This window comes from Deltaproteobacteria bacterium, from assembly GCA_029860075.1.
Lineage (GTDB): Bacteria > Desulfobacterota > JADFVX01 > JADFVX01 > JADFVX01 > JAOUBX01.
Map to the genome: position 1 here is coordinate 1 of JAOUBX010000012.1, position 57671 is coordinate 57671.

General features: G+C 45.1%; 51 protein-coding genes, 1 tRNA gene and 1 pseudogene (1 of these 53 running past the window's edge). 41 read left to right on the plus strand and 12 right to left on the minus strand.

All coding sequences use genetic code 11. The annotated features are described in order from the left end of the window. Positions 1 to 295 precede the first annotated feature (295 nt). The 3 genes from OEV42_05545 to OEV42_05555 all read left to right on the plus strand — a co-directional run bounded on the left by OEV42_05545 (position 296) and on the right by OEV42_05555 (position 1999). A complete protein-coding gene (locus OEV42_05545; protein MDH3973725.1) occupies positions 296 to 718 on the plus strand; it encodes a carboxypeptidase-like regulatory domain-containing protein in 423 nt (140 codons plus the stop codon). A 21-nt stretch (positions 719 to 739) separates the two neighbouring features. Continuing rightward, entirely contained in the window at positions 740 to 1237 is a 498-nt protein-coding gene (locus OEV42_05550) for an alpha/beta hydrolase (protein MDH3973726.1), read from the plus strand. A 102-nt stretch (positions 1238 to 1339) separates the two neighbouring features. Further along, positions 1340 to 1999, plus strand: a complete 660-nt coding sequence (locus OEV42_05555; protein ID MDH3973727.1) for a Crp/Fnr family transcriptional regulator — start codon at positions 1340 to 1342, stop codon at positions 1997 to 1999. A 177-nt stretch (positions 2000 to 2176) separates the two neighbouring features. On the opposite strand, the gene OEV42_05560 is transcribed toward OEV42_05555, so the two are convergent. Beyond that, complete coding sequence (locus OEV42_05560) at positions 2177 to 2770, minus strand: hypothetical protein (protein ID MDH3973728.1); 594 nt, start codon at positions 2768 to 2770, stop codon at positions 2177 to 2179. Positions 2771 to 2813: 43 nt separating this feature from the next. Between OEV42_05560 and OEV42_05565 the strand changes: the two genes are divergently transcribed. The 3 genes from OEV42_05565 to OEV42_05575 all read left to right on the plus strand — a co-directional run bounded on the left by OEV42_05565 (position 2814) and on the right by OEV42_05575 (position 4664). Beyond that, positions 2814 to 3044 carry a hypothetical protein gene (locus OEV42_05565; GenBank protein ID MDH3973729.1) on the plus strand — a complete coding sequence of 77 codons (231 nt, stop codon included), beginning with the start codon at positions 2814 to 2816 and terminating at the stop codon, positions 3042 to 3044. Between the two features lies 1 nt (position 3045). After that, positions 3046 to 4197: a multiheme c-type cytochrome gene (locus tag OEV42_05570; GenBank protein MDH3973730.1), complete on the plus strand. Its 1152-nt coding sequence runs from the start codon at positions 3046 to 3048 to the stop codon at positions 4195 to 4197. Positions 4198 to 4382: 185 nt separating this feature from the next. Next, positions 4383 to 4664, plus strand: coding sequence for a peptidyl-prolyl cis-trans isomerase (locus OEV42_05575; protein MDH3973731.1), 282 nt, complete (start codon positions 4383 to 4385; stop codon positions 4662 to 4664). Positions 4665 to 4756: 92 nt separating this feature from the next. Here the strand turns inward: OEV42_05575 and pckA are convergent, their stop codons facing one another. Continuing rightward, on the minus strand, positions 4757 to 6364 hold the full coding sequence (gene pckA / locus OEV42_05580) for a phosphoenolpyruvate carboxykinase (ATP) (GenBank protein MDH3973732.1): 1608 nt from the start codon (positions 6362 to 6364) through the stop codon (positions 4757 to 4759). A 476-nt stretch (positions 6365 to 6840) separates the two neighbouring features. On the opposite strand from pckA, the gene OEV42_05585 reads away from it, so the two are divergent. The 3 genes from OEV42_05585 to OEV42_05595 all read left to right on the plus strand — a co-directional run bounded on the left by OEV42_05585 (position 6841) and on the right by OEV42_05595 (position 12798). Further along, complete coding sequence (locus OEV42_05585; GenBank protein ID MDH3973733.1) at positions 6841 to 8262, plus strand: efflux transporter outer membrane subunit; 1422 nt, start codon at positions 6841 to 6843, stop codon at positions 8260 to 8262. Further along, positions 8263 to 9486, plus strand: a complete 1224-nt coding sequence (locus OEV42_05590; protein ID MDH3973734.1) for an efflux RND transporter periplasmic adaptor subunit — start codon at positions 8263 to 8265, stop codon at positions 9484 to 9486. Between the two features lie 159 nt (positions 9487 to 9645). Continuing rightward, positions 9646 to 12798, plus strand: a complete 3153-nt coding sequence (locus OEV42_05595; protein ID MDH3973735.1) for an efflux RND transporter permease subunit — start codon at positions 9646 to 9648, stop codon at positions 12796 to 12798. A gap of 103 nt (positions 12799 to 12901) precedes the next feature. On the opposite strand, the gene OEV42_05600 is transcribed toward OEV42_05595, so the two are convergent. The 4 genes from OEV42_05600 to OEV42_05615 form a co-directional block, all read right to left on the minus strand. Beyond that, positions 12902 to 13561, minus strand: coding sequence for a hypothetical protein (locus OEV42_05600; protein MDH3973736.1), 660 nt, complete (start codon positions 13559 to 13561; stop codon positions 12902 to 12904). A 69-nt stretch (positions 13562 to 13630) separates the two neighbouring features. Further along, a complete protein-coding gene (locus OEV42_05605; GenBank protein ID MDH3973737.1) occupies positions 13631 to 14320 on the minus strand; it encodes a penicillin-insensitive murein endopeptidase in 690 nt (229 codons plus the stop codon). A 32-nt stretch (positions 14321 to 14352) separates the two neighbouring features. Further along, positions 14353 to 16692 carry an ATP-binding protein gene (locus OEV42_05610; protein MDH3973738.1) on the minus strand — a complete coding sequence of 780 codons (2340 nt, stop codon included), beginning with the start codon at positions 16690 to 16692 and terminating at the stop codon, positions 14353 to 14355. A gap of 175 nt (positions 16693 to 16867) precedes the next feature. Further along, a complete protein-coding gene (locus OEV42_05615; GenBank protein MDH3973739.1) occupies positions 16868 to 17077 on the minus strand; it encodes a hypothetical protein in 210 nt (69 codons plus the stop codon). Positions 17078 to 17354: 277 nt separating this feature from the next. Here OEV42_05615 and OEV42_05620 point away from each other — a divergent pair, with 277 nt between their 5' ends. The 16 genes from OEV42_05620 to OEV42_05695 all read left to right on the plus strand — a co-directional run bounded on the left by OEV42_05620 (position 17355) and on the right by OEV42_05695 (position 35432). Further along, the gene (locus OEV42_05620; protein ID MDH3973740.1) at positions 17355 to 18005 is read left to right on the plus strand and encodes a hypothetical protein; all 651 of its coding nucleotides are present in this window, start codon (positions 17355 to 17357) and stop codon (positions 18003 to 18005) included. Then, positions 18002 to 18580 (plus strand): DUF2764 domain-containing protein, encoded by a 579-nt coding sequence (locus OEV42_05625; GenBank protein ID MDH3973741.1) that lies wholly within the window; start codon positions 18002 to 18004, stop codon positions 18578 to 18580. Before OEV42_05620 ends, OEV42_05625 begins: the two co-directional genes overlap by 4 nt. Then, positions 18540 to 20444: a V-type ATP synthase subunit A gene (locus tag OEV42_05630; GenBank protein ID MDH3973742.1), complete on the plus strand. Its 1905-nt coding sequence runs from the start codon at positions 18540 to 18542 to the stop codon at positions 20442 to 20444. The genes OEV42_05625 and OEV42_05630 overlap by 41 nt, the downstream gene beginning before the upstream one ends. Then, positions 20419 to 21720 (plus strand): V-type ATP synthase subunit B, encoded by a 1302-nt coding sequence (locus OEV42_05635; protein MDH3973743.1) that lies wholly within the window; start codon positions 20419 to 20421, stop codon positions 21718 to 21720. The genes OEV42_05630 and OEV42_05635 overlap by 26 nt, the downstream gene beginning before the upstream one ends. 122 nt (positions 21721 to 21842) lie before the next feature. Next, positions 21843 to 23447, plus strand: a complete 1605-nt coding sequence (locus OEV42_05640) for a glycosyltransferase family 39 protein (protein MDH3973744.1) — start codon at positions 21843 to 21845, stop codon at positions 23445 to 23447. A 124-nt stretch (positions 23448 to 23571) separates the two neighbouring features. After that, positions 23572 to 24330: a glycosyltransferase gene (locus OEV42_05645; GenBank protein MDH3973745.1), complete on the plus strand. Its 759-nt coding sequence runs from the start codon at positions 23572 to 23574 to the stop codon at positions 24328 to 24330. Further along, positions 24327 to 25343, plus strand: coding sequence for an STELLO glycosyltransferase family protein (locus OEV42_05650; protein MDH3973746.1), 1017 nt, complete (start codon positions 24327 to 24329; stop codon positions 25341 to 25343). The genes OEV42_05645 and OEV42_05650 overlap by 4 nt, the downstream gene beginning before the upstream one ends. A gap of 119 nt (positions 25344 to 25462) precedes the next feature. After that, positions 25463 to 26062, plus strand: a complete 600-nt coding sequence (locus OEV42_05655; protein MDH3973747.1) for a V-type ATP synthase subunit D — start codon at positions 25463 to 25465, stop codon at positions 26060 to 26062. 8 nt (positions 26063 to 26070) lie between these two features. Beyond that, entirely contained in the window at positions 26071 to 27915 is a 1845-nt protein-coding gene (locus tag OEV42_05660; protein ID MDH3973748.1) for a hypothetical protein, read from the plus strand. Between the two features lies 1 nt (position 27916). After that, positions 27917 to 28357, plus strand: a complete 441-nt coding sequence (locus OEV42_05665) for a V-type ATP synthase subunit K (protein ID MDH3973749.1) — start codon at positions 27917 to 27919, stop codon at positions 28355 to 28357. 551 nt (positions 28358 to 28908) lie between these two features. Further along, positions 28909 to 29505 (plus strand): hypothetical protein, encoded by a 597-nt coding sequence (locus OEV42_05670; protein MDH3973750.1) that lies wholly within the window; start codon positions 28909 to 28911, stop codon positions 29503 to 29505. An 11-nt stretch (positions 29506 to 29516) separates the two neighbouring features. Continuing rightward, complete coding sequence (locus OEV42_05675; protein ID MDH3973751.1) at positions 29517 to 30206, plus strand: MotA/TolQ/ExbB proton channel family protein; 690 nt, start codon at positions 29517 to 29519, stop codon at positions 30204 to 30206. A gap of 63 nt (positions 30207 to 30269) precedes the next feature. After that, positions 30270 to 31589, plus strand: coding sequence for a MotA/TolQ/ExbB proton channel family protein (locus OEV42_05680; GenBank protein MDH3973752.1), 1320 nt, complete (start codon positions 30270 to 30272; stop codon positions 31587 to 31589). After that, positions 31586 to 32086: a biopolymer transporter ExbD gene (locus tag OEV42_05685; GenBank protein ID MDH3973753.1), complete on the plus strand. Its 501-nt coding sequence runs from the start codon at positions 31586 to 31588 to the stop codon at positions 32084 to 32086. The genes OEV42_05680 and OEV42_05685 overlap by 4 nt, the downstream gene beginning before the upstream one ends. Positions 32087 to 32138: 52 nt before the next feature. Further along, positions 32139 to 33326 carry a hypothetical protein gene (locus tag OEV42_05690; protein MDH3973754.1) on the plus strand — a complete coding sequence of 396 codons (1188 nt, stop codon included), beginning with the start codon at positions 32139 to 32141 and terminating at the stop codon, positions 33324 to 33326. A 3-nt stretch (positions 33327 to 33329) separates the two neighbouring features. Next, a complete protein-coding gene (locus OEV42_05695; protein ID MDH3973755.1) occupies positions 33330 to 35432 on the plus strand; it encodes a hypothetical protein in 2103 nt (700 codons plus the stop codon). Between the two features lie 359 nt (positions 35433 to 35791). On the opposite strand, the gene OEV42_05700 is transcribed toward OEV42_05695, so the two are convergent. After that, a complete protein-coding gene (locus OEV42_05700; protein MDH3973756.1) occupies positions 35792 to 36733 on the minus strand; it encodes a tetratricopeptide repeat protein in 942 nt (313 codons plus the stop codon). A gap of 294 nt (positions 36734 to 37027) precedes the next feature. Between OEV42_05700 and OEV42_05705 the strand changes: the two genes are divergently transcribed. Further along, positions 37028 to 37234, plus strand: coding sequence for an RNA-binding S4 domain-containing protein (locus tag OEV42_05705; protein MDH3973757.1), 207 nt, complete (start codon positions 37028 to 37030; stop codon positions 37232 to 37234). Between the two features lie 307 nt (positions 37235 to 37541). Here OEV42_05705 and OEV42_05710 read toward each other — a convergent pair whose 3' ends face one another. Beyond that, on the minus strand, positions 37542 to 38411 hold the full coding sequence (locus tag OEV42_05710) for a L,D-transpeptidase family protein (protein MDH3973758.1): 870 nt from the start codon (positions 38409 to 38411) through the stop codon (positions 37542 to 37544). A 759-nt stretch (positions 38412 to 39170) separates the two neighbouring features. On the opposite strand from OEV42_05710, the gene OEV42_05715 reads away from it, so the two are divergent. Together OEV42_05715 and OEV42_05720 are read left to right on the plus strand one after the other, a co-directional pair. Then, complete coding sequence (locus tag OEV42_05715) at positions 39171 to 39533, plus strand: hypothetical protein (protein MDH3973759.1); 363 nt, start codon at positions 39171 to 39173, stop codon at positions 39531 to 39533. Between the two features lie 182 nt (positions 39534 to 39715). Continuing rightward, positions 39716 to 40117: a response regulator gene (locus OEV42_05720; protein ID MDH3973760.1), complete on the plus strand. Its 402-nt coding sequence runs from the start codon at positions 39716 to 39718 to the stop codon at positions 40115 to 40117. Between the two features lie 32 nt (positions 40118 to 40149). On the opposite strand, the gene OEV42_05725 is transcribed toward OEV42_05720, so the two are convergent. Then, on the minus strand, positions 40150 to 41517 hold the full coding sequence (locus OEV42_05725; protein MDH3973761.1) for a glutamate-cysteine ligase family protein: 1368 nt from the start codon (positions 41515 to 41517) through the stop codon (positions 40150 to 40152). Positions 41518 to 41808: 291 nt separating this feature from the next. On the opposite strand from OEV42_05725, the gene OEV42_05730 reads away from it, so the two are divergent. The 4 genes from OEV42_05730 (at position 41809) to OEV42_05745 (ending at position 47245) form a co-directional block, all read left to right on the plus strand. Beyond that, positions 41809 to 42861: a hypothetical protein gene (locus OEV42_05730; GenBank protein ID MDH3973762.1), complete on the plus strand. Its 1053-nt coding sequence runs from the start codon at positions 41809 to 41811 to the stop codon at positions 42859 to 42861. A 135-nt stretch (positions 42862 to 42996) separates the two neighbouring features. Then, positions 42997 to 44253, plus strand: a complete 1257-nt coding sequence (locus OEV42_05735; protein MDH3973763.1) for a DUF1015 family protein — start codon at positions 42997 to 42999, stop codon at positions 44251 to 44253. Between the two features lie 180 nt (positions 44254 to 44433). Continuing rightward, positions 44434 to 44895 (plus strand): hypothetical protein, encoded by a 462-nt coding sequence (locus OEV42_05740; GenBank protein ID MDH3973764.1) that lies wholly within the window; start codon positions 44434 to 44436, stop codon positions 44893 to 44895. A 178-nt stretch (positions 44896 to 45073) separates the two neighbouring features. Further along, positions 45074 to 47245, plus strand: a complete 2172-nt coding sequence (locus tag OEV42_05745; GenBank protein MDH3973765.1) for a DUF547 domain-containing protein — start codon at positions 45074 to 45076, stop codon at positions 47243 to 47245. Positions 47246 to 47311: 66 nt separating this feature from the next. Here the strand turns inward: OEV42_05745 and OEV42_05750 are convergent, their stop codons facing one another. Next, a complete protein-coding gene (locus tag OEV42_05750) occupies positions 47312 to 48493 on the minus strand; it encodes an NAD(P)/FAD-dependent oxidoreductase (GenBank protein MDH3973766.1) in 1182 nt (393 codons plus the stop codon). A 204-nt stretch (positions 48494 to 48697) separates the two neighbouring features. Between OEV42_05750 and arfB the strand changes: the two genes are divergently transcribed. From arfB to OEV42_05780, 6 genes are all read left to right on the plus strand, one after another. Beyond that, entirely contained in the window at positions 48698 to 49102 is a 405-nt protein-coding gene (arfB, locus tag OEV42_05755) for an alternative ribosome rescue aminoacyl-tRNA hydrolase ArfB (protein ID MDH3973767.1), read from the plus strand. Further along, entirely contained in the window at positions 49095 to 49310 is a 216-nt protein-coding gene (locus tag OEV42_05760; protein MDH3973768.1) for a YwbE family protein, read from the plus strand. The genes arfB and OEV42_05760 overlap by 8 nt, the downstream gene beginning before the upstream one ends. A gap of 190 nt (positions 49311 to 49500) precedes the next feature. After that, positions 49501 to 49983, plus strand: coding sequence for a hypothetical protein (locus OEV42_05765; GenBank protein MDH3973769.1), 483 nt, complete (start codon positions 49501 to 49503; stop codon positions 49981 to 49983). A 37-nt stretch (positions 49984 to 50020) separates the two neighbouring features. After that, a complete protein-coding gene (locus tag OEV42_05770; GenBank protein ID MDH3973770.1) occupies positions 50021 to 50284 on the plus strand; it encodes a GIY-YIG nuclease family protein in 264 nt (87 codons plus the stop codon). After that, complete coding sequence (locus OEV42_05775; GenBank protein MDH3973771.1) at positions 50281 to 50640, plus strand: acyl-CoA thioesterase; 360 nt, start codon at positions 50281 to 50283, stop codon at positions 50638 to 50640. Before OEV42_05770 ends, OEV42_05775 begins: the two co-directional genes overlap by 4 nt. 203 nt (positions 50641 to 50843) lie before the next feature. Continuing rightward, positions 50844 to 52007 (plus strand): GGDEF domain-containing protein, encoded by a 1164-nt coding sequence (locus tag OEV42_05780; GenBank protein ID MDH3973772.1) that lies wholly within the window; start codon positions 50844 to 50846, stop codon positions 52005 to 52007. Positions 52008 to 52089: 82 nt separating this feature from the next. Here the strand turns inward: OEV42_05780 and OEV42_05785 are convergent, their stop codons facing one another. Continuing rightward, on the minus strand, positions 52090 to 54216 hold the full coding sequence (locus OEV42_05785) for a diguanylate cyclase (GenBank protein MDH3973773.1): 2127 nt from the start codon (positions 54214 to 54216) through the stop codon (positions 52090 to 52092). 475 nt (positions 54217 to 54691) lie between these two features. Between OEV42_05785 and OEV42_05790 the strand changes: the two genes are divergently transcribed. Continuing rightward, positions 54692 to 54871, plus strand: a complete 180-nt coding sequence (locus tag OEV42_05790; GenBank protein ID MDH3973774.1) for a hypothetical protein — start codon at positions 54692 to 54694, stop codon at positions 54869 to 54871. A gap of 164 nt (positions 54872 to 55035) precedes the next feature. Beyond that, a pseudogene (locus OEV42_05795) lies at positions 55036 to 55506 on the plus strand (alpha-amylase). 75 nt (positions 55507 to 55581) lie between these two features. Here the strand turns inward: OEV42_05795 and OEV42_05800 are convergent. Continuing rightward, positions 55582 to 55668 (minus strand) — tRNA-Leu (locus OEV42_05800). Between the two features lie 138 nt (positions 55669 to 55806). On the opposite strand from OEV42_05800, the gene rnr reads away from it, so the two are divergent. After that, on the plus strand, positions 55807 to 57671 hold the 5' portion of the coding sequence (gene rnr, locus OEV42_05805) for a ribonuclease R (protein ID MDH3973775.1). 244 nt of this gene lie beyond the right edge of the window; only the first 1865 of its 2109 coding nucleotides appear in the window; the start codon lies at positions 55807 to 55809; its stop codon lies off the right edge, out of view.

Sequence of the window (57671 nt, forward strand, 5' to 3'; positions counted from 1 at the left end):
TATCAAAAACTGGTCGCTAACGATCTCTCAATTAGCTATTTTCTTTGAAGGAAGGCTGGATAAAGAATTAATGCTTTGATATGATGAATAATTCCATTAACCCTGACACAGATTATTGAACACTACCCAAAAGTTAAATGAACGCTAAACAACTGCTAAAAAATTAATCGCTAATGTGCTATCAAGTTTTTGCACGGATCAGCGAAATCGTTCCAACCAATCCCAATTAGATGTGAATTAGGTAATTCTAGGGACATATTACTTAATTAAGTTGAGTCATTAGATAATAAAAATAATGTTGAAATTATATTTAATAGTATTGCTTTTTCTCTTATCTGGATGCGCTCCTATACCTCACTTTGAAAGAATAAGTCCTGAGGTTGAGGGTATTGTTCTAAATAAGAATACTCCCGTTCCAAATGCATTAGTGAGTGTTATTAATGAAGATAACATAAAAAAAACCATGACGGATAAAGACGGCAAGTTTCATATTGACGAAGCTTATAAATTTCACTTTTTCAAAGTATTTGGAGATACAGGGTATAAGTGGGAGTTAGTCATAGAACACAATGGTAAAACATATCTAGGAATGGAAGAATTAATACTTGGTCCAGCTAGAGACTATGTTAGTACAGAGTGCCAAATAGATACAGAAGAAATGCTTAAAAAAAGAAATCGTCTTAAATATATACCTGATTATTATGGAATTTGTTATTAACCATCTCAATACCAAAACTCCATGAAAATCTATTTCTCCCACGGAAAAGAAAGCGGCCCCTGGGGCAGCAAAATTAAAAGGCTGGCAGATATAGCCCAAGTTGCGGGCTATCAGGTTGACAGCATCGATTACACAGACACCTTTGATCCCGATGTTCGTGCTGAGCGTCTGGTAAATATTTTAAAGGATGAAAAAGAGCATTTCCTGCTCGTCGGCTCCAGCATGGGAGGCTATGTTTCGGTGGTGGCTGCTGAACAGGTGGAGGCGGAAGGAATCTTTTTGCTGGCGCCTGCCTTGTATATTCCCGGATATAAGGTGCAGGATTATCATCCCAAGTGCGGTCATATTGAAATTGTCCATGGCTGGTCTGATGAGGTTATTCCACCGGAGAATTCAATCCGGTTTGCCAAAGCGCATGATTGTTCACTGCATTTGATTAGCGGTGATCATCGTCTCATTTCATCAATAGAAACTGTTGAGAAAGTATTCAGGCACTTTCTTGCTTCGGTGAAGAATTAAATAAGCACAATTTATTCCTTACAAAGTTGAGGTAATCATAAAATAAAAAGTGTGCTATTATTTTACCTGGAATTGACTTATATGTTATTCGAGGAACGTTAAATGAATCAAAAAACACTCTGGTATCTAAATACAAACAGGCTTTTAAAAGACCTCCCTGAAGAGGATATAAATGAGCTTGTCCCCCTGCTTAAGGAATCGAAAGTAGACAAGAGAGAGTGCGTTTACAATATGGGTGACGCTTCCGATACGCTTTATATCCTCAAGGAAGGGCGCATTAAAATAAGCCGCTTTTCGGAAGATGGCAGGGAGCTTACAATAGATATACTCGATCCGGGAGATGTCTTCGGCGAGCTTAGTCTTGCGGGAGAGTTAGAACGCGAAACCAGTGCAGAAGCATTGGAGGATTCTTTTATATGCTCAATAAAAAGGGATCATTTTGAAAGTTTTCTCAGTAAGAGGCCCGGGCTTTCTCTTAATATTACCAGGATGATCGGCGGACGAATGAGAAAGATTGAAAACCGTCTTGAAAATCTCATCTTCCAGGATGTGCAAAAAAGGCTTCTTTTCGCCCTCAGTGACCTTGGCGAAAAGTATGGAACACCTGTTGACGAGGGAACCATGATAAGTGTCAGGTTATCTCATCAGGAGATTGCAAACCTTATCGGTGCAGCAAGAGAGACAGTTACTGCTGAACTGAACAGCTTGAAAAAAAGCGGCCGCATAATTGCCAGTGGCCGTGACATTATCCTTCCATCGTAATAAATTCTTTTTTTTTGTAATGGGGCTTACATACTTTATTTCGCCATTCCTTTAATTTACTTCCCTGTTAACCGGTAATTGACGGTCTCAGAGTTATCCATACAATCCAGGGTAAGTTGCAATCATACAGGAATAGTTATTATCCTGGAAACCATGATCTAACTGCCCTTGCCAGGATTATATTCCAAGTGGCTGTAAAACTGCATCTGGCTTTATGAATGGCTCCCTTTTTTTTGAGGGAACAAAAAAACTATTTAAAGGAGAAAAAATGAAAACAAATTTAATGAGTTTATTATTTACCGCGCTGATTTTTACTGCTACAGGGAGTACCGTTCTTGCTTCTGACAGTAACGATGGTGTATTGCTTGCCATGACAAATAAGAATCCCTGTGTCCTCAATCCATGTGCGAAGAATCCATGTGCGAAGAATCCATGTGCAAAGAATCCATGTGCAAAGAATCCTTGTGCAAAGAATCCTTGTGCAAAGAATCCTTGTGCAAAGAATCCTTGTGCAAAGAATCCTTGTGCAAAGAATCCTTGTGCAAAGAATCCTTGTGCGAAGAATCCTTGTGTGAAGAATCCTTGTGTGAAGAATCCTTGTGTGAAGAATCCTTGTGTGAAGAATCCCTGTGCGAAGAATCCCTGTGCGAAGAATCCCTGTGCGAAGAATCCCTGTGGCGGAAAACAGAGTTTCAGGAAGAAGAGGATAAATAATGAAGCTGCTGCTATCAGGCTGGGAGAAAAACTCTGGAAAAGTGAAAAACTCGGCAATTCGGGCCTTAGCTGTAATTCCTGCCATGAGGGTGGCGAACAGTTGAACCTCGAAAAGGTTGGCCCCTTCCCCCACTATGTCGAAATGCCCAATGACGTCGTTACTCTTGATCAGATGATCAATTATTGTATGGAAATACCCATGGAGGCAAAACCGCTTCCCTGGAAATCAGATAAGATGACGGCACTGGCGGCCTACTACCAGCACCTGGTGAAGAAACATAAGGGTATGAAGAATCCCTGCAGTATGAAGAATCCTTGCGGTAGCCGTTAACTTGAATTTCCCTGTAATATTACTGGTCTTAATTTTTATCCTCTCTTCTCCTCCCACACTTTTGGGAGGAGAAGTTGTACTTTCTAATTACTGGAATCGCCCTGTAATTGGGAGTGGGGAAGGCATAAAAGAGACGGCCGGCCTTTATCCTGAAAAATGCGCAGGCTGTCATAAAAAGCAATACAACGATTGGAGTCATTCATTTCATAGTAAAAGTATGAGCCCGGGATTGTTGGGGCAACTTGACCCATTTAATCATCCCGACTTTGCCCTTTCCTGCTACTACTGCCACTCACCTTTAAAAGAACAAAGTGAAATAAATGAGACAGAGGAAGGCTATGAAAAAAACAGCACTTTCGATAAATCCCTAAAAATGTCCGGTGTTTCATGTCCTGTCTGCCACGTAAGAAATGGTACTGTTTATGGCCCCTCATCTCCGGGCAAAATCAATGTACCGGAGATGTACAACGATGAGAGGCATCCTTCGTTGCAAAAAGATTTTTTTGAAGATGCAAAGTTCTGCGCTGCCTGTCATCAACTGGATGAAGGTTATGAATTAAATGGCAAGGTACTGACAAACACTTACAGGGAATGGCAGGAAAGCTCTTATGGCAAGGAAAACATTGTTTGTCAAAATTGCCATATGCCTGACCGTAAACACCTTTTCAGGGGAATTCATGATCGGGAGATGGTGGAAGGTGGTCTCCATTTTGAAGTGATTAACGATAATACCAATGTTACCCTTAGAATAACGAATAGTGCTGTGGGTCATTATTTTCCTACATATATCACCCCTTCCGTTACGGTAAAAGGTTACCTTCTTGATTCTTCAGGTTCCATCATCGATGGGAGCCTGAAAGAAGCGATAATAGGTCGAAGGGTAAGCCTCGATCTTTCGGAAGAACTTTTCGATACCCGCATTGCCCCGTTGAAGCATTTTGATTTCCAGTATGTCCCGCCCCCCATCAAAGAAGCCGAAAAGATTGCCTTTGAAATTTATGTCTACCCCGATGAATTCTACAAGCGCTTTTTCTCCTCCCTTCTTGCTTCCGGCAACTATGCCGGAGAGAGAGAGGATATTGTAAGAGCGCTAGAGGGAACAAAGGAGAGCAGCTATCTTCTCTATCGGGTGGAGAGAAAAATCGCCCCCTGACGATATTTATAAGGCCCTTTACACAAATTACTGAAAAAATTGCTTATAGACTTAATTTTATGGACCATATAGGCTATTATCCAGGAAAGGACGGTTGGATCATGAATCTATGTGTGACACCATAAATGATGCCAACGGCCCTTTCCGGGATGATATAGCATATAAAAAAATAGAGGAGGATTCGCATGGCAAATGCAAGTGCAAGGCATATACTGGTTGCAACGGAAGAACAGTGTAAAGAACTGAAAGAGAAAATAGAGGGCGGCGCTGATTTTGCTGAGTTGGCTCAGCAATATTCACAATGTCCTTCAGGAGCTGATGGTGGAGAGTTGGGATCTTTTGGGCCGGGACAAATGGTGAAAGAATTTGATGAAGTCGTATTTAGCGCTGAACTGAACAAGGTTCAGGGGCCGGTGAAGACGCAGTTTGGATATCACCTTTTAGAAGTAACCAGCAGGACTGATTAAGGTCCCTTTATGGGAGCCGCTCAGCCCATGAATTGACATAAAAAAAGCCCGAACCGGCTATCTGTCCGGTTCGGGCTTTTTTAAAATTTGTATTAACAGTTTTTAACAGGCCCCCCTTTTAAAATATCGGAACTTACATCTTTCTTAAAGGTCTTGAAATTTTCCCTGAACAGGTCGGCCAGGTGACGGGCCTTTGTATCGTAGTCCTTTTTCTTTTTCCAGGCGTTCCTTGGGTTGAGAATGTGGTCCGGGACCTCATGGCAGTGAGTTGGATAGGAAAGACCGAAAAAGGGATCTGTCTCCATAGGGGCATCTTTAAGCTCTCCTTCGATGGCCTGGTTTAGAAGGGCTCTCGTATATTGTATCGATATGCGTTCACCCACACCGTAAGGACCACCGATCCATCCCGTATTGACAAGCCAGCAGTTGACATTGTGTTTTTTGATCTTTTCACCGAGCAGCTTTGCATAAACGGAAGGATTTCTTACCATGAATGCCGCGCCGAAGCAGGAGCTGAAGGTTGCTATCGGTTCCTTTATTCCCCTTTCCGTACCGGCTACTTTGGCTGTATAACCGGAGATGAAGTGGTACATGGCCTGTTCCGGTGAAAGCTTGGAAATAGGTGGAAGAACGCCGAAAGCGTCACAGGTAAGGAAAATAATATTTTCGGGATGGCCGCCTCTACCTGTCGGTTCATGGTTAGGGATAAAGGCGATGGGATAGGCGGCGCGGGTATTCTCTGTAAGTGATGCATCATCGAGGTCTATATCGCGTGTTCTCATATCGATTTTTACATTTTCAAGGATAGTGCCGAATCGTCTTGTGCATTCGAAGATCTGGGGCTCCGCATAATGGGAGAGGTTGATCACCTTGGCGTAACATCCCCCCTCGAAATTGAAGATGCCGTTATCACTCCAGCCGTGCTCATCGTCTCCAATGAGGTAGCGGTCAGGGTCGGCCGACAGTGTTGTTTTACCTGTGCCCGAAAGGCCGAAAAATAGGGCTGTGTCGCCTTTTTCCCCTTTGTTGGCCGAACAGTGCATTGAGAGGACGCCTTTGGCAGGAAGGAGGTAATTCATAACACTGAAAATCGATTTCTTTATTTCACCTGCATAGCTCGTACCGCCGATGAGGATAAGTTTTTTCTTGATATCGACGAGGATGAATGCTTCCGAGTTGGTTCCGTCATGCTTGGGTGATGCCCTGAAACCGGGGATGTTGATAACTGTAAACTGGGGGATGAAGTTGAGAAGTTCTTCATCTTCCATAATCCTGATAAACATGATACGGGCGAAAAGAGAGTGCCAGGCATCTTCCGTAATGACGCGAATGGGAATCCGGTAATCAGGATCAGCGCCTGCATAGCAATCCTGGACATAAACGTCTTTTCCCTGGAGGTAAGCCTGCATTCTCAGGAAAATTTTATCAAACTTGTCTTCAGAGAAAGGGCGGTTGCTTTCACCCCACCAGACGTTGTCCTTGCTTGTTTCTTCCTCGATAACAAAACGGTCCCTGGGAGAACGGCCTGTATAATCGCCTGTTCTTACAACGAGAGGGCCTCGGTAGGATATAATGCCCACGCGCCTTCTGATCGATTGTTCATAAAGTACCGGCGGGACGCATGTCCAGTAAATATGATTTACGTTTTCAATGCCATGTTTGTCGAGACCGTAATTGGGGTTGTGCAAACCGCCTACCATGTTGTATTCCTCCCTTTATGAGCTATAAATATTTTAGCCGCTTATTATTGTAAAGGCATAAGATAGCATAAAAATGTTTGAAGAAAAAGGATGTCATGGAAAAGATGTTGTTTTTTATGTGAAATAATGGTGATGATTGCACAATCTAAGAAAATGCCCTCCCCTCTCCCTGAGGGAGAGGGCTTATTTATAGCTGCCTACAAAAACACAATAATCTTTAATCTTTTGTTAATCTGCTTTTTTGTATACTCATATCATAAAATAAGAAATAACTTAGGGAGGAAAACCATGGAAACTATGATGATATTGACAAAGGTAATTGGATCTCTTTATACCATTGTTGTTGTATTGGCAATGATCGTTATGCTGTAAAAGAATGGTACCGGACAACAGGGTTGAAGCGGTTTTTTTTGCATTTATTAAAAAAGCTTGTGATATAATCCCTGCTTTAATCAAGGCCAGAATCAAGTCAATTTATGAAAAAAAATTCTTTATTATTGCCATTAAGATTCTTTCTATATGTGGGCCTTTTTTTCTTTTTAGCCGCTTGCTCTCATACTGTTAACAATGAGGTGGCGCCTCTTATTGAAGATGGCTCGGTTTATTCTCTTTCAGATGAGGGAGGGGAAGAGATTAAAGAAAAATGGTGGCTTGCCTTTAATGATCCCCGCCTTGATGAACTTATTAATAAAGCGTTGTCAGATAGTTTTACTTTAAAGTCTTTTTACGCAAGAACTATACAGGCCGCCTCTCTGGAAAAACAGGCAAATGCCGTCAGGAAACCGCCTCTTACAGGTGAGCTGTCGCAAAGTTCGGACTGGGATAGTGATGGTGAACGAAGTGATACGTCAGCACTTGAACTGGGACTTTCATGGGAACTCGATCTCTGGTCGAGGCTGTCATCGGCTGAAAAGGCACTATTACTGGAAAATGAAGCGACAGGTGAAGATCTTGCCGGCGCGGCCCTCATTCTTGGTTCACAGGTGGCCCATACTTATTATCAGATTATTGAAACACAGGCACAGTTAAGGCTGCTTAAGAGCCAGATCGAGGTGGGAGAAAGATTTCTTCACCTCATCGAACTCCGCTTTAAAAATGGCAAAGCCTCTCTTGTCGATATCTACCAGCAGCGGCAGCAGGTAGCAGCCCTCAAATCTCAACTTCCACCGCTACGGGCGAAGTTATCGCTTCTTGCCAACGGTCTTCATGTACTCCTTGGCCGCGTACCATCAGGTGAGTTTAAAGAAGAGGCTAACTCTCTTCCTGAGCTTCCTCCATTGCCAAAGACAGGCATTCCCGCTGATCTCCTTATTAAAAGGCCCGATCTCAGAGTACGGCACAAGCGGCTTGTTGCCGCAGACTACCGTGTGGCTGAGGCCGTAGCCGGCAGACTTCCGGCAATTAAGCTTTTTGCTTCGGGAGGGCTGCGGGGTGATGCTCTCTCGGGCAGCAACCGTTTTTATTCCCTTATGGGAGAACTGGTCATGCCTATTATCGACTGGGGCAGGCGAAAGGCTGAAGTTGAGAGACGAAAGGCTATTGTTGATGAACAGCTTGCCCTTTATACGCAGGCCTTTCTCCTTGCCATAGAAGAAGTTGAAAATGCCCTGCGACAGGAAAAGGAACAGCTGGCGCTTATTGAAGCGCTTGGTGAGCAATATGAGATTGCCGGGGAAACTTTGGGTGAGACGAGGAAGCGCTACCTGCAGGGAGTGAGCGATTATCTCCCCCTCCTTACGGCGCTTCAGTCTGTGCAAAAGCTTGAACAGGATATGCTCCGTGAAAAAGGAGAGCTTATTTCAAACCGTATACTGCTCTACAGGGCGCTGGGAGGGAGTAAATTCTCCCCTCTCGATAAGCCTGACAATGAGCCCCATCGGGAAAATGAGGAGTTATAAATGAGTGATATAAAAATTAAAAGAAGATTAGCGGCAGCCGCCATAATCATCTCTATTACGGCAGCCCTTGTTTATGTTTTTTATGCCATGAAGCCTGCGACGAAAAAGAGGAGGCCCAAACCTGTCGTTCCCATTGTGGAAGTCCTTAATATTTCTCCCTCAACGGAAAGTGTATATATAGAGGCGGCAGGAGAGGTTATACCTGCAATGGAAGCAAATCTCTTTGCTGAAGTGGAGGGGAAGATTATCGATATAAGCAGTGAACTCGTTCCTGGCGGTATTGTAAAAAAAGGTGATAAGCTGGTGAGTATCGATAGGGCTGATTATATTCTTCGCGTGAAGGAGCTAAAAGCTGGGCTTGCCGAGGCTGAGTCGCAGCTGGAACTTGAAGAGGGACAGCAGGTGGTTGCCCGTGAGGAGTGGCGTCTTTTTGAAAAGGAGCATGCTGCAGCTCAGGCTGATAAAAGTCTTGCTCTAAGGGAACCCCATCTGAAAAGTGCAAAGGCCCGGCTCGATGCCGCCAGAAGCAGACTGGCTGCGGCTGAACTCGATTTAAAAAGGACGACGGTCGTTGCTCCCTTCAACGGAATTATTTTGGAGGAATTTGCTGAAAAGGGCCAATACGTAGGAAGGCAGGGAAAAATTGCCACACTGGCCGGAACGGATTACTTCTGGGTACGTGTTTCGATCCCTCTCGGGTATGTTTCACGGATTGCCTTCCCGGATAAAAAGAATAAAAGCGGAGCAGAGGTAAAGGTCATTCTCGATACATCCAATGGCAAGAAAGTTATCCGCAGCGGTAATGTTGAAAAATTACTGGGCGATCTTGATCTTAAAGGACGAATGGCGAGAATCCTCGTCAGGATAGATGATCCCCTTGCCCTTGGAGACAAGGCGGGTGACGGCAGGATACTCATCGGCAGTTTTGTCAAACTTCAAATTGATGCCGGTAAACTGGAAAATATTTATGCCCTTCCCAGGGAAGTGGTACATGAAGGGGATCGTCTTTTTATTTTCAAAAAGGACAACACGCTAGATGTGCGGAAACTGGATATCCAGTGGCGTCGAAAAAATGAGCTTTTAGGCCTTGTCAAAATGGATGAAGGGGAACGTCTTATTGTAAGTCGTCTGCAGAATGCCCTTCCCGGGATGAAGTTGAGGGCTGCCGGGGATAAGGTAGTGGGGGATAAGGTGGGGAAGGCAGAGGGGAAAGGGAAGGAGTAGAGAGGATTTTACCACCCCTAAAGCCCTTTATGCCCTGTGGGTGCTCCTAAAAATAGGAGGGGAGATTAAAGTTCCTCCCCTTGAGGGTAGAGGTTAGGAGGGATCTTAAAGGACTGTTGAAATGAAGTAATCACATTTCATTGATCTGGTTAAAATTTCATGAATAGCGATAAAAATATAAGAAAAGGTCTCCTTTCTTGGATGGCCGACAATCATGTGGCAGCCAACCTTCTCATGATAGCACTCATCATCGGTGGTCTTGTAAGTGCATTCAAGATTAAGCAGGAGGTCTTCCCTGAATTTGCCCTTGATATAGTCAAAGTTACTGTTGCCTATCCCGGGGCTACGCCTGAGGAGGTGGAAGAGGGGATAATCCTTGCCGTTGAGGAAGAGGTGCGGGCATTGGAGAACATTGACCGCGTTACTTCCATTGCCCTCGAAGGGCGGACTACTATCATCGCAGAATTGGTGACCGGTGTTGATGCCAACTACATGTTGCAGGAGATAAAGAGCGCCGTTGACCGCATTACTTCCCTACCTGAAGATGCTGAAAGGCCAGTCATCAGCCTCCAGTCGAGACGCCGTGAAGTGATCAGGCTTGCCCTTACGGGAAATTTTGATGATCGGACAATGTATGACATGGCGAGTCATATGAGGGACGAACTGGCTGATCTTCCAGAAATTACCCAGGTTGAATTAAGAGGAGTCAGGGAGCCCGAAGTAAGTGTTGAGGTGCCCCGTCATAGGCTGAGGGCTTATGGTTTAACCCTTGGTGATATTGCAGGGGCCATCAGGGAACAGTCCGTTGACATTCCTGCCGGAGGGATCAAGACAAAGGGAGGAGAGGTTCTTTTAAGGACCAAGGAGCGGCGTGACTATGCCGGTGAATTTGCAGGGATTTCACTGGTAAGCCGCAAGGATGGTACGGAGGTCAAACTGGGTGATATTGCTACTATCAGGGAGGGTTTTGCCGAGACAGATAAAGAGGCCTACTATAACGGCAAGAAGGCTGTTTTAATTAATGTGTTTCGTACCGGTGAGGAGACACCCAACGAGATATCGGAGGCTGTTTATGATTACATAACTTACATCAAGCCATCCCTTCCTCCCGGCATGGACCTGGCCGCCTACAGGGACAGGTCTGAACTCTATCAACAGAGACTCGACCTTCTCTTGTCCAACGGTGCTATTGGGCTTCTTCTCGTCGTTATTACTCTTACCCTTTTCCTTGAGGCGCGTCTCGCTTTTTGGGTTGCCATGGGTATTCCCATGGCTGTTATCGGTTCTTTTATTATCCTTTCCTTTTCGGGAGGAACTATCAATATGATCTCCCTTTTCGCCTTTATTATTACACTCGGTATCGTCGTTGATGATGCCGTAGTTGTTGGTGAGAATATCTACTATCATCGCCAAAAGGGGCTTTCTCCTCTGGCTGCTTCCGTTAAGGGTGTGAGAGAGATGTCAGTGCCTATATTCATTGCTGTTTCAACGAATATTCTTGCTTTTGTTCCGCTACTTTTTGTTACCGGTCGGATGGGGCGTTTCTTTTTCGTTCTGCCCGCTGTTATAATTTCGGTTTTCCTTATTTCACTGATCGAATGCCTTTTTGTCCTGCCGGCTCACCTCAATTATCCCAGGAGGAAAAGAGGGCGATTTATGGAACTTTTCGAGGCTCTTCCTGACCGTTGTGCAGTGGGACTTGAATGGTTTATAGATCGGATTTTTTCACCTCTTGTTCGTTTCTGTCTCTCCTATCGCTATCTAACGGCCCTCGTCGCCATTGCTGTTCTTATTGTCTCTCATGCCTACTGGACTAATGGCTGGATCAATTATTCATACTTTCCCCGTATACAGACAGATAGTATCGATGCAGAAATCGAACTTCCCTATGGTTCACCTGTCGAGGAAGTCAGGCGTATTGCCCGTCTTGTTGAAGAGGGGGGGCTAAGGGCCGTAGATAAAAACGGGGGCAGGGAAATTGTAAGAGGGGTGATGACTGACATTTCGGGGGGAAATACGGCACAGGTTACTTTTCAGCTCGTTCCCCAAAATGAGCGGGAAATGACATCACGCCAGTTCAGTATTAAGTGGCGCCAGGAGGTAGGAGAAATCCCGGGTCTGGAAAGGCTCTTCTTCGATTACGTCGTAGGTCCAGGTGGTTCGGCGGCCATCAATATAGAATTGACCCATCCCGATCCGAAGACGCTTGAGGCTGCTGCAAGTGACGTTGCTGCAGAGCTTGCCCAATATAAGGGTGTTACCGATATTGATGATGGTTTTGCACAGGGAAAACCACAGTTTGATTTTAATATGAAAGCTGAAGGGCGTTCACTTGGTTTAACTGCAAGGTCTCTCGGTAGCCAGGTAAGGCATGCTTATTATGGGGCTGAAGCGCTTCGCCAGCAGCGGGGGCGCGATGAAGTCAGGATTATGATCCGATTACCCAAAGAGGAGAGACGGTCGCTTTACAGTCTGGAAGAACTCCTTATATTAACGCCTGATGGAGGTGAAGTGCCTCTTTCCTCAGCGGTGACGATTACAGGGAGCCGCGCCTATACGGAGATTGATAGAGTTGACGGCAAGAGAGTGCTCAACGTCAAGGCGAGTGTCATTCAGGGGGTGACTAATGAGAATAAGGTCCTTGATGGTCTAAAGAGGAATTTTCTCCCCGAACTGAAGGCAAAGTATGCCGGCCTTAAATATACCTTTGCAGGCCGGCAGAGGCAGCAGGCTCAGTCACAGGAAGACCTTCATATGGGGATTACCTTTATCATGGCGGGCATCTTCTGCTTTCTTGCTATTCCTTTCAGGAGCTATGCCCAGGCGATAGTGGTTATGCTTAGCATCCCTTTCGGTCTTGTATGTGCCCTTGTAGGGCATATTATCATGGGTTATGATATGAGCATCACCAGTATTTTCGGCATGATTGCTCTTTGTGGAATTGTGGTCAACGGAGGCCTTGTATTTATAATCACAGCCAATAAGATGATGCGAGAAGAGGGGAAAAGCGCCTATGACGCGGCCTATCTGGCGGCAAGGCGGAGGTTCAGACCTATTATGCTCACATCGCTAACCACCTTTTTCGGCCTTGCCCCCATGATCTTCGAACAATCGGTCCAGGCCAGGTTCCTCATCCCCATGGCCATTTCCCTCGGCTACGGCATCCTATTTTCCACAGGTGTTGTCCTGCTGCTTACACCAACGCTTTACGTTATTCACCAGGATCTCCGGCACCAGATCAAGGCTTTTTTCGGGAGAGATGAAGAGGGTATGGGGGAGAGTGGCGAAGTAAAAGAAGAAATGGAAGCGTGAACTGCCCCCGATTTTACTTAAACTAATTCCAAATCCCTCCTGACCTCCTCTATGAGCCGTTGTCTCCGAGCCATAGGCCTTTACAAAGGGAGTAAGAATATACTTACTGCAAGGTAAAGGGCTCAAAGGAATGCTTGCAATACCGGCCCGGAATGGCATGGTCTCCCTCTTCAAAGTCGAAGAAAACACAGTCCACTCCTTTGGCTGAAGTTATGGAATAGGTAACTGACGCCATGTAAGATAACGCGCCGCTCGTTCCCATTCTCCGGGTAAGGTGCTCAGAGTTGGCAATGCCGATAAATACGGTATTGTTTTCCTGCTTGTTGAAGATCACGCGCGGGAGCTCCTCCTGATTAAATTCGTAATTTAACGCTTCAGTAATTCTTTTGGCATCGGCCGATTTAAGGGCTTTTTTAAAAACAGGAAAAAGACCGGCATCTTCGGTAGTCCATATGCCCGGTTGGTAGCCGTCAACAAGTCTTTTTATCCGCTTGCTCATCGCCTGCTTTTGTTCTTCATGTTTCTTGACTTCTTCAAAAAGTTCCCCGTTTTTCTTTGACAGTTCCTTGTTTTTTGCCGCAAGCGCATTGACTTTTGCTTCAAGCGCTTTAACTTCCGGTATTTTCTCTACACCCCTTTGGGTTTGCGGTGGCGTCACTCCTTCAGGTTCAGGTTTTTCACCGTTGCATCCAAAAAATTGAAATAAGAGTACACTGCAGATGATCAGGAAAAGAAGATGCTTTTCATTGCTGTATCTTTTCATAGGGAAACCTCCAAATCTTATATAATATATAAAATTAGCCCATTTATTTTGTTTTCGCAACTTCATCGGCTAAATATCTTTGCATTTAATAGCAAAGTCAACATGATAGTGATCGTCATGGCGCACCCAGGATTTTTTCTTTGGAATGGTAATGTTTTTCCTCATGTATTCTCCGTATTTGGTCTTATAAAGCAGGGATTGCAGATGAGGATCAAATATTACTCTCTCGATGTCAATGCCATACTTTTTCGCCGTTTTATGCAAAGCAACAATGTGAGCCCCCATACTTTCAAAGTCAATGGTGTACTCTTTATAAATTCCCTTCCTGCTAAATTCAATGTTGTAACCCCATTTATTAAAGAGATGGGTTGGTAAGTAAAGAGACTCGCCCTTCCTGTTTGTGACGGGAACAATGAAGTCCACTGACAGACCATTTTGATGGGTTTTATGGGGCTTAAAAGGGCCGCCTTCCTTAAAACCGGTTTCAGCATATTTAAAGACTTTAGAGGGCTCTTCCTTTTCAAGCATGCCGTAGCTTTCTGTGACAACATCCCTGACGGTACTGTGGACGTAGGTTCTGCCTGATAAATTGGCAAGAATGCTGTAGGAAATGTAATTATTACCCCCCGAGGGGAGTTTGACGCCTTTTTCCAGTCTGCCCTTTGAAGTGGTTCCGTAACAGATGCTCTTTTCTTCAGTCCAGGCAGTTATGGGTGAGATGGAAAGGAAAATGATCAGTATAAATGTTGTTTTAATCATTTCTATTATTTCTCTATCAGTGCATGGGAAGATCAGGATGCAGTCTGAGCGCAGGAATGGATTGCATAAATGAGGTCTTTCTTTTTTATCGGTTTGGACAGGTGGCTTGTGCAACCTGCATTAATACACTTTTCTACTTCCTCTTTTAAAGCGTGTGCCGTGAAGGCTATAACAGGCGTTTCTTCTTTATCATTTCTTTTTTCCCATCCCCTGATGGCCCTTGTCGCCGAATAACCATCCATAACGGGCATCTGCATATCCATGAGGACAAGGTCATATTCATTGCTAACAAAAAGTTCAATGGCTTCTTCGCCGTTTTTAGCCATATCGATGGTGTGCGGCGTATCTTTCAGAAAGGCCTCTACCAGCAGACGGTTGTCTTCCGCGTCTTCTGCCAGGAGGATTTTAAGCGGCCCTTCTTTAGGCCAGGGTAAAAAAGTTTGCCTTTTGTCACTCTCTTCTTTGGAACCGATTTTCATGGCTATCGTGAAATAGAATGTGCTTCCTTCTCCCTCTTTACTCTCAACAGACAACTTGCCTCCCATCAAGTGAACAAGCTTTCTTGAAATGGAAAGCCCGAGACCCGTTCCGCCATGGGTACGTGTTGTTGAAGAATCTCCCTGCACAAACTCTTCAAATACTTTCTCTTTATTTTTTTCAGAGATGCCAATGCCCGTATCACTGACGGAAATAAGCAATTGACATGATTCATTTGGCCGGGGCGGTTCAAGACACCCGACGGAGACCATTACTCTGCCCGTGTCTGTGAATTTAATGGCATTACCGATAAGATTGACTAATATTTGTCTAAGGCGAATGGGGTCACCCAGCAGATAGCCCGGTACGTCGTGAGAAATCTCTTTTTTCAGTTCGATCCCTTTTTGGGCCGTCTTGATATTAAATATGGAAAAGATTTTTTCAATTTCTCCGGGCAGAGAGAAATTAATCTCTTCCAGTTCAATAAGCCCTGCCTCTACTTTGGAAAGATCGAGGATATCATCAATAATCCTTATGAGCGAATCTCCGGATTTTGTGAGACGCGCCACGTATTCCTTTTGCTCCTTGCTCAGGGCGGTTTCCGAAAGGAGTTCCGCCATTCCGATAATGCTGCTCATGGGTGTCCTTATCTCATGGCTCATATTAGCGAGAAACTCGCTCTTGGCCCTGTTTGCATCTTCGGCCATTTCCTTCGATTTTTTCAGCATCCTGGCCGACTCATTACGATCCGTTATATCGACAAAAGTAACGACGGAACCGATGACCCTGCCTTTATGCTCAAGCGGGTAAGACCAGTATTCCGCTTCGAAGCTGCTCCCGTCTTTACGCCAGATCACTTCATCGTCGACGTGTGTGCCGCGGCCCTTGTGAAATGCCTCGTATATCCTGCATTCCTTTTCGGGATACTTTGAACCGTCAGGGTGGCTATGATGAATAAGGTTATGCATGTTTTTTCCCAAAAGACTTTCGGCGCTGTCATAACCGAGGAGTTTAATGCATGATTTGTTTGCAAAGGTACAATTCCCCTTGAGATTGAGGCCGTAGATCGCTTCTGCTGCGGAATTTATAAGCAGGTTAACATGGTTTTCACTTTCTGTTAAGGTTTCCAGGAGATAATCGAGGTCGGCTTTTCTAAAATCAATTCTTTTTGTGGAGGTCATGTCGGCAGGACTTAGCCGCCTTGCAATAGTAACGGCCCTGCTTACAGGCTTTCCGATTTTTCTGTCTACCAGTAAAATGAGAAGAAGAACAAATAGAGAGGCAAAGAGCAGCGCCGTTGCAAAGACCCTTTGTTCCACTTTTATAATTTCATTTTGCAGATTTTCTATTTTCAGCTTTTCAATGGTCATCAGCCGTTTAATCAGCCTGGCCAGCGATTCATGAAGTGAAATATCTCCTTTCCTGATTAATTTATCGGCAGCCATGTGGGCATCTTTATCTGTTTTCTTGAAGAGGTGGATTGCCTGCCGGTATTTTTTTCCAAGGAGGTGATGGTTTTCCCTGACTTTTATGAGCAGTTTATTCAATTCATTATCTTTATGTTCAGCCAATATGGATTCGAGATCATTGAGCCCGGAAAGGAACTGTCGCTCAATAGCATAAAAATTGCTCAAATGACGGTAGTAAAGTTGTTCATCCTGCCCCCTTAAAAGAATATCTTTCCATGCCTGAACCTGTTTGTCGAAGAGATCTTCCGTCTCTTCCGCCAAATGGATCTGGGCATGCATTTTTTCAGTAAGAATCACCTGTTTCTCCATCCCTTTTCTGGAAAGAAGTGATATATAGGCGCCCACAGCCAGCATTACCGATATTGCAGATATGAGGACAAGGGAGAGAAGGCTTCTGATTCCGGGTTTAATGAGAATGGGTTTCATTATTGTAAATGTTATCTATTGTTTGACGGGAGTGAATAACTGTTCACCATTTATACGAAAATTGCGGATCAGCTTACGGCCTTTTTCAGAGCTTATAAAATCAATAAATGCGGCCGCCCCTTCGGTGTTGACCGAGGGGTGTTTATTTGGGTTGACGGCAATGATGTTATAATAATTAATGAGCTTTATACCAGGGGCCATAAGGATCAATACCTGCCGCTTTCCACAAGCTTTTCTCCCTCTCATAGGTACCCGAATCATCAGGCCGGGAGAGAAAGAGCGCTTCTTTTGAGGCAATGTTTTTTAAGGCTTTCAGCACATCTTTCTCTTTACTTATGCCTGCCGGGTCATGGGCCGGACCTGCCATGACAAAATCATTATACATGGTTGTGTGGCGTTTCAGGCCGAATCCCTCATTAATTACCCCTGTTAATTTGATGATTTATTGGAAATAGAGGTTCTCAGGTCAGGGGAGATGAGTCTGTCATGTCAATATAAGTATACAGGAGAAAAGATGGATTTCAAATTGACTTGACTTTTAAAACGTTGTCATGTCTGCTCTCTTTTCCGGTTTGAGCAACAGCCCGCCTTAAATTTGACACCCATTTTAGGAAGGTGTAAACTCCAACTGTAAGTATTATAACCTTTTTCATGTGGAAACTATGGCCGCACATTCGGATAATAATGAGGTGAGTCTCGGCAAGCTTATCAGCAGAATTAAAAGCGAAGGGATAGAGGAAGCTTCCAAAAAAGCGGAAGATATCATCACCGGGGCAAAAGCGGATGCCGCAAGGATTGTCGATGAAGCTGAAAGAAAGGCCCTTCATATCGTTACAAATGCCCGTAAAGAAGCTGAAGAGAGCAGTCAGCGAGGAATAGACTCACTCAAACTTGCCGCACGGGATAGCGCCATCGCCTTAAAACGATCTATTGAGGAAACCTTCCGCTCTGTTATTCTTAAGGACTGTAATGAAGCCCTTACCGGCGAGGCGCTTCAATCACTTATCGGAAAGATAGCAGAAGCATGGCACAAGGGAGATAAGGAGAGGGAAACCCTTGAGATTATTATCAGTGAAAAAGACCGGAAGGGATTGTCGGACAGCTTTATAAAAAAACTCGGAAAAGCGCTTGAAAGGGGAGTAGAAGTAAAAGGCCGTTCCGGCATGAAGGGCGGTTTTCGCGCGGGACTGAAGGGGGGTCATATGTATTACGATTTCAGCGATGAGGCTGTTGCCGAACTGCTTTTAAACAATCTCTTTCCCGAACTTGCGGCCATTCTCGATGAAAGGGGCAAAAAGGAGGAAGATAAGTGAAAAGCAGTTATTACTACTTTGTCGCTTCACTGCCCCACCTTTCTTTTTCTCAAACAAAGCCGATTTCCTATGAACATTTCCTCTCCCTTTGCGCTTCATTTCTTCATGCTAATGATTTTGACATTATAAAAAGCATTTCCCTTGCCGCCGCCGGAGGTAAGGCTGACTCTCTTGATTCCATGAAAAAATGGACGGCCTGGGACAGGGCGCTTCGATGGGAACTTGGACGCTTGAGGGCTGCCAAATTGGACCGTCAAATTGCGGCGCATGAGAATGCGGACAATAGTATTGCTTCCCATGCTGCAATGGTGGCAAAGGAGATTTTTGCCCTTTCCGCGCCCCTCGATGCCGATGAACAAATAGATAGAGCGAGATGGGAATATGTGGAACTTCTCGAATTTGGCCGTTACTTTGATATTGAGTGGCTCGCCCTTTATAGTCTCAAGCTTCACATACTGGAAAGGCGTGAGACCTTTGATCAAAAAGCAGGATTGCAGCGTCTTCATGCCATAATGGAGGGCGCGAGAAATAACTATGACGCAAAAGGAGACCCTGTGGAGGCAGATCTTGGCTAGGGTGGGATCTATTACAGGTGTTAACGGTAACATGGTTACCGTCAGGGTTGATGGCAGGGTCCGCCAGCATGAAGTTGCCCATGTTCATCTCGGTGAGAGGCGGCTAAAATCGGAAGTGGTGCGTATTCGGGGTGATATAGCCGATTTGCAGCTCTTTGAAAATTCACGGGGCCTCAGGGTGGGAGGAGGGGTTGAATTTACGGGAGAACTTCTCTCCGTCGAGCTTGGCCCCGGTTTGCTGGGCAGTGTATTTGACGGTCTCCAGACGCCGCTTAAGGTCATGGCCGGGAGTTTCGGCCACTTTCTTGAAGGGGGAGTAAGTATCCCGTCGCTTTCGAGGGATAGAAAATGGCAGTTTTCGCCTCTTGTCAAGACAGGCGACAGCGTGGAAGCAGGCCATAGGATAGGCTTTGTCAGGGAGGGGAAGTTCGATCATCACATCATGGTCCCCTTTCATCGGGTTGGAACTTTTACCGTCAGCGATATTGTTGAGTCCGGTGAGTACCTTATCGATGATAAAGTGGCATGCATCGAGGGAAATGATGGTGAAGAACATATTACCCTCTCTTTCCGGTGGCCCGTCAAGCGGCCCGTTACGGCCTATGAAGAGCGTCTTGCGGCAAAGGAAAATCTGCTTACCAGAATTCGCATTATCGATACTCTCTTTCCTGTGGGCAGGGGAGGGACTTACTGCATACCGGGGCCTTTCGGCGCCGGTAAAACGGTGCTCCAGCAGATCACCAGCCGCAATGCCATGGTAGACGTCGTCATCATTGCCGCCTGCGGTGAGAGGGCCGGTGAGGTGGTGGAGACGATCCGCCACTTTCCCGAAATCAAGGACTCCTTTACAGGCCGGTACCTCATGGAGAGGACCATCATCATCTGCAATACGAGCTCCATGCCTGTAGCGGCCAGGGAGTCTTCCGTCTATACGGCCGTTACCCTGGCCGAGTATTACCGTCAGATGGGGCTAAACGTGCTTCTTCTTGCCGATTCAACATCACGCTGGGCCCAGGCCATGCGTGAGCGTTCAGGCAGGCTGGAAGAGATTCCCGGTGAAGAGGCTTTTCCCGCCTATCTCGAATCGGTTATTGCCGATTTTTATGAACGGGCGGGAACAGTAAGGTTAAAAGACGGTTCCACAGGCTCCGTTACTATTGGCGGAACGATCAGTCCTTCGGGAGGCTTTTTTGAAGAACCTGTTACGCAGGCGACACTCAAGGTGGTGGGCGCCTTTCACGGATTATCGAGGGAACGCTCCGACGCCAGGCGTTATCCTGCCATCGAACCACTCCAGAGCTGGTCGCGCTACAGTGGGATCATCAGCGCTGAAGAGCGGGAATGGATACTTGCTTTTTTAAGAAAGGCCGATGAAATAGAGCAGATGATGAAGGTCGTCGGTGAAGAGGGAACCTCCCTCGATGATTACGTAATCTATATGAAAGGTGAACTTTTTGATGGCGTCTATTTGCAGCAGAATGCCTTTCATGAAATCGATTCGGCCACGCCGGAAGAGAGACAGGTTTATCTCTTTAACGTCGTTCGTGAAGTTATGGAAACGCCCTTTGCCGTTACCCGCAAGGATGACGCAAAAAATATCTTTTTTTCGCTGAGGCAGCTTTTTCTCGATCTCAACTTTACCGTCTGGGATTCACCTGAATTTATGTCTCTCGAGGAAAAGATCATAACCCTTATTAATGAGAATAAGGGTGAGAGCGCGGCTGCGCCGGTTCCGCAAATAGAAGAGGCCTTTGTCGAAACGCGGGCAAATTCTAAACTGTGGCGAGGCAGGAGACTCAAGAGACTCCGTCAGGAAGAAGATGGCTTCAGGGAGAGCGATGAAGAAGATCTACAGCAGGATTAGCGATATTTCAGGGAATGTCGTTACCGTAAAGGCAGGTCATGTGGGTAACGGTGAACTGGCGCTCATATCATCGGCAGGGGGGAAATCTTTGGCCGAGGTAATACGTCTTCATGGGGAAAAAGTCTATCTCCAGGTATTCAGCGGCGGTAGCGGTATTTCGACAGATGACGAGGTACGCTTTCTGGGACGGCGTATGGAAGTGTCCTTTTCTGATAATCTTCTTGGCCGCATCTTTAACGGCCGGGGCGAGCCCCGTGACAAAGGACCAAAGCTTACTGAATCAATGACCGAAACGGGAGGCCCTGCCGTCAATCCCGCCGTCAGGGTCGTTCCATCGAAAATGATCGATACGGGCATTCCCATGATCGACCTTTTTAACTCCCTTGTCGAGTCGCAGAAAATCTCCATTTTTACCACAGCGGGAGAACCCTACAACGAACTTATGGCAAGAATTGCCGTTCAGTCCGGTGTCGATGTCATCATTCTCGGCGGAATGGGACTTCGATTCGACGACTATGTATTCTTCAGGGATACTTTCAGGGAAAAGGGCCTGTTGCCGAGGTCGGTCCTTTTTATCCATACGGCCTCCGATCCCGTCGTGGAATGTACCATGGTGGCCGACCTTTCTTTGGCCGTTGCCGAGAAATTTGCCCTTCAGGGGAAGCGGGCGCTTGTACTCTTAACGGACATGACCAACTTTTGCGACGCCCTCAAGGAAATCGCCATCACCATGGAGCAGGTCCCTTCCAACAGGGGCTATCCCGGTGATCTTTACAGCCAGCTCGCATCGAGGTATGAAAAGGCCGTTGACTTTGAAGAGGCGGGTTCGGTAACGGTCCTGTCGGTAACGACTATGCCGGGAAATGACGTGACTCACCCCGTGCCGGATAATACGGGATATATTACGGAAGGGCAGTATTATCTCGACAAGGGATGGATTGAACCCTTCGGTTCACTGAGCCGGCTTAAACAGTTTGTTAACGGCAAGACACGGGAAGACCACCGGGCCCTCATGGACGGTATGATTCAGCTCTATGCAGACTACCGGGAAACGCTGGAAAAAAGGGCCATGGGTTTTAATATGACCCGGTGGGACAAAAAACTTTTAGCTTACGGAAAGCGCTTCGAAGAAGGGATGATGGATATTTCCTTAAACCTTTCTCTTCATGAGGCTTTAGACAGGGGCTGGCAAATGCTGGCCCATCATTTTACACCTGAAGAGACGGGATTAAGAACGGAGCTGATTAAGAAGTTCTGGCCTGAGGGAGTCAGTTAGCAGTCTTCCTTTGCAATGATAAGGGGCTTGACCTTTTCTTTCCTTATCGCCATTATAAACGGGCCGGAAGTGAAGGGGGGCTGTCTTTTTAATAGAGCGTTTTTATTTTTTTGAGGTCAACATTGTATCAGAATAAGGGTCGGGAAAATGCCGCAAAGTATAATTTTATCTTTATTTCCGGCTTATGCCTTCTTTTTTTTATAACAAGGTTCTATAAACTCCATGGGCTCCCCATATTTACAGATGAGTCGACTTACATCCGCTGGGCACAAATCATTGCAGAAGAGCCATCGCAGTTTCTGCTTTCCTTGAACATAGATGGGAAACAGCCCCTTTTTCACTGGATTAATGCCCTCACAGTGAAGCTTTTTAATAATCCTCTTACATCGATCCGGGTTATCTCTGTTTTTTCAGGATTTTTGTCAGCCCTTGCCCTTTATCATATTGCGCGCCTGCTTCATTCCAATGGCGCCGGCATATTGGCCCTTGCCCTCTATATTTTTACACCATACATGCTGATACATGATCGCATAGGCATAGCGGCTTCACTGCTTTCCCTGTTTATAACTTACACATTGCTAATATGCGTTATAATAAGCCGCCGGGGTGAAGGGAGCGGGAAATGGTTTCTCTTGCTCGGTCTCTTTCTAACGGCTGCCTTTCTTACAAAGACAACAGCCCTGCTCTATTTTTTGCTCCTGCCTGCCGTTATTTTTATTCTCGGCGGTACAAGAGGGGTCAAAAATAATTTATATTACTTCATGATTACTTATCTTGTTGCCTTTCTCATTATTGCGGTTATCAATTTGGGGGGATCATCGCCCCATGAAAGAAACCCTCTCTTTTATCAAAAGAAGTACTTTTTAACTGCCCGGGACCTCCTTTCTTTTCCACTTCATCTTTGGTGGAAAAATGCCGCTGTGCTGGTTAATTATCTCTACTCCTACCTGACGCCGTTCATATTTTGGGTCGTGGCTTTTTCCGTTTTTTTTGTCATTAAGTATAAAAAAAGAGACTATATTGCCCTTTTTCTCTGGTTTCTCTTTCCCCTAATGGTTTTAATGCTTATAGGGCAGATCCTCTTTTCGCGCTATATTGTTTTTGCCATCCCTTCCGCCCTGGTTATTGCATCCATTTCGATGCTTTATCTGCGGGAAAAGTTATTTGTTATTTTCCATAAGTTTCCTTTCAGGGGCTTATGGGCAAATGGGGTGATATCATTGTTTTTTATTCCCATGCTCATACTTGATTATGGTGTTATTATGAATCCCGTCAAGGCTGCCTTTATCCCGCAGGATCACTTCCAGTATGTAAGCGGCTGGCCTTCCGGTTATGGAATCAGTGAGGCCGCACAATACCTGAAGGAAAAAGCAAAAGAGCAGCCCATAACGCTTTTTTTAACGACTATGTGGGGACATCCCAATGATTCGCTCATCATCAATTTGAGAAATGAGCGGAACATAAGAATTTACGAAGCACATTGGTGGTATAAGGCTCCCATCGTCCCCGGGAATGTTGGCTATGCCCAAATGGGAAAGTCGAAATATTTAAAAGTGGTTGAAGGTACCCTTGATTTTAGTGAATTGAAGGAAACCTATTTTGCTACTGATTCCGAGAAATCACCGGAGATGGAATTTCTGGGACAAAATAGAAACTTTTATAAGGTTGCATCCTTTTTCAAGCCCGGGAAAAAATATTCCGTTGATATTTATAAACTCCGTAATTAGTGTTCAAGCGAAAATAGGGTTACCCCTAAAGTTGAAGGCCTATGCCTCTGAGAAGGTGTCCCCGTTAAATTATCAGACAAAAACCATGCAGGAAAAGGGTAAAAATGGAAGGAGCAGAAATTAATTGTTAACCTCTTTTAATAATAACTGGACGCTGGTAATCCCCATGGCAAATGAGGAGAATGACTTTTACCCTTTCATCAATGAACTGGTTGCTGTCCTTGATTATATGAAAAGCGGCCATGCCTTTCTCGTCATAGATGAAGTTTCCAGGGATAATACGCTGGAACTATGCCGGAAGCTTGCCGGGGGTGATTCCCGTTTTACCGTCATATGGGCGCCGGAAAACAGGAACATAGTGGATGCCTATTTAAGAGGCTACAGGGAGGCCCTTCTTAATGGGTATGACATAATTATTGAAATGGATGCAGGGCGCTCTCATGATCCAAGGGCGCTTCCCATGTTCTTGAGAGTTCTCAACGAAGGAAATGACTGCGCCTTCGGCAGCCGGTTCATTAACGGCGGTTCCATGGTCGATTCGCCTTTCAAAAGACGGCTGCTGTCATGGGGAGGAACTTTTCTCGCTAATATTTTACTTGGCACGAAAATGAATGACATGACCTCCGGCTACCAGGGTTTTCACGCTTCAATAGTAAAAGCTTTTATCGATTATCCCTTCAGGTCAAAGGCCCATTTTTACCAGACAGAACTGAGATATTTATTGAGAAGATCGAAATATATGGAAGTTCCCATTCATTACAAGGCCCCTTCACCACGTGTTTCCAGGCATGCTGTTAGAAATTCTTTTGCCGCCCTCTTTTACTATTTTGGGAAACGTTGTATCTTTCAAAGTGAATGGATAGAAGGGAGAAGGCAATCATGAAGCTCCCCTCACTCATTATTACTTCCATTGCCGGTCCCCGTAACGGCATTCTTGTTCAATATGCCAAAGCGTGCGCAAAGCGGGGGGTCCCCTTTTTTCTTATTGGGGATGTTCCCTCTCCACAAGACTTCACACTTGAGGGCTGCCGCTTTTACGGAATCGAAGATCAGCAGAAACTGGATTTTAGATGCCTTAAAAATCTTCCTCTCCGTCATTATGCCAGGAAAAATATTGGATACCTTCTTGCTATCAGGGAGGGGGCTCAAATTATTATTGAAACCGACGATGATAATGTGCCGGAAGAGGGTTTCTGGAATGAACGAAGTGAAGTCAATGAAGGTGCTTTCATTAAGGGGGCGGGCTGGGTAAATGCCTATTCCTACTTTACTGACGAGCAAATATGGCCCAGGGGCTATCCCCTGGACCTTATAAAGAATACGGATTTCCCTTCACATATTCCACATGTTAAAGAAATAAAGTGCCCCGTTCAGCAAGGCCTGGCTAATGACAATCCCGATGTTGATGCCATTTACAGGCTTGTTGCGCCTCTTCCCCTGCGTTTCAGAGACGAGGGGAACCTTATTCTTGGTGAGGGAAGCTGGTGTCCTTTCAATAGCCAGAATACGACCTGGTTTCCTCATGCCTTTCCGCTCCTTTATCTTCCTTCTTTTTGCAGTTTCAGAATGACTGATATCTGGAGAAGCTTTGTTGCCCAGAGAATCTGCTGGGCAAACGGCTGGGGCCTCCTTTTTCATGGTCCCACCGTTAGCCAGATCCGTAATGATCATGATTTGATGAAAGATTTTAACGATGAAATAGCGGGGTATTTGCATAACAGGGCAATTTGTGATTCTCTTGCCGCTTTGCCGCTTAAATCAGGGATTTCCGGGATTCCCGCAAATATGATGAAATGTTACGAGCAACTGACAGTGCTTGGCCATATTGATGCAAAAGAACTGACGCTTCTTGAAGCATGGCTCAGGGACCTGGATGAGGTGACGCCGAAAAAATAAGCCCGCTCCATGCAGGGGGGCAAAAAATCGGTTAAAATATGAGTACGGGCACAGATTAAGACCGGACGATTGGCTTTGCTTGTTCATAGCCCGTCCTTGCGCGGAGACTTACTGAAAGGATGCAGAAAATTAAACTCACAAAACATGAACTCAAGCGTCATAAGGAGAATTTAAGGCGTTATAACCGCTTTCTCCCCACCCTCACGGCCAAAAAACAGCAGCTTCAGCGTGAGATTGTAAGAATCAGGGGGGAGATAAAGGGGCTGGAAAGTACCTTTAAAGAAGAAAGGGCAGGTATCATGCCCTGGGTTTCACTTCTCGCTGAAGATGTGGGTCTTGAAAAAATGGTGCGTTGCAAAGGGATCAGGCTGGGGGCGGATAATATTGCCGGTGTGGATATTCCCGGGTTTGAAGGTGTTGATCTTGCCGTGACTGACTATGATCTCCTGTCAACGCCCCTCTGGGTTGATTGGGCGATAGAAAAGCTGGGGAGACTCATGGTACTGGATGCCCGGATCGACGTGCTAAAAAAGCAGATAGCCCTTCTTGCGCAGGAGTTGCTTGTGACGACCCAGAGAGTCAACCTTTTCGAAAAGGTAAAAATTCCGGAGGCCATCGACGCCATCAGAAGAATAGCGATTCATCTTGGCGACCAGCAGACGGCGGCTGTTGTCTGGGCCAAAATGGCGAAGAAAAAATTGCAGGTACAGGGCATATGATTGTTGCCATGAAAAAAATAACCTTTCTCATGAGGCCGCGCTGGTCTTATGAAGCGACTGCCCTTCTCAGGGAGGCAGGCGCGCTGCATTTAAGTTGCCCCCTTACTCCCGCAAGCGAGCATATTGCAACCATTGAAAATAAAATGAAAACCCTTGAAAAGGCGATAGCTATTCTCCAAAAGGCGGGGGCAGGGGAAGGGGAAGGGGAAGGGGAAGGGAGAAAGAGTTTTACCATCGAAGAAGCGCAAGTCCTGACGGGACGGATTATTGACCTTGATGAAGCGGCCTGTGAAGTGGCGAGGGATTTGGAGAAACTTGAAAGTGAATACGAGAGGGTTGTCCGCTGGGGGGATTTCAATCACGCTGACATAGAGGCCCTTGAAAAGGCCGGCATCGATGTGACGCTTTTTTCATGCCCTCAAGAGGCCCTTGAAAAGTTGCCGGCCGGCTTAAACGGGCATGTTATCAATCGGATCGGCGGCAGGTGCTTTGTGGTGGTTTTCTCTAAAGGTGAAAGACCGCAAATTCCTTTCAGTAAGGTAGAGGCGCCTCATCGTTCTTTCAAAGAGATAGGGCAATTGATTGATGAAAATAAGGAGAGACTTTTAGCTGTTAATGAAGCGTTGAAGGGACTTGCAGGCGCATTGCCGCTATTGATGGAAATATTGGAGGCTTTTAGGGATAAGCTTGAATTTGAGAAGGTGCGCCGGGGAATGGGGGAAGAGGACGGCATTGCCTATGTTAAAGGTTTTGTCCCCGCTTGCCGTCTTGAAGTGTTGAAAAAACTGGCCTCCCAAGAGCGTTGGGGCATTGTTGTCGAGGAACCGGGAGAGGAAGATGATGTGCCCACACTTATCAGGCATTCCAGGTTATCGGCGCTTTTTCAGCCGGTCATGTCTTTTATGGGCATAACACCGGGCTACTTTGAGTATGATACCAATGCCGTCTTCCTTATCTTCTTTTCCCTCTTTTTTGCCATGATTGTCGGTGATGCAGGTTATGGTCTGTTACTGCTTGTTGCCACCTTTGCGCTTCAGCGCTTTAACGCGTCTTTCTCCGGTCATTTGCAGAAGCTTTCTTATCTCCTTTCCCTGTCGACACTGGTTTGGGGCGCTGTAACGGGTAACTGGTTCGGTGTATCAGGGGCGGCATTGCCTTTGCTTGAAGGCCTGATTATACCGGGCCTTGATTCCTTCCATGCCGCCGCCGACTCTGTAGTGATGGAATTATGTTTCTTTATCGCCCTCCTCCATCTCTCCGTTGCACATATCTGGAAGGCCCTCCTCTCCTATCCCTCTCTAAGGGTATGGGGTGAAAGCGGATGGGTGATCATGCTGACAGGCATTTATTTTCTTGTGAAAGGGCTCATACTCAAAAGTGCTTCTCTTCCCATGTCCATGATTTTCGTATTGTCAGGCTTTGCCATGATCATTCTTTTCGGCATGCAGGGACGGGGCGGTTTTTTAAAGGGAACCCTGAAGGGCCTGAAATCACTTCCCCTGACGGCCCTTGACGGTGTGGGCGGGCTATCCAATATAGTTTCCTACTTAAGGCTTTTCGCCGTAGGGATGGCGTCGAAAGAGGTGGCGGCGGCTTTTAACGCAATGGCGCTTGAGAGGGGTTTTCATGATGTAATATCTATCTTCATTGCTGCGCTCATTCTTATTTTCGGTCACGGAGTCAATATGCTTTTAATTGCCATGTCCGTTATTGTTCACGGTATAAGATTAAATATCCTCGAATATTCGGGACATATGAATATAGAATGGTCGGGCATTCCTTATAAACCCTTTGGTCGTTCCCCGAAAGAGAAGGAGCAGGAATTGCTTTCGAAAGCGTTAATGGAGGTGTGATGTGAATATTGTCGATATATTAGGTGATACCGGTTTTGTTATGGCCCTTTGTCTTCCGGCGCTGGGCTCTGTCCTCGGCACAAGCGCGGCAGGAATGGCGGCACTTGGTGCATGGAAAAAGTGCTTCCTTGCAAACAGGACGGCCCCATTCATCATGGTTGCTTTTGCCGGAGCGCCTCTTTCGCAAACCATTTACGGCATGATCCTTATGAATGCCCTTATGGGCGCCGGGGGGACGGCAGCAGATGTCAAGTTCAGTGCAGGCCTCTTTGGTGGTCTTGCCATGGGAGCTTCAGCCTGGTTACAGGGTAAGGCCGGGGCACTTGCTTCCGATGCGCTGTCCGAATCGGAAAAAGGGTTCGGAAACTACATCATGGTTATCGGTATTATTGAGACAGTGGCCCTCTTCGTTATGGTATTTCTCATGACGGCCCTTAAGTAGTTTTCATCGGTCAAGGGTGCTTTTTCGCAATCTCTACGTCAATCTTCGGCTTTGCTTGTGCCATGTACAGTAGTACAACTCGGCGAAACCCTTGATTTCCTTGACCTTGCAAAAAATCCCTCATTTCCGAATTGAAAACAAAGTTTCATTTATTATAGTTTCCGGATGGACACTAAGTAAAAGAGAACGCATATTCAAAGATGCTCTAAAAAGCCGCAGGAAGCGCCTAAAGGCTCGAAAAATCCGGGCCATACCGGCAGCTTGCAGGGGCGCTTGTGCTGTAAACCATGAACTGCCGCCGCTTCCAGCTTCAACTGAGGTTGTGTGGCGAGATTATGGGCGGGTCTTTGTCCTGATGGCAGTCTTTTTTCACTCGCTTCCCCTCTCCCGGAATGTCCTTCCGAAAAATTAAGAGGCTTTTTCCGGCTTCCAATCTCCCGGATAATGAAAGAATATGTCAAAAAAAAGGGGTAGACTGGAAGGGAATAAAGTTATAATATATGAAGGTTTTACTGTCTTGTTACTATCACTGTTTGAATAAAGGAAATGCTATGTCAAATAAATGTCTATCTTCCGGCGGACCCGGCGCTTTAGCCGTCCTTTTCTCCCTTCTTATGTTTATCTCCCCGGTCATCGCTGCTGCTGCGCCAGCCCAAAAGGTGAAAAAGGAGCTTAAGGCCGGCTCTTCAGTTCCTGCGTCTGCCGGAAATGCAAGAAAAGGGATTGAACCTCTCAGGAAGTTATCTGCCATTGAGGTTTTCAGGAACAAAAAGCTGCTTGAAAAAACGATCAAGGACCTCGATGCATACAGGGTAATGCTCAAGTACCTTGTCAGTGAACATCATGAGGACAGTCAGCGTCTTTTGCTGCTTGAAGAGACGGATAATTACATTGATAAAAATGTCGATCCTTTAATAGAAGATAATCTTAATTATAATGATGAAACCTTTAACCTTGTCGTTACCTTGAGGTTTTATAAGGCCTATGCTTATTTTGAAGCAGAGAAGTACGACAAGTATCAGGAAATATTGACGGATATGAAACGGGTCCACGGCACGGAATTTTTGAGTATAGCCATAAGGCCCTTTGGAGAGAAATATAAAACCATTGGTGATGCTGTAAAAAATTTAAGAGGGATGATTCTTTAGAGGTATAAAAAATGGAATTTAGTTATCGATTTTTTCACGCATTTAATTCATCTGAGTCAGGGTATGTTTTTATGTGGATACTGCTTTTAAGCGGTATTGTTGCCATGGCTATTGTTATTGAAAGGTTGGCCTTTCTCACCTTAAAGTCAGGGAAAAGGAGCGCTTCACAATTAGATAATGTGATTTCCGTGGTGGCCGGCGGCGATATGAAAGGCGGTCTTGCCCTTTGCGCCGGGGCAAGTAAAAAAGCTGTTTTCCAGGTCCTGGAAAATGTGCTGGCAAGCTCTCCGTCAGGAAGTGATCAGGTGCAGAATGTGGTTGATGAATCGATGCTAAAAGTCATTCCTCACCTTGAAAAGAGAACGACTTTCCTGGCGACGATAGGTAATATTGCAACCTTGATCGGCCTTATGGGAACCATTTACGGCCTTATTCTTTCTTTTTCCGCCGTAGGTAAGCCCGGTATCGATGCCGTAGAAAAATCGACACTGCTTGCGTCGGGAATTGCCGCGGCCATGAGCACCACTTTTATGGGCCTGCTTGTCGCCATCCCGTCAATCGGCATGTATGCTTATTTGAAATCCAAAACCCAGATGATAGTTGATGAAATTGATCTTTATACGCTGAAGCTTTCCAATGCCCTGCTCATAAGCCAGGAAAAAAGAGTTGAAAAAAATTATGACGATTCAAGCCGGGTTTAATCCTTTGCAGGGGAAAGGCCCGCCAATAGCATACCGCTAATCTGACCTTCGGAAAAATATGAAATGTATTTTATTAATGAACTGCTAAGTGGATTTAAACCGGGGCAGGAGAGCTTTGTCTTTATGTGGGGCCTCGCTCTTGTTGCTTTTATTGCCGTAGTGATTAATGTTGAGAGATGGTTGAGGATCAAGAAGCTGACCGACGTTAATGCCCTGGCCTTTATTGATGAAGTTTGTCATCTTATTGATGAACAAAAGCATGATCAGGCTCTCAAAATTTGTGACCTGGGCGGAGAGAGAGCGCTTGCAGGAATTGCAGGCGCCGCTATCAGACAGTCCCTTCGCTTTCCTCACCTTGTCAAAAGCGCTATGGAAGAGGAGTTCCTTAAGGTTATTCCCTCTATGGACCGCAGGTTAAACCTCATCTTTGTTATCAGCAACCTCTCTACCATGATAGGGCTTATGGGTACCATATGGGGGCTAATTATCGCTTTTTCAGCGATTAGCAATCCCGGTGTTGCAGCCGTTGAAAAAAGCTCTCTCCTTGCGGCCGGTGTGTCGACAGCCATGAACACAACCCTCGTTGGCCTTACCATCAGTATCCCCTGTCTTCTTTCTTTCTTTATCTTCAGAAACTGGGTTGACAGAAAAACAGTTGAGCTTGATCGTTATGCTCTTCATCTTTTACGCGTACTTTCTCCCGGAGTAACGGCCGTAAAGAATTATAAGTTTTCCAGCAAAAGAATCAGTGAGGATATCGATCATGAACCGAATATCGGTCCCATGATGAGCCTCATTGTCATTCTTATTCCCCTTCTTCTTTCTTCTGCCGAATTTGTCAAGGTGGGCGCCATAGAGCTTCATGTTCCGGACAATAAAAAACAGGAACAGCCCAAGACTGAAGAGAAAGATGAAAAGGAGAGCATCTATCTCGGTCTTAAGCTGAAGATAGGGAAAGAGGGATTTTATCTTTCACACTATTTCAAGGATGAAGGGGCCGTTAATGAAGGGGGAGATGGCAGTGAACATTCCCTTCCCGATATTCCCATGGCGGACGGCAGGTATGATTTTAAGGTTCTTCAGAAAAAGCTCGCTGAAATTAAAAGGTTGACTCTCCTGTCTCTTGCCGCGGTGGAATATGATGTCGATGAAGATGCGCCCCTCGATGAGTCATATGTTCTTTTTGCAAAGGTTGCCGGCAGTGAAAGCCTGAAAGGTTTTCTTGAGGACCGGGACCAGGTAAAAATATCGGCTGAAAAGGATGTCCCTTACCAGACAATTATTTCTGTTATGGATTCGGCGCGGGAAGTTCAGGCGAAAAGCGGAAAAATACCGCTCTTTCCATCCATATCATTTGCAGGGAGTGTGACACCAGGGCAATGAAACGCGGACGCAGAAGAAAAATGGGGTCTCAGGGGGACCACAATGCAAAATTGAACATTACATCCATGATGGATATATTTATTATTATTCTTGTCTTTTTGCTTAAAGTTTTTTCAACTCAGGGCCAGCTCGTAACGCCGGCTGCCGGCCTTACCTTGCCCACATCAACCATAGAAAGTCCGGCCAGGGAGTCTTTGTCCGTCAAGATCCTGGCAGACAAGATACTGGTTGAGGATGAGGTGGTTCTTAATAGTGTGGATTATGAAAAAACGGTAAAAGATGAATCAAAGGGTCTCATCAAATCATTATACAATACGCTGGTTCTTCATGCCAAAGAGGCTAAAGCGGTATCTGAAAAAGTAGAAAGCAGCTTTTCAGGTGAGATAACTATTCATGGTGATAAGGGTATCCCTTATAATCTGCTGACTCGCGTTATGTATACGTGCACAAAAGCAGGCTACCCTGTTATGAAGCTCCTTGTTTACAGGGAGGAATAATGGATCTTTTTTTCGTCTATAAGGAGGTTTACCTCTGAAAAACAGTGATAAATTGGCCTTTCCGTCAGGACCTTTTCCTAATGAGTTTCGTGACAGGGCTTTCGGCAAGCCTGACAAGCCCTTTGTTGTTGTGCTCCTCTTTACCCTGTTCCTCGTTGGCGGACTGACATTTATCATGTCTTTACGTAAACCGCCGGCTGTTGACAAGAAACATATCGTAAAGATACAAAACAGGTATGCAAAACTGGTTCTTGATGCATTTGAGATAGAAAAAAGAAAAAAAATGAAGAAAGAGGTAAAACCTCCTTCAGAGGCGCTTAAAAAAACGGCTCAAGTTCCAGAATTGAAAAAAGAAGAACCTGAGGTAGAGAAACAAAAGGAAGAAATAAAAATAGAAATTCCAAAAGTTATAGAAAGAAAAGTAAAAAAATATGAGATCCGCAAGGAAAAGATCGAAATTGCCGAATTGGAAAAAGAAATAAAGATCGAAACATTGCCCGATCTTCCTGATATTCTCGATAAAAAAAGCAAGCGCTATGGTGAAAGGCAGGACTCCGATGAAATAGGGCTGGACCCTGATCTTGATAAGGGTTTTAATCTTGCTGACCAGGGGCCTCATATTGACGTTTCAAGATCCAGCAGGTACGGCAGTGGCGGAAACAGGGGCAGCGGGGGACTCGATTACGAAGAAGACGAGACAAGTACCTTGCAGAGTAAGGAGCCTCAGATAGATACAAGAACGGTTAAACGGTATAAATCCAAAAGGGGCGCTTCGAAAGATTCCGGTACCGGATCGCTTGTTGCTGATATGAATGACAGGAAAGTTGTTCTGGCAAAAAAAGCGCCTCAGACAAAAGTGCTTGTGAAAAAAAGATACGGAAGAGAAAGTTACAAAAGGCGTGCTTCAAGGGAAAAAGAGAGCGCTTCTATTGCAATGAAAGAAAAGGGCGCCATTTTGAAAAAAGAGGGTAAAATGGCTTCTCTTCCCGAGAGGGCAAATATCCAGAATCTTGAAGCATGCGTTGATCCCAATGAAGAAAAAATGCTCAAGAAGAAGATTGTAACCCATGTTGGCGATGCCGCTACCTGCAGTGATAAGTGGGGAAGTTACGCTTATCTCGGCAGGGAAATGTTTTCGACCCTTGAAGTGAGGTTTGTCAGCTCGGGAAAAAGAAGATACAACCGGTGTGAGGCCCTTAACAGGGCGCTCCAGTGCCTTATCAATAAAAATAAGAGGTGATTCATGAAATTAAAGTTTGTCCTAAATCTGCTATTGCTCTCAATGCTCTTTACGGGCACATCATTTGCTGCAAAGGGTGAACCCTCCCGGCATTGGGATGCCTTTCTCGATGTAGGCTACAGATTTACCTTGCTTCCCGGTGATGAGCTGGAAGACCTTATAAAGGGTGAAGGCAAGAGGTATGGCCAGAGCCTTTCTCAATATGTGGCCATATTGGAATCACAAATCGGGGGCAGGAACGCTGTCGGAACTTCCGGAGATATGAAGTTTCTTCCGCCTGATACCTTTAGGCGTGTTGCAGTAGCCCATCTCATCCTCTACCTGAAAAGCGGAAAAAAGGAACATCTCCATAAGGCTGAAAAAAAGATTTCCGTATTGGCCGGGAAAAGAAAAACACCAAGAATCATATTCTGGCATAATTTTATTCTCGCACATCAGAACCTGGTAAAGAGAGAGTCACTTGCCTTTACACACCATGTATTTAGAATCTGGAATGATGTTATTATGGAACTGGAAAAAGCCCAATCCATGCTGGGCACTAATATCGGCATTACCGGCTTTAATACAAGCCTTCCTTATCTCTATGAAAATATGGTTTTTTTAATCCTTAATCATGGCATTGTAGAAGAAAAGCTGGCCGATTTGCACCCTCTGGGCGTTATTATCTGGTCAATGAAGGATCGCCTTGAAAAGGACAAAGGTTATTACCAGCTGGCTGAAAGCGTCTGGAACCGCATGTATGGTCTCACATCGGATAATTTTAATGTCAATTATGCCATGGCCCTTCTCGAAGGTGAAACAAGGTGGCTCGATTTCGAAGCGTCAAAGTCACCGGCGGCGGCAAAGAAGCGCTTCCAGGAGGCTGAAAATTATTTCCAGTATGCGCTAAAGTGGGCTGATACGAGGAAGGGACAGGCTGCCATACTGTCGAGACTGATGGAGTCTATGACAAAGGTCTTGAACGATATGGTTCGGGGCAGAAAGAATGTTTCTCATGAGTTTTTCAGAGAGATTCCCGATTATTCCTTGTCGCTTACAGCAAGCGCAAGAACACTTTTCCTGGAAATGTCGAATGAAGATCTTATACATAATGGTGGCTGGCAGGTAGAAGGTTTTGCTGCCAGGGACCACTATATTGATGCCATGCACTCAATCTGGCTTAATTCTTTACAGCTTGACATACTCATTGCAAGATACTACAGGCGTAGCATCAATAATGTAAAGAAGGGGCAGGAAAAAATTCATTTTATAGATCTGGCTTCACAACCCATGTTTGATTATCTTGATTTTTTTGAGGAGTTTACGCAGAACGGGCATACACCTATCGTTCCTGACAATGCGTATTTTTATGCATCCTACTTTGCTTCCGAACTGGCTGAGCTTCACCGGATGAAGGCAAATTATACGGGCGATGTGCTTGAGTATAATATGGCTTTTATCAGACAACTCCAGGCTATCGAGATCTATCCTTTTGATGTGATTGGTGTCCTCAATCTCACCATGCAGGTATCTCAGGATGGAACATTGAATAAATATATTTCAAACGTATGGCCTATTGCCGAGAGAATTCCCGAGTCCGAAACGATTAAAAGGTGGCAGACAAAGAATAAGCTTCCCTTTATTAATGAAGTTAACAGTCTAAAGTATCTTGTTCCTGAGACGATGAGGTCTGCTCCGTCTATTATAGGCTTGCAGACAGGAGGGTCTTCCAGGAAAAGACTTATTGAGGATACCATATTACTGGCCCAGTTGATTAAACTTATCCTGCAAAGTGATGGCGCAAAAAAGATTAATCAGCTTATGGATGAAATCTCCCTTGAACTAAACAAGGGGCTCACGCTTAAAAAGGCATTGGAAAGAAGCTTGCCAAAAGACATGATGGATAAAGCCAAGCCTGTTATTGCGCTGCTTAATTCATGTGATTACAGCAAGCTCAAAAAAGCGCTCTTTAGAAACCCTGAAAATGAGTATCATGCTCTTTTCAGGAGTTTTTACCATGAGAAGGATGAGAAGGAACTGCGTCATATGGTACTGTTGAGAGCTTACAGGGAGAGCTGGAGCCTTCAACAGGAAATGGCAAAGAAATACAGGAAGGAAGTAAAATAAATGAAAAGGGGATGACTAAGCCAAGTCATCCCTTTTTTTATGGTGAAACAAATCCTTTTCCGATCCTGCTTTCTTGCGCAAGCCCCGGATTTGACAGTAATGAGCCGGGTGATTGCTTAAGTTGCAATGTAAAGTCAGGATTTTTTGAGAGTGTTGCCAAAGCAATCGCTTGCATTCTCTCTTTATGCCAGGTTCCCTTTCCCTGAATCCCCGTCCGGTCCATTTCCCCCGTGTATCGGGATAAATGGGGAGGCTGGTCTTTGCGCTCATGCTCGCTATTGGCGTGGAGCGCAGCCCGAAAAGACAAAAAAGTACATCTTTCGCCTGTTTCGGGATTATCTGTCGGAGATGAGCACAAACTATTTCTTAATTTGGGAGAGTTTGCTTTTTACCGCTCTGATTCGCGGGTCACCGGATTTTGCATGGGTGAGAAAGGCATTAAGCGCATCTTCAATTTTATACTCTTTTAGAATATCGGTAAAAAGAAAAGCCTTGTAGTAATAGGCGTCAGCATTTTTTCTGTCAAGGGCGATGACTTTATTAAAGTCAGCGAGCGCTTGATTCTTCATACCTTTTTTATAATAGGAGTGTGCGCGGTTCATATAGAGTTCAGGGTCATCAGAATCGAGTTCTATTGCTTTGGAATAATCTTCTATGGCATTGCCGTACCTGCCTCTTTGATAATAGCTAAAACCTCTGTTTGAATAGGCCGCTATTTTATCGGGATCAATCTCTATTGCCCTGCTGTAATCGAGAATTGCCTTAAAATGGTCTTTTAATTCATCATGGGCGATTCCCCTGTTTACATAGGCGCCGTAATATACGGGCTTCATATATAAAGCCGTATCATAATCCGCAATGGCTTCTTTATATTTATCCATTTCCAGGTAGGCGTTTCCCCGATTATAGTATATGACGGGATTATCAATCCTGAAATCGAGATACTTTGTATAATCATTAACGGCTTTTCTGTGTTTTTTTAACTCCGTATAAGTGAGGGCTCTTTTATAATACAGGTCGGGGTCTTTGGGGTTTATTTCTATGGCCCTGGTCAGGTCCTTCTCGGCAGCAGCGTATTTTTCCAGTTGAATATAGGCGTCACTTCGTTCCTGATAGGCTTTAAGATTCCCCGGCTTTTTTTTAATAGCTTTTGACAGTTTCTTGATTTTTTTATTCAGATTTTGAATCATCTCCTCTTTACTGCCGGCCGTTGTTGTGCCGCACCCTGCCGTATAAAGCACAGTAAGCAGGCAGAGAGAACAGGCAATGAAGAGCCTTTTGCTAATAATTTGATTTGTCATATGAGTCCCGTATTTTATTGACGTTTTTAAAAAGAACATGGATATCATAAAATGAAGAAATCTTCAAGGGATTATATGGAAAAGCCTGATTCCCTGCAAGAAAACTTTTATTCTATTTGTTTGGAAGTAGTGTATTATTAAAGCGTTCGAAAAAATTCTTATTGTTCAAGATACGAGGAGAAATCTTAACGATCTCTCACTACCTTCGAAACAAGTATTCCTCCTTTTACTCGAAATGACACACTGCTGCAATTGCCTAATCGGACAACAGTGAAGGAAAGATGATAATAAAATATGGATGAATTCAAAATACATGGAGAATATATCGAATTGGTTAAACTCCTTAAAGCGGCTGCCTGGTGCGATACGGGGGGGATGGCAAAACTGGCTGTTTCTGATGGTCTGGTCAAGGTTGACGGACAGGTGGAACTGAGAAAAGGACGTAAAATTAAGAAGGGACAGATAGTTACTTTCCAACAATACTCAGTTCATATTGTCTGATAAATTGATAAAAAAAAAGATATGACTGTAGATAGAGCGTTTATCCACAGTTTGAACGTTCGCCTGTGGATATCATGGTGCCAAGTGAGAGCTTAAATAATATAATAAGAGACGTTCCTCTCTTTTGATGCCTCTGCCATGTCTAACCTGTTGAAATATTAGCGTAATTTTATTTATATCGGTGTGCTTAAAAAATAGGCAATCTGCTCTGAGTGGCGGTTTGATGGTAGCTTGGAAGTTAAAATAAAAAAAAACAGACAACTTATCCACAGATTTTGTGTAAAAAGTTTGTAAGTTCCCTCTTTATCTATAAATTTTGTTTTTTAGCATTATTATGATCTTCTTTGGGCGCTGATTTTTCTTTTGACAACGGGACAGGGATTCCAAGCCCTTCATCAATAATCTTGCGAAAGAACTCCCCCTCCGGCGTGTCAATCCCTTCTTCCCTGGCCAGTTGACGGGCTTTTTCCCAAATTGTTTCATGGGACAATCCATTTTTATGCACTTCCATATAAAGCCTGTTTTTAAAATAGCCGAATTTGACAGGAATGTTTACAATTTTAACAGGCATTCCCCGGTAGGCCTTATGGAATAGCCATTTAATATTTTCCCTGGAAAGTCTTATACAGCCGAGGCTTACCTTTTTGCCTATGCTGGCGGCTTTATTTGTGCCATGAATACCGTAACCTTCAAGGTCCAATTGAATCCAGTAGCGGCCAAGTGGATTCCTGGCGCCCGGTGGAACTGCCATTGGGAGATAGGGGAAAAATTTTCTCGAAGTCTTCGGTGGAAACCATATGGGATCTTTAAGCTTTTCAGTCACCCTGAAGTTGCCTGTTGGTGTTTCATATCCGGAACGGCCTATTCCTATGGGAAATGTTCTTATTTGAGTGCTGTCGTAATTTGCCGGCTCAAAAAAATAGAGTCTCAGTTCAGCCAGATTAATTAATATCCCTTCATCCATAACAACAGGCAATATCCATGAAGTCGGTATAATGATCTCTTCTCCTGAAACAGGTCTGTTTGCGTCAATCCGGGGATTGGCTTCTCTAATTTCAATATGACCAACATCATAGACCCTGGCAATTTCCGACAGAGATTTACTCCCGGCATAAATAAGATTGATGGTTTCACCTATGAGGGGAGGTGCTGATTCATCATTGATTCTATGGATCAAGAAGGATGCCTTGTCAGCAAAACATGTATTAACAAACAGTATATTTATGGTGATAAAAATTAGTAATTGAATCCCCGGCCTGTACATTTCCCGCCCTTTATGGGGGGAAGCGGGGAACCTCCCTTGTGCATTCATAGCCCGCTGCCTGCGGTGAGGTGGCTCGTTAAATAGCGTGTAAAATAAATTAAATGCCATACCTTTTGTTCTGAAGAAAAGTTTTTTCACTCTTTAATTAGTTTTCATCGGTCAAGGGTGCTTTTTCGCAATCTCTGCGTCAATCTTCAGATTTGCTTGACCTTGCAAAAAATCCCTCCTTTCCAAATTGAAAACAAAGTTTGATCCACCATAGTTGACCGATGGACACTAATTAAGTTTATCCCGCTGTTGCTAAAAAAATTTAAAAAGAAAACCTTCTATCTTTCCCTCAATGGTTAGCGTATTCTTATAATGGAAAGAATAACAGAAATTGAATATTTTTCATTAAACTTATGATGTTTTTCAGCTCTTTATTTATGAAATTGTTTGTGACTGAATCCCCGGCACTTGTCTTTTCCCCCGTTGATGGAGATAAAGCGGCCGTCTGTCAACCTGCTTATCGTTCTTTATTTTCGGCGGGCAGTTGATTTTAGGGATCCCATTCCTGTGAATAATAAATAAACAATCTCATTTTTTTATAGATACTCTTTATAGGACATGCTTCATTATGGTATAAAAGGTAAAAATGGATTGATATTTTTCCGAAAATGCAGGTAAGACTTTATGGGTTTTAAGTTTTTGTCATTTGTTTTTGCATACCTTGCCGCAGGCGCCTTTTCCCGGTTCCCGCAGCTTGAACCGTCATCTTTGCTTATTCAGGGTATGGCGCTTTGTTATATTCTTGGCGGTTTTACACTTTCATTTGCCCTCTGGACAAAAAAAGGGTGGGTACTCTATTCCTTTATCTTCTGGTCTCTTTTATCAATTGCCTTTATGTTTGTTTTACAGCAGGGGCAATTGCGGATGTCATGGTCCGAATTTGCCGCTTCCCTTGCCACCATTGTTTTAATCCAGTTTTTACTTGGTCTCTATATTAAAAGATCCATGGCGCTGGAAAAGGGTATGGAAGATACTCTAAAGGACTAAGGTCTATTACCGCAAATACCGTCGCTCCATCACCTTCAGGAAGTAAAATCATCCTTCCCTCCTGAAAACTGTTTCCCTCTGAAAGCGTGCAATGAATTTGTTGTTGAAAAAAGTTGAATGATCTGTAAAATGTTTAGACTTTTTGAAAGAGAAATCGTATACTTGGTGCCACAAAGATGAAGATGGAAAGAAAAATATTAATAGGCAAAAAAGTGCTCATTGTAGATGATTGCAGTCCTCTCAATGAGGTTATTTCAAAATTTTGTACCATGTGGGGCGCCCATCCTCTGCTGGCTATCAATGCTGATGAAATGATGGAAATATGGAAGGAAGAAAATCCCGACCTTATTCTTTTACATCTTCATACGGCGGGAATGGAGAACTTTGATAAATGCAGGGCCATCAAATCACTGCATGATACAAATGTATCCATTCTGCTTACCTCTTCCGATCATTTTGAGTTAAAGAATGCAGTGTTTAAGGAGCCGGAACTTTTTGATGATTATCTGCCAAAACCTTATCACATAAACCAGTTTTATGAAAAGGCCGTCCGTTTAATTCAAAAGGGAAAAAGGGTAAGTTGATTATCCCCTTACGCTTGTTTTGGTAACCGAGATTATAAGGGCAGGTAACCGCAGTGTTCTTTTAGGATAGCGGTCTTGCTTTCTTCATTTTTTAGCCACTTTTCAAGCAGCCTTTCTGCCAGCGTTACGCCGCTTTCGGCGATTTCAAATAATGCTTCAAGGTAGAAGGATTCGTCTTTTCCTTCCTCATCGAGCCTGTTTTGCTCTTTCAGGCTTTGCGACGCAATATTCAATAGGTAAGGGGCAAGTTTCCCAAGGTCCCATTTCCCAACGCATGCGTTGAGGCCGGTGCGCCAGGAGAGACGATAAAGTTTGTCCAGCGTTTCTCCCTCAAGTCCCTTCAGCAGGTTTGACGTTTCCTCCATGGCCCCGTCATTATAAAAAAGTCCCTTAATTAATGATTCCACGGCAGGCGCAACCTTCTGCGGCAGGCTGTCGGCAGAGCGTATCTCTATCTGGGGGCGGAGCCTGGCTTCCGTAAAGAGGGTGGATAAGTGGAGGTCCCAGTCGGCAAGTGTTGCCCTGTGCCCTTCGAACCCTTCTTTGAAGTATTGGGCAAAGGTAAATCTTCTTCCCGTTAAATTAATGTATTCACCCTTTCGTAAAATAAAATACATGGGAACATTCAAGGCATAGTCGACATAAGTCTCATAACCGGCGCCTTCTTTAAAAAGGTCATAAATGATTCCTGTCCGGTTTTTATCCGTACGGGACCATATTTCCCCCCTGGTAGAGAGAAATCCTGTAGGCGCCCCTTCCATGATGGGTGAGTTTGCAAAAAGAGCGTAAAAGAGGGGAGACAGCTTCATGGAAAGGCGCAGTTTATCAATACAGTCTTTCTCATGAGCATAGTCGATATTGACTTGTACACCTGCCGTCTTTTTCATCATATGCTGGCCCATGTCGCCTGTATGCAGCATATAGGGCCCCATCACGCTGTAGCGGGCCTTGGGAAGCCATTTAATGGCATCCCTGTGAGTAACAGGCTGAACACCGAGGCCGAGGAGTAAAAGGCCAAGCGTTCCCGCCTCTTTGGCTACCCGGGCATTGTGGACTTCAAAATCCCTGAAGGAACAATGGACGTCGGAGCAGAGGGCGCCTGAAAGTTCGAGTTGCCCTCCCGGTTCGAGCGTAATGGAAGAGTTTTCTCCCTTAAGGGCGACAAGATGCCCTTCTTCTCTAATGCCTTGCCAGTGACCGCTTTTTTCCATGTTGAGAAGAATCTTTTCCACTTCTTCATAGGTAGCCGCTTCACCTGTCCCGGCGTTGATGACCAGTTTTTCTATCTCTGTGCCGATTCCCCACTGACTTTTCTCTTTTCCACCTCGTTCAAGGTAGGCTGAAAGCTCATTTTTTGATTCAATGGGCTTTTCTTTTTCTAATGTCATGCTTTCAATCATGGGGCTAATCATAGCCGTTATGGGTTCCTTTCGCAAACAATTAATTAAGAGTCAGCAATAAGCAAAAAGGATTCAGGCCCTTTGAAAATTATGCTAATATGGCGGCTTTATAAAACCATGCCGGAATGCTGAAGGGTGACATTGAGCCCTGGTCGGGGAAGAGGTCCTTTCTTCGCCGCAAATGAGAGCCCTCACGTCTCAATGCCATTGCATGAGTGGTAAAATATGTAGATGGCCTGATTTAAAATAGTTAACATCCTGCTGCACTAAAAAAACAAAAGAAAGATCAGAATGCCTAAGGTCTGCATTATCATCGCTGTTTTTCTTCTCTTCCTGCCGCTTGCCGCGCAAAGCGCTGAAGTCCGGTCAAAAGGAGAAGAGGAAAAAAGAGATGCAACCATTGCAGCAAAAAGCGGCTCCTTCCTGATGGGGCAGAAGAATTTTCTTCATCGGGTCATTGATGATTTAGATAAATCGATACACTATATGGAGGAGGATATTGAAAATCTTGAATCGAGAATAGGTTCCATTACCTTGCTTGAACCGGAAAGAAGAAACAAGGACCTTGCTTCCATAAAAAGCGTCTATGAAAGTCATCTCAAATGGCTCTACAAAATGAAGGAGGCTTTTAAACTCGACTATGACAGTTATTTTGCCGATGCAACTGCCGGGAAGGGGTGGATCAAAAGATGTGCAATAATGGTTGAGACTTATGAGAAGTTTAGGATAAAAGCCAAAAGAACACTGGCAAACTATGAAAAGAAAAAAGAGAGGCTCATCTATTTTTTAAATCGCCAGCGTTTTCTTATGACGGAAACGGAGTCCCTAAGAAATGAAATTGCCGCCATTGAAAAGAGGAAGGGCGTTATTCCGCCTCATGAGAATAATTTAAAGTCCCTTAAGAGCAAGTTGTGGGCCTACCAGGTGGAAATGAACGCCATTGCCCTGTATAAGGAAGAAATGTATTTGCATTACCTTCTCCTTATCGAGCAGTTACGAGATAAAAGAGACTGGCTTTCCATGAAAATTGAAGCCTATAAAGTATTATCAAACCTTGCTCCGGAGCTTGTTTCAGCGGGGGGAGATGATTTCAGGCGAAGATACGGAGAAGTGATAGAGACCTATGAAAAAGGAATAGCCTTTCTTAAGGGAAGGGCCGATATGACGGGTAAGAAAGACTGGTCCATTACGCCTTACGGGGATATAAGAGAAGTAGAACGCTTCGAGGAGCTTACCGGCTATTATAAAGGGATGAAAAGCAGGTATGATGATTATAAACGTTTTCTTGGTGCACAGGCCGATGGTTTCAGGGCGGATATGGAAATGAAGGGCTGGAGGCATTAGATTAAAAACCTGTGACCGGTGACTGGATTAACTTGCAATCTGCAAAGAATTATGCTTTAAATAAAATCGCTTTTTTTCAGCCAATCTGTGAATTAATCCCCTTTTTCAATTGAAGTTTCCTTATAGAGGTGTGACATGACAAGTAAAAAAAAGCCGTTAATTTTACCTTTTGCCGGACTCAGACCGGCTGCCGGACGTGCCGGTGATGTTGCCGCTCCGCCCTATGACGTATTAAATACGGAAGAGGCCAGGTTGCGGGCGGCAGGAAAAGAATGGAGCTTTCTCCATGTCTCCAAACCGGAGATCGACTTGCCGCCCGGAACAGATCCCTACGCCTTGCCGGTCTATGAAAAGGGGAGAGAAAATTTTCTGCGCATGGTGACTGAAAGAGTGTTGGTGCGGGACAATAGTGATTTTTTTTACCTCTATGGCCTGACCATGGGTGACCATAGCCAGATCGGGCTGGTAGCAACGGCTTCTGTTGCTGCCTATGATGAAAACCGTATTCGCAAACATGAATTTACCCGCCCCGACAAGGAGGATGACCGGGTACACCATGTTGACATCCTTAACGCCCAAACGGGTCCCGTCTTTCTTACCTACCGTCATAGCGACAAGGTGGATCGTCTCGTGGCAGAGATTACCGCAACTAAAGCGGAAGTTGATATAAGCGCCGACGATAATGTTCGCCACACCCTTTGGGTGGTGAAAGATGATGAAAGGGTGCAGGCCCTGGCTGAGGCCTTCAATGCCATGGATTTTCTTTACATTGCCGACGGTCACCACCGTTCGGCGGCGGCTTCCAGGGTAGCGGCCAGGCGTGCCGCCGCCAATCCTGAACATTGCGGCCATGAGCGTTATAACTATTTCCTTTCCGTCATTTTTCCCGACAATCAGACCTGCATACTTGATTACAACCGCGTCGTACGTGATCTTAACGGATTGTCAGAGGAGGCCTTCCTTAAGGCGGTGAGTGAGCGTTTTCAGCTTAAAGAGGAAAATAGCCCCGTAAAACCGGCCACTGCAGGGGAATTTGGAATGTACATGGGGGGAAGCTGGTACCGCTTGCAGGTAAATACAGGACTGGTTCCTGTCAACGACCCTGTAAAACGTCTTGATGTCAGTCTCTTGTCTGATAACCTGATTGAGCCCATACTCGACATTTCCGATCCGCGCCGCGACAAACGTATCGATTTTGTGGGGGGAATCCGTGGCCTGAAGGAACTGGAACGGCGTGTCGACAGCGGCGAAATGAAAGTCGCTTTTTCCCTCTTCCCCACGAGTCTGGAGGCGCTTATGGCCGTTGCCGATGCAGGACAGGTAATGCCGCCCAAATCGACCTGGTTCGAGCCCAAGCTGGCCGATGGGCTCGTGTCGCATGTATTGGATTAGAAAAAAGAAATATGTTCTATGGGACTTATAGTACCCATAAGACTTATGAATAATAAAAAATTCATTCCGCCTCGTGGTAATTATCAGGCATTGCTTTCCTGTCAGAAGGCGGTCTGCGTGAGCGGATGACAGGCGCTCCTTTGAAAGTGCGTGAAGAACAGAGGAAAGGATAAAAAAAATATGCCGGGTTTTTTTAAGCGTAAGCAAAGAAAAGAATTTGAAATAAACTGTCCTGTTTGTAGCAGGGAATTCATTTATAAACACGACCCCCGTGAAATAACGAATTACGATTATAAATATAAAGAGGGGGCTGCCTTTGTATGCAGCCTTGAATGTGATTTTTGTCATGCCGAAGCGTCTGTTGTCCAGTACCGGTCCGGTAAACTGGATACGTTTGATAATAAATGGGTGAAGCTCGAAAAAGAGCATACCTGTGAAATTGATGCGGTCAGGAGTGAAATAGCATCAATGAAAGAAGGGTTAGAGAAAAAAGCTGACAATCAATTGACCTCTCAATTGGTGGAATTGGAGGCGAGGCTGAAAAAACTGGAGCACATATTCAACCTTCAGGTAAAGAAATACACCCAATTTCAAGAAAAATGGCGAGATGACTGGCAAAATGAAATGCTCAAGAACACATAACCGGCGTTTACTATTTCTGTTGATTTTAGCCCGGATGTTACAGGCTTCGCTTTGATAAACAGATTTTATATGGTAAACCTCTACATAGAAACAGGACAACTTATTAGTATGTTCAAGCTGTTGAGAAAATAAGGCGCCGGCAGACCCGGCAGGAAGGGGGGCGCTGCCGCAGGTATTCATGAGCAGATCCGTTAAAGGGTATATGAGAAGGGCAAAGACTGTCCTCGATGCCAACTGGAACGGGGAATATACGATCCCTGCGGCCGGGCTCTATCCCCATCAGTGGAACTGGGATTCCGGCTTTATTGCCATCGGCTATTCACATTACCGGACAGAGCGGGCCGTGAGGGAACTGACTCACCTTTTCAATGCCCAGTGGGAAAACGGGATGGTTCCCCAGATAGTTTTCGACAGCAAAAAGCTGGGCAGCTACTTCCCTGAACCTGATTTCTGGCAGAGTGAGCGGTCCCCGAGCGCTCCCAGGGGGATTAACACTTCGGGCATCACCATGCCCCCCGTTCATGCCTTTGCGGCTCTGAAGGTCTACGAAAATGCAAAACGATCCGATGCCGTCAGGCCATTCCTTGAATGGCTCTTTCCCCGGCTTATGAAATTGCACCGCTATCTCTACCGTGAGAGAGACCCCGAAGGTATAGGCCTGGTTTACATACGGCACCCATGGGAGTCAGGCATGGACAACTCTCCCATGTGGGACAAGGTGCTCAGCAGGATAGCCCCCGGGACCGTCAACATTCCACACTATGAGAGGCTCGATCTTTTAAGCGGTGTCAAGGCCGATGAGAGACCGGGGGATATTGACTATGACCGTTTTGTCTACCTTGTCGACCTCTTCCGGCGGCATGCCTATGACGAGAGTGTAATTCAAAAAGAGTCTCCCTATCTGATTTATGGTCCTCTCTTTAACTCCATCCTTTCGGCGTCGAATGAGGCGTTAATAAAAATTGCCGACATCATTGGCAGGGAGAAAAAAGAGATAAAACTATGGCACGATCAGACGAAAAGGGCTATACAGGAAAAGCTCTATCATAAAGAGCGGGGCATCTTTGATTTTTATGACCTTGTTGAAAATCGGAGACTGGAGGTGGATACGGCAGCCGGCTTTTTGCCCCTCTTCGGTGGCGCTGCCACAAAGGCGCAGGCATCCGGACTCTACGACTACCTTAACTCTCGGAGTTTTTGCGCCCTGCATCAGGGTAACTGCTACACCATCCCTAACTATGATGTTTGCAAAGAAGATTTCGAGCGGACCAACTACTGGCGCGGACCGCTGTGGATCAACATTAACTGGATGATCATGCAGGGACTCAGGCGCTACGGTTACAAACAGAAGGCCGATGCCATAGCCAAGGACATCCTCCAACTCCCCATGCGTTTCGGATTCCGGGAGTATTATGATTCCTTTGACGGGCGTGGCTACGGTTCGAACAATTTTTCCTGGACGGCAGCTCTCTTTATCGATACGGCCTATGAGACTTATCTGAAAACGGGAGAGGAGCGTTTGGGAAAGAGAATAAAAAAGATGCTCTGGAAGGATGTAATCCTTAACTGCGGCAAAGAACCTTCAAAGACGCCTTCTCACATCATTTCCCAAAATATGCTTGCCGCTATAAGAGAGATAAAATCCAGATACTGCACAAGCTGCGGCAACGTCTCTTACGATGAAATTAAAAGCTCCGGCGAGTACGAGGAATATGGACGGGTTACAGCAAGCCTGAGAGATTTTAACCTGGACTTGCTTAAAGAAGAAAACCACAGGCTCGCTTTCTGGATCAATATCTACAATGCTCTTGTTGTAGACGGCATCATCAGGATTGGTATCAAAAGTTCCGTAAAGGAGTTTATCGGGTTTTTTTCGAAGGTGAAATATGTAATAGGAGGTTACGGCTTTTCACTTAGTGATATGGAGCACGGTATATTAAGGCGGAATGCAAGACCTTTTGAGCGCCCCTTGAAATGCTTCGGAATGTTCGATTCAAGAAAAGAGTATGCTGTTGAAAAGGTTGATCCCCGGATCCACTTCGCCCTTGTCTGCGGTTCCAGGTCCTGCGCTCCCATCGGTTTTTATACGGCCCGCCACATCGATGAAGAGCTTGAGCTTGCTTCGACGCATTTTGTTAACAGCTCCGAGGTGATCGTTATGCCCGAAGAGAAGAAGCTTCTCATGTCAATGATCTTCAAATGGTATGAGACAGACTTCGGGGGGTTGACAGGCGTTCTTGACTTTATTGAAAGATACACAGTGGATGATGATAAAAGAGCGTTTTTGAAAAGCAGGCCGAAAGATATGAAGGTGGATTACCTCTACTATGACTGGAACCTGAACAGGTGACGGAGAGGCATGGCTTTGCCCTGATTATTGAGAGGGGTAATGACTATTATCGCGAGTTTGCCCACTTCAAACATACTGGCCGGCACACCAGCCGGAAGACCATGCCCATTGCAGGTTGTACCCGCCCAGTTCTCCCGTTACGTCCAGAACTTCACCGATAAAATACAAGCCTTCCAGGGCATTGCTTTCCATCGTTTTTGATGAGAGGGCATTGCAGTCTATGCCGCCCACAGTGACTTCAGCTGTGCGGTAGCCTTCAGTGCCACCCGGTTTTATGGTCAGCTTCTCTATTCTGGCTGATATGTTCCTGATTTCGTCATTAGAAATTTCCTGCAAACCTTTTTCCAACAACTCATTTGTCAGAAGGGTGGCAATGAGGCGTTTGGGCAGGCGCTTTGAGAAAAAGGATTTCAGCCTGATCTGAGATCTTTTTTCTTTAAGCGATTTGAGTTCATTTTCCAGGTTGATGCCGGGAAGCAGGTTAATGGTGATCTCCTGACCGGGTTGCCAGAAGGAGGAAAGTTGCAGTATTGCCGGGCCGCTCAGTCCACGGTGGGTGAAGAGTATATTTTCCCGAAAACTTTTTCTTCCTGTGCTGACGATGCCGTCAACGGTAATACCCGAGAGTTTTGAAAAATGCGCCTTCTCTTTTGGCTGGAGTGTCAAAGGGACGAGGCCCGGCGATGGGGGGATGATATTGATGCCGAACTTTTCGGCTATCTTGTATCCGATGGGACTGGCACCTATGTGGGGGTAAGAGAGCCCTCCCGTGGCGATGACTAGTGACTGGCTATGGTAGTTACCCCGTGAGGTAACTATTTTGAAGTACCGGCCTTCTGTTTTTTCCACCTTTTCGATTTTAGCGTTAAGTGTAATGGAGACGGATGCTTTTTCGCATTCTGTGAGAAGCATATTCAGAATGTCCCCGGCCCTGTTGTCACAAAAAAGCTGACCATGGTCCCTTTCACTGAAGGGTATCTTATAGCGCTCCATCATAGCAATAAAATCCCACTGACTGAAGCGACACAGTGCCGACTTGCAGAAGTGAGGATTGTTTGAGAGGTAATGACTTGAATCAAGGTCATAATTGGTGAAATTACATTTACCACCACCGGAGATGAGAATTTTGCTCCCTGCCTTACCGGCATGGTCCAGAACAATTACTTTTCGATTGCGCTTACTTGCCTCTATAGCGCACATAAGGCCTGATGCACTTGCTCCGATGATGATGACGTCTGTTTTATTCATTTCATAGCGTTAATTTTTTTTGACGCAGATTAACACAGATAAGCTATTATGATCACTGATAAAAAAAATGGAATTTATTGACCCTGTGAGTTAAAGCTTTTTTTCAAATCTGTGAAATATTATAATAAATCAGTGCCAGGCTGTGTCAAAGTTCTTTTTTAAATCAATATAACAGGAAAACCATTTATGAACGAATGCTGATCCATGAATGAAATAACAATGAATGAAACTGAAGTTGAGATCAGAGCTATCCGCTCCCGGGGTGCAGGTGGCCAGAATGTGAACAAGGTTTCCACTGCCATACAGTTACGTTTTGATATCAACCTCTCATCCCTTCCGGGTTCTGTAAAAGAGCGGCTGCTTAAAATGAATGACAGCCGCATTACCAAAGAGGGCATAATTATTATAAAATCTCAGGAATACCGGAGCCGGGAGAAAAACAGGGCAGTGGCGCTAACAAGGCTTGCCGAGCTTATAAAAAAGGCGTCTGTCAGAAGAAGAAAGAGAGTAGCGACGAAACCATCGAAAAAAGCCATGGCAAGACGGCTTGATACTAAAAAGCGACGCAGTAATATCAAAACCCTGAGAGGAAATGTGAAGGATGATTAAAAGAGTTGACATCAGGATCGGCGGACGCGTTCGTGTCGTAAAAAAAGAGGACCAGCGTTCGGGAAAACTGACGGAAGGGATCGTAAAGGATATTCTCACCAGGTCACCCGGCCACCCTCATGGTATTAAGGTGCGCCTCGAAAGTGGCATTGTGGGGAGGGTGAAGGCGATTGCCTATAATGAAAAGGGTGAAAATTCCACAGATTAACTCAATTACTTGACAGGGAAAAATTTTCGGTTATGATGGTGGTAAATATTATCACCAGATGAATAACATGAATCGATACTTAATTTCCACAGTCATTCTTATCTCCTTTTTTTTCTGCTTTTCTCAAAGCATTTCGGCGGGAGGGAAGGGGAGGCCATCGAAAAAAAAGAACTTTCCTTCGATTACCATAATGACTTCAAAGTTTAAGCTCATTGCCGGTAAATGCAGCGCCGATGGAAAGATGGAAGGCATTACCATGACCAAATTCGGCAAGCCGGAACAGTATATCGAGGCGAAAAGCGCCCACTGGGAAATGGATGAGGAAGAGGGGGTTACCATTGTTTTAAATGATGTTGTTGTTATTCATTTTAGCAAATCTCCGAGAAGCACCTTTAACAGCATTGTCAAATATGAAAGCCAGACTGTAAAAATGGGCAGTGATGTTATTCAGCTCGTCGTAAAGATTTATGGCAAAGGTAAAAAGGTGCGGCTCATCAAAGGGAAAGAGGCCCTTATCCACGAAAATAAACTGTGGCTGCTCAGGGGAATTATCATGGAGATGGATTATAGCTTTCTTCCCGAAGGTCATCCCCGCCATTACAAGCGAATACCTTTCTCCGCTTTAGTTGACAGTGGTTCCAGGAAAATAAGGGAAAATTCCTGGGTCAAATAATTTTTTCACTCTTTCTTATTCGCTCTTAAATACAACAATGGTTGAATGGTTTCTCTATATTGTAAAATGCGCTGATAACAGTCTCTATACGGGGATTACAACAGATCTTGAAAGGCGAATAGAGGAACACAACGGTGATAATCAACTTGGGGCCAGGTATACGAGACCGAGAAGGCCTGTAACGCTTGTCTATAAGGAGTGTTGTGCCGGCCGTTCAGAGGCGGCAAAGCGGGAGTATGAAATCAAAAAGCTGGGCAGGGAAGAGAAGGAAAGATTGATAAGCAAGGGGACATTGACATGATAAACCATAAACTCGTATTACAGGAGCATTTAAATCACTATGGCTATCTCTTTGGGGGATGGCTTCTTCACTGGGTCGATGAGTACGGCTGGATTACGGCCAACCTTGATTTTCCCGGCCATCGCTTTGTCACCATCGGTCTGGATCAGGTGGTTTTCAAGAAGAGCATTCGTCTCGGGTCAGTACTCAAATTTAATATTGAAAGGGAGCGGAAGGGAAAAACATCCGTCGTTTATGATGTCAAGGTATACAGTGATTCCATTGAATCGGGTGATGAAGAACTGGTTTTTGAGACGAAGATTACTTTTGTTAATGTTGATGAAGCCGGTAATAAGCAGGCCATAGCCCTTGCTTGATGCCGGGCCGGGCATTTGAAGGATGAGAACTGAGGGTGCTTAGGTCAGGTTCATCTGGACAGTTTTATGAAATCCTATTAGAATAGGGATCAGGAAACAGATTGTCACTTTAATGAATACAGAGAATCCGATCCGTGATAAGCTCCCTTTATAGAAAATTTTCTCCCCTCGGGATCCCTCTATTATTTATAGGGGCAGCCCTTATGGCCATGCCTCATGTGGCTTATGTTAAACAATCGATCCCCCAAAGCTTCCCTTACCTCCCTTACGCTATTTACCTGACAGGCATCATTGTGAGCCTTCGTTTTAACCTGACCCGGATTGCATTTGTCATGGCTGTCTTTATCGCCGCTTACTGGTGTTATGACAGTTTTTTAAGCCATGGTGTAAAGACTTTTCAGGCCAGGACACTTCTCATTTCAATCTCTTTGCTGCTGCCTCTCAATATGGCGCTCTTTTCTCTTGCCCGGGAAAGAGGCGTTATGACTCTTCATGGGGGCTTGAGGGGCATGTTTATAATCATCCAGTTTTTACTGGTTATCTGGGTGATTGTTGCAGGAAGAAAGGATGTCTATCAGTTTTTATCAAAAGACTATTTATCGCTTGCTTTGCTTGATAAGATACCGCTTTATCAATCGTTAGTGCTTGTTATCGTTATTTCTCTCTTAATTGCAGCCATTGCCTACTATCTCAACCGTTCTCCCCTTGAAAGCGCATTTATGGGCGCTATCCTGTCATCGGCCCTAGCCGCTCTTTTTTCTCATCATCCAAATGCCTATGTTCTCTTTATTTCCGTCGCCGGCCTTATTCTTATCGCGGGCGTGATGCAAAACACGCACTTCATGGCATACAGAGACGAACTGACGGGGCTTCTTGCCCGCAGAGCGCTTAATGAACGTACGCTCATGCTTGGAAGGGAGTACACTGTGGCTATGCTCGATGTGGATCATTTCAAGAAGTTTAATGACACCTACGGCCATGATGTTGGTGATCAGGTACTGAAAATGGTGGCTTCCATTTTACAGAAGGTGGGGGGAGGGGGGAAATCCTATCGCTATGGAGGAGAAGAGTTTACTATCCTCTTCCCGGGCAAGGGGGTGGACGAGGCAATGCCCCACCTGGAGGCCTTGAGAGAAAATATTGCTGCCTACAGGATGAAAATAAGGGGTAAAGACCGCCCCCAAAAGACAGAGATAGGAAAACAAAAGCGGGGAGTAAAAGGAAGCGCCGCTTATGTATCCGTAACGATAAGTATCGGGGCGGCACAAAAAGGCAAGGCAATGAAAAAACCTGAAGAAGTTGTTAAATCGGCAGACCAGGCGCTTTACCGCGCGAAAAAAGGGGGAAGAAACAGGGTAAGCAGGTAAGTGGTTTTTTAGCAGGATGCAATAATAAAGCCCGGCAGGAACCGGGCTTTTTTTGCTGCTTTTTTATGGAAGGGGATATAATTTATTTTCTCCCTTTTTTTGCAGTAACGACCTTGTCTTTACCGGTTGTCTTGGCTTGATACATGGCGCCGTCTGCCACCTGCACAAGGTCTTCCCCGTTTTTTGCTTCAATCTCGGGAACAGAGGCGACGCCTACACTTAGCGTGGCAGCCTTGTCCATCCAGTCGTAATGATTGGATCTTGCTTTTTCGGCTATTCTTTTTGCCACCTTCAGGGCTCCTTCGCTGTCCGTATTCGGCAGGATAGCGACGAACTCTTCTCCGCCATAACGGCCGGGAATATCTTCCGTCCTGCAGCAATCCTTGAAAATCGCGGCAATATCCCTTATGACCTCATCCCCCTTGTCATGGCCATAGGTATCATTTACCGATTTGAAATTATCGATATCCGAGAGGATGACGGAAAGCGGCTTTTCGTGACGTGTATGAGTGGCCCATTCTTCCTCAAGCCTCTCATTAAGGTGGCGCCTGTTGAAAAGCCCTGTTAATCCGTCTATCATGGAGAGTTCATGAATATGCTGATGCATGATGGCGTTGTCAAGAGCGACAGAAATCTGGTTGGCAAGATAATCAAAAAGTTCCACTTCATCTTCTGCAAATTTCTCTACTGATCCCAGAACCAGCGTTCCGAGAGAACGTTCCTGGTAAACAAGAGGAATATAGGCAATTTCTTTGGGGACAGATTTGGTAAAGCCAAGCTCGATCATTTCTTCATAACTCTCCCTGTCAGGAGAAACTATGAGTGTTGTCTTGTCCTGAGCCGCTCTGCCGGGATAACCCTCACCCATTAAAAGTTCATTAATATCCGATTTGATACCATAGGTGACCCTTGGCGCCAGCTTTTTATCGTTATCTTCACAGAGGTAAATAATGCCCATTTGCGATTCTGTGACCTGGACGGCAATTCTCAGAATATTTTCCATGAGGTCTTTCAGGTTAAGCGTAGACATGAGAAGTTTTGCAACTTCGTTATGCTTTCTCAGTCTGTCTTCCCGCTTTTTGATCCCTCCTGCCATGAGATTAAAGCCTGTGCCGAGCTGTTCAAATTCATCGCCTGTAACGAGGTCTACCGTGATGTCGAGTTCACCTTTTCCAAAACGGTTCATGGCGCCTGTAAGAAACTTGAGGGGACGTGAAATATCAGCCCTGATAAAGATAGTGACGATAATGGCGATAATAAGACCCATAATGGCAACAACGATGGTCCCTTTTTGTAAAGTGCCAAGAACGATGTTTCTGTACTCGCGGGCCGGGGCGCTTACCCCGATGGCGCCGATCAGCCTTGCTTTACTATCTTTGATAGGTTCAAATGCGACGATGGTTGCTTTATCCGATACATCAAGCAGCCCGTAATAGGGCTTCCCAAGTGATACATCATCCTTGATGCCTCGAGGTATGGCCTGTCCCAGTACCCATGTGCTTCTTGGAAGGGATGCCGTTGTATGAAGAAAAGCACCTTCCGGCGGCTCTCCGGCAAAGATGGCCGTTTCCATACCCATCCTGTTATAGACGGCATTTCCAAACCAGGGATCGGCTGTCAGCAGAATTCCGGCAACAAGAGCGCCTACAACCCTGTTTTCTTCCCTCACTGGAGAGGCAACAAACTGAACCATACCTGTATTGTTGATCAATTTACCAAGAGATTCATCTTCCCTGGTAATAAAATCTTTATTGACCAGTTCCGTAGAGCGGGTAACAACCCCTGAATTAAGGGCCGTAGAAAGCATATTTCCTATTTTGACCAGGTCATCCCTGTTTTCATTCCTCCTGGTAATTACCCGCTGGTTTTCGTCAACAGCAAGAAAGAAAGAAATCTGTTCATTTTTTTTGCCGTAGCTCAGGAGAAACCGCTGCAGATCCTTCCTGTTGTTGTTTTTAAAGTATCCCGCCAGTTTGTCGTGACTGCTTATTTCTTCCAGAAAGCCTTCAAGAAGGCGCCCTCTTTCTTCATAAATGTTTTTGGCGCCCTTCAGGTGTATCTTCATGGCTATGGAGGCTTCGTCATAGACGAGGTTTTGAAAGAGATAGAAGAGTATGGCTATAAGGGATAGGACGGGTATCCAGAACATCATTGAAAGAGCGAGAAATGTTTTAGCGCTGACTGAAAGTTTGGGCCTGTTTAGCTTCATTACTAACCTCTTGTTATCCATACAAAGTAATACCCCAAGTTTAATTGATACAGGCAAAGAAATCCAGCATTTTGGTAATAATCTCCGGAAAGCCCGTTTCTCATGGCCTGAATGCTTTTTTTATATACTTTGCTTCCTTAAACTTCAAATACCTTCATTCATTATAGATAAATGTCATATGAGGTCAAGGTTAAAGTTGATATATATTTCACGGGAAGCTTGTATTTGTTCACTACGCCAGCAATCGGTTTCTTTATAACCTGGCGGGAAAATAATTTAGAGGAAAGGCAATCTATTCGAAATGGTATTAAATTTAGCTTTTTTTAGTTCATTTTCCATGACCCGACTGTATGTACTGAATCTTATAGCAGTTTATGCCTTTTAGATTGGGGCTTGACAACTTTTTCAAAAAAAATGAATCCAAATGTGATGGTCTTAATCTTAATATGCAAAAACAATTTAGGAGGATTTTAAAATGAATGTAGATAGTCACTTGAAAGTAGCACAATGGCACATTGAGCAGGCAAGGCAGCACGCTCAGAGTTCTGATTACAAATGTGGTTGTCCTGCAAACGAGCATGACCAGAAAGCCATTGACGCTGTAGAGGCCGGTCTTTTCAATGTGAAAGAAGAAGCCGAAGCCTGCGCCGTTTAAGGCCGGACTTAAAAAGGCATAAGAAAGCCCGCCCCTCAAAAGGCGGGTTTTTTTTATTTTTTCAGCCATTCGATCACTAATAAACCTGGAAATGCCTGCGCCATCATGGTTTCCGGCATTGCCTCCTGATTCCTCAGCGCTGCCCTGAAATACCCGCTTAAGCTAATGTTGTTCAGTGTGCAGAACAGTTTGAAGGGCCTGTCGAAGTGCTGGAGCAGACTTACAGCAACTGTACCTGGCAGAATGAAACCCTGGGCGCGGCAAAAGGAACTGCTCATGCCGACAAGAATGACATGGTTAACCTGGGGTTAAAGCTTGGACTTTTCGGTTATCCTGAAGAGGCTGCCGTCAATGGCGATAAAATCCATAAAACAGCGCTGCAATACATTGAGAATCATGACCATGAGCGTTTTGTCTGTAATTTCGGCATACTTTCCAAAGACAACTACCTCTTGAGAGAAGGTGACCGGGGGAGTTGGTACAAGAATCAGCCCTATCTTATCGGTCTTCTTCCTGCCAAGGGGATTCCCATGCTCTGGCAGGGACAATATTATTTTTACAACCATTACGATAACTATATTTCAAAAAATGTGCTTCTCTTTTCAAGGGAGCATAACGGCAGTTTCAGCCTTGTAGGGCTTAAGTCATAAGTGCAGGGACAAAATTAAAAAGGGCTTACTGTTTCATTAACAGTAAGCCCTTGATTTTGTTGGTGCCCAGGACTGGAATCGAACCAGCACAGGAATACTCCCACTAGACCCTGAACCTAGCGCGTCTACCAATTCCGCCACCTGGGCCTGCTTGGCGCATCTTTGTTGCAAATAGCAGGTCTATAAACTATACTAGGTCCTGAAAAAAGTCAAGAAATATTAATGGTTTCCGGAAAGTTGACAATCAATTAGTGGGGGTCTTGGGGCCCTTGAAAAAAGGATAAAATGGCTGTTGATCAAAAAGGGGTGCTCAGGTTCCTCAGGGAAGAGGCAGGGCGACCTGCAACGCTTAAAGATATAAGAGGCCGTTTCGGCATTACAAAAGAGAAACGGAGCAAACTGGTAAGGCTCCTCGATGAAATGCTTCGAAATGGGGAAATCGTCAGGATAAAGGGGGGGCGTTACGGCGTGCCTTCAAAGATGAACCTTGTTACGGGACGCTTGCAGAGCCATGCTGAAGGTTTTGGTTTTGTCATCCCCGATGAAGGGGATGAAGATGTTTATATTAACGCAAGAAACATAAAAGACGCCATGCATGGTGACAGGGTTGTTGCCAGGGTGGAGGGCTTTAAGGCGGGAGGCAAACGGCACGGTTCAATCATCCGTATTATCGAGCGGGTACACAAAACCGTTGTAGGCCGTTATGAAAAGGGGCGAAAGTTCGGTTATGTTGTTCCTTCCGATGAAAGGCTCTCTCACGATATTTATGTTCCCAAAGGAGAAGATATGGGAGCAGACGATGGTGAGGTTGTATTGGTGGAACTGATCTCTTACCCGACACGGCAGAGAAATCCCGAGGGGGTGGTCATAAGGGTTATCGGCAGTCCCTTCGATCCCGAGGTGGAAATCCAGTCTATTATTGCAAGGCATAATATCCCCTCCATTTTCCCGCAAGAAGTTATAGATGAAGCAGAGCGCATAGGGGAGAGCGTAAAGGTAAAGGAAATAGAGGGACGTGAGGACCTCCGGAACCTTATGACGGTCACCATCGATGGTGAGACGGCAAGAGATTTTGATGATGCTGTCTCTGTAAGGAAGGAAGGGAAGGGAAATATCCGGCTATGGGTCTCTATTGCCGATGTGAGCCATTATGTGAAGGAAGGAAGTGACCTCGACAGGGAAGCTTATGAGCGGGGGACGAGTGTTTATTTTCCTGATCGCTGCATTCCCATGCTCCCCGAGCGGTTGTCGAACGGCATATGCAGCCTCAATCCCCAGGTAGAAAGACTTGCCATGACGGCTGAAATGCTATTTAATGATCGTGGAGAGCGCATTGAGGGGCGCTTTTATCCCAGTGTCATAAGGAGTGATCACAGGCTAACCTATTCCATTGTAAAGAAGATCCTTGTTGAAGGTGATGCTGCTCTGACGAAAGAGTATGAAACCATAATGCCTGATCTCAGGGTTATGGAGGAATTGTCGGGTTGGCTCAGGATTTTCAGGGAAGAGAGGGGTTGCATTGATTTTGATCTTCCAGAGGCACAGATTATACTCGATATACAGGGAGGGGTAGAAGCCATTGTCCGCTCCGAAAGGAACCTGGCCCATATGATTATCGAAGAATTTATGCTTGCAGCCAACGAAGCCGTCGCATCCTTTCTTGCGGCTAAAAAGCTTCCTCTCCTGTACAGGGTTCATGAGGAACCGGATGCTGAAAAACTGGAAGATTTCAGGGAGTTTATTCATAACCTGGGTTATGAGCTAAAAAGTGGGACGCCTTCTCCCAAAGACCTGCAAGGGCTGCTCTCAGCCGTTTTTGGAAAGCCGGAAGAGAGAACCATTAATCATGTCCTTTTAAGGTCCATGAAACAGGCTGTTTACAGCGGTAAAAATATCGGTCATTTCGGACTCGCTTCCAAAATATATTGCCATTTTACTTCACCCATCAGACGTTATCCCGACCTCATGGTTCACCGGGTCCTTAAAAAAGCGGTTACAGGGGGGATTAAAAAGGCAGAAACAGAGCAACTGCAGGCTGCCTTGCAGATGAGTGGCGAGGAGACATCGTCAAGAGAGAGAAGGGCCATGGAGGCCGAAAGAGATGTGGTTGATCTTAAAAAGACGGAATTTATGATGGACAAGGTGGGGGA

Coding starts and splice junctions, on each gene's coding strand:
- OEV42_05650 (MDH3973746.1), top strand. CDS start 24,327: ATGAAGCTCCCCTCACTCATTATTACTTCCATTGCCGGTCCCCGTAAC.
- OEV42_05785 (MDH3973773.1), bottom strand. CDS start 54,216: ATGAAGCTAAACAGGCCCAAACTTTCAGTCAGCGCTAAAACATTTCTC.
- OEV42_05765 (MDH3973769.1), top strand. CDS start 49,501: ATGACTTCAAAGTTTAAGCTCATTGCCGGTAAATGCAGCGCCGATGGA.
- OEV42_05790 (MDH3973774.1), top strand. CDS start 54,692: ATGAATGTAGATAGTCACTTGAAAGTAGCACAATGGCACATTGAGCAG.
- OEV42_05730 (MDH3973762.1), top strand. CDS start 41,809: ATGCCTAAGGTCTGCATTATCATCGCTGTTTTTCTTCTCTTCCTGCCG.
- OEV42_05555 (MDH3973727.1), top strand. CDS start 1,340: ATGAATCAAAAAACACTCTGGTATCTAAATACAAACAGGCTTTTAAAA.
- pckA (MDH3973732.1), bottom strand. CDS start 6,364: ATGGTAGGCGGTTTGCACAACCCCAATTACGGTCTCGACAAACATGGC.
- OEV42_05715 (MDH3973759.1), top strand. CDS start 39,171: ATGGGTTTTAAGTTTTTGTCATTTGTTTTTGCATACCTTGCCGCAGGC.
- OEV42_05725 (MDH3973761.1), bottom strand. CDS start 41,517: ATGATTGAAAGCATGACATTAGAAAAAGAAAAGCCCATTGAATCAAAA.
- OEV42_05655 (MDH3973747.1), top strand. CDS start 25,463: ATGCAGAAAATTAAACTCACAAAACATGAACTCAAGCGTCATAAGGAG.
- OEV42_05750 (MDH3973766.1), bottom strand. CDS start 48,493: ATGAATAAAACAGACGTCATCATCATCGGAGCAAGTGCATCAGGCCTT.
- OEV42_05595 (MDH3973735.1), top strand. CDS start 9,646: ATGAATAGCGATAAAAATATAAGAAAAGGTCTCCTTTCTTGGATGGCC.
- OEV42_05545 (MDH3973725.1), top strand. CDS start 296: ATGTTGAAATTATATTTAATAGTATTGCTTTTTCTCTTATCTGGATGC.
- OEV42_05770 (MDH3973770.1), top strand. CDS start 50,021: ATGGTTGAATGGTTTCTCTATATTGTAAAATGCGCTGATAACAGTCTC.
- OEV42_05610 (MDH3973738.1), bottom strand. CDS start 16,692: ATGAAACCCATTCTCATTAAACCCGGAATCAGAAGCCTTCTCTCCCTT.
- OEV42_05585 (MDH3973733.1), top strand. CDS start 6,841: ATGAAAAAAAATTCTTTATTATTGCCATTAAGATTCTTTCTATATGTG.
- OEV42_05695 (MDH3973755.1), top strand. CDS start 33,330: ATGAAATTAAAGTTTGTCCTAAATCTGCTATTGCTCTCAATGCTCTTT.
- OEV42_05660 (MDH3973748.1), top strand. CDS start 26,071: ATGAAAAAAATAACCTTTCTCATGAGGCCGCGCTGGTCTTATGAAGCG.
- OEV42_05670 (MDH3973750.1), top strand. CDS start 28,909: ATGTCAAATAAATGTCTATCTTCCGGCGGACCCGGCGCTTTAGCCGTC.
- OEV42_05685 (MDH3973753.1), top strand. CDS start 31,586: ATGAAACGCGGACGCAGAAGAAAAATGGGGTCTCAGGGGGACCACAAT.
- OEV42_05615 (MDH3973739.1), bottom strand. CDS start 17,077: ATGTATAATGATTTTGTCATGGCAGGTCCGGCCCATGACCCGGCAGGC.
- OEV42_05740 (MDH3973764.1), top strand. CDS start 44,434: ATGCCGGGTTTTTTTAAGCGTAAGCAAAGAAAAGAATTTGAAATAAAC.
- OEV42_05590 (MDH3973734.1), top strand. CDS start 8,263: ATGAGTGATATAAAAATTAAAAGAAGATTAGCGGCAGCCGCCATAATC.
- OEV42_05675 (MDH3973751.1), top strand. CDS start 29,517: ATGGAATTTAGTTATCGATTTTTTCACGCATTTAATTCATCTGAGTCA.
- OEV42_05700 (MDH3973756.1), bottom strand. CDS start 36,733: ATGACAAATCAAATTATTAGCAAAAGGCTCTTCATTGCCTGTTCTCTC.
- OEV42_05600 (MDH3973736.1), bottom strand. CDS start 13,561: ATGAAAAGATACAGCAATGAAAAGCATCTTCTTTTCCTGATCATCTGC.
- OEV42_05775 (MDH3973771.1), top strand. CDS start 50,281: ATGATAAACCATAAACTCGTATTACAGGAGCATTTAAATCACTATGGC.
- OEV42_05760 (MDH3973768.1), top strand. CDS start 49,095: ATGATTAAAAGAGTTGACATCAGGATCGGCGGACGCGTTCGTGTCGTA.
- OEV42_05550 (MDH3973726.1), top strand. CDS start 740: ATGAAAATCTATTTCTCCCACGGAAAAGAAAGCGGCCCCTGGGGCAGC.
- OEV42_05705 (MDH3973757.1), top strand. CDS start 37,028: ATGGATGAATTCAAAATACATGGAGAATATATCGAATTGGTTAAACTC.
- arfB (MDH3973767.1), top strand. CDS start 48,698: ATGAATGAAATAACAATGAATGAAACTGAAGTTGAGATCAGAGCTATC.
- OEV42_05745 (MDH3973765.1), top strand. CDS start 45,074: ATGAGCAGATCCGTTAAAGGGTATATGAGAAGGGCAAAGACTGTCCTC.
- OEV42_05780 (MDH3973772.1), top strand. CDS start 50,844: ATGGCCATGCCTCATGTGGCTTATGTTAAACAATCGATCCCCCAAAGC.
- OEV42_05575 (MDH3973731.1), top strand. CDS start 4,383: ATGGCAAATGCAAGTGCAAGGCATATACTGGTTGCAACGGAAGAACAG.
- OEV42_05680 (MDH3973752.1), top strand. CDS start 30,270: ATGTATTTTATTAATGAACTGCTAAGTGGATTTAAACCGGGGCAGGAG.
- OEV42_05720 (MDH3973760.1), top strand. CDS start 39,716: ATGGAAAGAAAAATATTAATAGGCAAAAAAGTGCTCATTGTAGATGAT.
- OEV42_05635 (MDH3973743.1), top strand. CDS start 20,419: ATGAAGAAGATCTACAGCAGGATTAGCGATATTTCAGGGAATGTCGTT.
- OEV42_05735 (MDH3973763.1), top strand. CDS start 42,997: ATGACAAGTAAAAAAAAGCCGTTAATTTTACCTTTTGCCGGACTCAGA.
- OEV42_05630 (MDH3973742.1), top strand. CDS start 18,540: ATGACGCAAAAGGAGACCCTGTGGAGGCAGATCTTGGCTAGGGTGGGA.
- OEV42_05620 (MDH3973740.1), top strand. CDS start 17,355: ATGGCCGCACATTCGGATAATAATGAGGTGAGTCTCGGCAAGCTTATC.
- OEV42_05605 (MDH3973737.1), bottom strand. CDS start 14,320: ATGATTAAAACAACATTTATACTGATCATTTTCCTTTCCATCTCACCC.